Raw genomic sequence first — 57,671 nt, 5'->3', positions numbered from 1 at the left:
CACGAGCTGCGGCGGCACGCTGGTTGATCCGGCCGTGGTGGTAGGCAAAGCCAGTACCAGCCGGGATCAGACGACCCACGATTACGTTCTCTTTCAGACCACGCAGTTCGTCACGCTTGCCGCCAACGGCCGCTTCGGTCAGAACTCGGGTGGTTTCCTGGAAGGAAGCCGCGGAGATGAAGGACTCGGTGCTCAGAGATGCCTTGGTAATACCCATCAGGATGTGACGGAAGGTGGCCGGGGTCTTGCCCTCAGCAACCAGCTTACGGTTGGCAATCTTCACGCGAGCCACTTCAACCTGTTCGCCTTCGATCAGGTCGGTGTCGCCAGCGCTCAGGATCTCGCACTTGCGCAGCATCTGACGCACGATGACTTCGATGTGCTTGTCGTTGATCTTAACGCCTTGCAGACGGTAAACGTCCTGCACTTCGTTGGCGATGTAGTTGGCGACCGGGCTGATACCGCGCAGACGCAGAATGTCGTGAGCAGACTCAGGACCGTCCGCCAGCACTTCACCCTTCTCAACTTTTTCACCTTCGAACACGTTCAGGTTACGCCACTTCGGAATCATCTCCTCGTAGACATCGCCACCATCGGTCGGGGTGATGACCAGACGGCGTTTGCCCTTGGTCTCTTTCCCGAAGGAGATGGTACCGGAGATCTCGGCCAGAATTGCCGGTTCCTTCGGTTGACGTGCTTCGAACAGATCCGCAACGCGCGGCAGACCACCGGTGATGTCCTTGGTACCGCCGGACTCTTGCGGGATACGCGCTACCGCGTCACCCACGCCCACGTTGGCACCATCTTCCAGGTTCACGATCGCCTTGCCCGGCAGGAAGTACTGGGCGGCTACATCGGTACCCGGGATCATCACGTCCTTGCCATTCAGGTCGACCAGTTTCACGGTCGGACGCATCTCTTTACCGGCGCTCGGACGCTCGTTGACATCCAGCACGACGATGGAGGAGAGACCGGTCAGCTCGTCGGTCTGACGAGTAATGGTCACGCCATCGATCATGTGTTCGAAGTGCAGGCGACCCGCTACTTCGGTGATGATCGGGTGAGTGTGCGGATCCCAGTTGGCAACGGTCTCGCCAGCGTTCACGGCCTGGCCGTCCTTCACTTCCAGCACGGAACCGTAAGGCAGCTTGTGGCTTTCCTTGGTACGGCCCATCTCGTCCATGATGGTCAGTTCGGTAGAACGGGAGGTGATAACCAGTTTGTCATCGCTGTTGTGAACGAACTTGGCGTTCTGCAGCTTGATGCTACCGGTATTCTTGACCTGGATGCTGCTCTCGGCAGCGGCACGGGATGCGGCACCACCGATGTGGAAGGTACGCATCGTCAGCTGGGTACCCGGTTCACCGATGGACTGGGCGGCGATAACACCGACAGCCTCACCCTTGTTAACCAGGTGACCACGGGCCAGATCACGGCCGTAGCAGTGAGCACAGTTACCGAAGTCGGTCTCACAGGTGATGGCAGAACGTACCTTCACGCGGTCAACGGAGTTGCGCTCCAGCAGGTCACACAGCTGCTCGTCGAGCAGGGTGTTGCGTGCTACCAGCACTTCGTCTTCAGTACCCGGCTTGATCACGTCATCGGCAACCACACGGCCCAGCACGCGCTCACGCAGCGGTTCGACCACGTCGCCACCTTCGATCAGCGGAGTCATCCACAGACCTTCGGTAGTGCCGCAATCGTCCTCGGTGATCACCATGTCCTGTGCCACGTCAACCAGACGACGAGTCAGGTAACCGGAGTTAGCAGTCTTCAGTGCGGTATCCGCCAGCCCCTTACGAGCACCGTGAGTGGAGATGAAGTACTGCAGTACGTTCAGACCTTCGCGGAAGTTCGCGACGATCGGGGTCTCGATGATGGAGCCATCCGGCTTGGCCATCAGGCCACGCATACCGGCCAGCTGACGGATCTGGGCTGCGGAACCCCGCGCACCAGAGTCGGCCATCATGAAGATGCTGTTGAACGAGGCTTGCTCTTCTTCTTCACCCAGCGAGTTGACGTTACGCTCTTTGGACAAGTTCTCCATCATGGCCTTGGAGACGCGCTCGTTGGCGCTGGCCCAGATATCGATAACCTTGTTGTAGCGTTCGCCCGCGGTCACCAGACCGGACAGGAACTGGTCCTGGATCTCGGCAACTTCGGCTTCGGCAGCGGCGATGATGTCTTTCTTGGCATCCGGGATGACCATGTCATCGATACCAACGGAAGCACCGGACAGGGCCGCATAGTGGAAACCGGTATACATCAGCTGGTCAGCGAAGATGACGGTGTCCTTCAGGCCCTGCTTGCGATAGCAGGTGTTCAGCAGACGGGAGATGAGCTTTTTGCCCAGCGCCTTGTTGGATACGGATTTGATCCAGTTCTGCGGGTTGGCATCCAGGTCAGCCTGCTCTGCAGCAGTCAGCACCTTCGGCTCGTCGATCAGCGCGTATTCCATGCCTTTCGGCAGGATCAGGCTCAGGATCGCACGACCAACGGTGGTGTTCTTCATCTCGGTGTGAGCACGCAGCGAACCGTCTTCCTGACGCAGGTATTCGGTGATGCGAACTTTCACGCGAGCATGCAGATCGGCCAGACCGGCGCGGTATACCTTCTCGGCTTCTTTCGGGCCGGACAGCACCATACCTTCGCCCTTGGCGTTGATACGGGCGCGGGTCATGTAGTACAGACCCAAGACCACGTCCTGAGACGGAACGATGATCGGCTCACCGGAGGCAGGCGACAGGATGTTGTTGGTGGACATCATCAGCGCGCGCGCTTCCAGCTGGGCTTCCAGGGTCAGCGGTACGTGGACCGCCATCTGGTCACCGTCGAAGTCCGCGTTATAGGCGGCACAGACGAGCGGGTGCAGCTGGATAGCCTTGCCTTCGATCAGGGTCGGTTCAAACGCCTGGATACCCAGACGGTGCAGGGTCGGTGCACGGTTGAGCAGAACCGGGTGTTCGCGGATCACTTCGTCCAGGATGTCCCAAACGACAGCTTCTTCGCGCTCCACCATCTTCTTGGCGGCCTTGATGGTGGTCGCCAGACCGCGGGATTCCAGCTTGCCATAGATGAACGGCTTGAACAGCTCCAGCGCCATCTTCTTCGGCAGACCGCACTGATGCAGACGCAGCGTCGGACCTACGGTGATAACGGAACGACCGGAGTAGTCGACACGCTTACCGAGCAGGTTCTGACGGAAACGACCTTGCTTACCCTTGATCATGTCGGCCAAGGATTTCAGCGGGCGCTTGTTGGAGCCGGTGATGGCACGACCACGACGGCCGTTGTCCAGCAGGGCATCGACGGACTCTTGCAGCATGCGCTTTTCGTTGCGCACGATGATGTCCGGAGCAGCCAGATCCAGCAGGCGCTTCAAGCGGTTGTTACGGTTGATCACGCGACGGTACAGATCGTTCAGATCGGAGGTCGCGAAACGGCCGCCGTCCAGCGGTACCAACGGACGCAGGTCCGGCGGCAGCACGGGCAGCACTGTCATGATCATCCACTCCGGCTTGTTGCCGGACTGCAGGAAGGCTTCCATCAGCTTCAGGCGCTTGGTGGTCTTCTTGCGCTTGGTCTCGGAGTTGGTCTGATCCAGCTCTTCGCGCATGGTGCGCACTTCGCCTTCCAGATCGATGGCGCGCAGCAATGCCAGGATTGCTTCGGCACCCATCTTGGCGTCGAATTCGTCGCCCCACTCTTCCAGTGCGTCCAGGTACTGCTCTTCGGACAGCATCTGGCTGCGCTCGAGGTTGGTCATGCCGGGTTCGATCACTACATAGGATTCGAAATACAGCACGCGCTCGATGTCACGCAGGGTCATGTCCAGCAGCAGACCGATACGGGACGGCAGGGACTTCAGGAACCAGATATGGGCAGTCGGGCTGGCCAGCTCGATGTGGCCCATACGCTCACGACGGACCTTGGTCTGGGTCACTTCTACGCCGCACTTCTCACAGATCACACCACGGTGTTTCAGGCGCTTATACTTGCCGCACAGACACTCGTAGTCCTTCACCGGTCCGAAGATACGGGCGCAGAACAGACCATCACGTTCCGGCTTGAAAGTCCGGTAGTTGATGGTCTCAGGCTTTTTGACCTCACCGAATGACCAGGAGCGGATCATGTCAGGAGAGGCCAGACCGATCTTGATACTGTCAAACTCTTCGGTCTTGGTCTGAGCCTTCAAAAACTTGAGTAAGTCTTTCACGTGTTTCCCCTGTCAGGAGTCTAACCTCGGCGCCCCTACTGCCGAAACAGCGGGGCGCCCACGTCAATTCTCGAACAATAAGAGCGAGCTCTTACTCTTCGTCCAGCTCGATGTTGATACCCAGAGAGCGGATTTCCTTCAGCAATACGTTGAAGGATTCGGGCATGCCCGGCTCCATACGGTGGTCGCCATCCACGATGTTCTTGTACATCTTGGTACGGCCGTTCACATCGTCAGACTTGACGGTCAGCATCTCCTGCAGGGTATATGCCGCACCGTAAGCCTCCAGGGCCCACACTTCCATCTCACCGAAACGCTGACCACCGAACTGTGCCTTACCACCCAGCGGCTGCTGGGTAACCAGGCTGTAAGAACCGGTAGAACGCGCGTGCATCTTGTCGTCTACCAGGTGGTTCAGCTTCAGCATGTACATGTAACCCACGGTGACCTTACGCTCGAAGGCGTTACCGGTACGACCGTCGAACAGGGCGATCTGACCGGATTCCGGCAGGTCGGCCAGCTTCAGCAGGGCCTTGATTTCACGCTCTTTGGCGCCATCAAAGACCGGCGTTGCTACCGGCAGACCCTTGCGCAGGTTACCGACCAGGGTACGTACGTCGTCGTCGGACAGCTCGGCCACGTTCACTTGCTGGGTGTCTTTCTCGCCCAGGTCATAGACCTGTTGCAGGAAGTCACGCATCTCGTGCAGTTCGCGCTGTTCCTTGACCATGCGGTCGATCTTCTCGCCGATGCCCTTGGCCGCGAGGCCCAAGTGCACTTCGAGGATCTGACCGATGTTCATACGGGACGGTACGCCCAACGGGTTCAGAACGATGTCGACCGGACGGCCGTACTCGTCATGGGGCATATCCTCGACCGGACAGATCTTGGAGATAACACCCTTGTTACCGTGACGACCCGCCATCTTGTCACCCGGCTGGATGCGACGCTTGACGGCCAGATAGACCTTGACGATCTTCAGTACGCCCGGCGCCAGGTCATCGCCCTGGATGATCTTGCGACGCTTGTTCTCGAATTTCTTGTCGAACTCGGCCTTCAGCTCAACGTGCTGTTCAGCGATCTGTTCCAGCTCGATTTGCTTGGCTTCATCTTCGATGGCCAATTCAAACCATTTGGAGCGATCGAGCTTGTTCAGACGGTCTTCGCTGTAACCGGCGGCCAGCAGCAGGTTGCGGGAGCGGCCGAAAATGCCGTCTTCCAGGATCTTGAACTCTTCGGTCAAGTCCTTCTTCGCTTCCTTCAACTGCATCTCTTCGATTTCTTTGGCGCGCTTGTCTTTTTCCACGCCATCGCGGGTAAAGACCTGCACGTCAACCACGGTACCGTACACACCGTTCGGCACACGCAGGGAGGAGTCCTTCACATCGGACGCCTTCTCACCGAAGATGGCGCGCAGCAGCTTCTCTTCCGGAGTCAGCTGGGTTTCACCTTTCGGCGTTACCTTACCGACCAGAATGTCGCCGCCCTTCACTTCAGCACCCACGTAGACGATACCGGACTCGTCCAGCTTGGACAGAGCGGCTTCACCCACGTTCGGGATGTCAGCAGTGATCTCTTCCGGACCCAGCTTGGTGTCACGGGAGATACAGGCCAGTTCCTGGATGTGAATGGTGGTCAGGCGATCTTCCTGAACAACACGCTCGTTCACCAGGATCGAGTCTTCGAAGTTGTAACCGTTCCACGGCATGAACGCGACGCGCAGGTTCTGACCCAGCGCCAGTTCACCCAGGTCGGTGGACGGGCCGTCAGCCAGCACGTCGCCCGCCATCACCGGCTCACCCAACATCACACACGGACGCTGGTTGATACAGGTGTTCTGGTTGGAACGGGTGTATTTGGTCAGGCTGTAGATGTCGATGCCAGCTTCGCCAGGCAGCAGCTCATCTTCGTTGACCTTGATAACGATACGGGAGGCATCGACGTAGTCGATCATGCCGCCACGCTTGGCCACTACGGTAACACCGGAGTCAACGGCCACAGCGCGTTCCATACCGGTACCAACCAGCGGCTTGTCGGCGCGCAGAGTCGGTACAGCCTGACGTTGCATGTTTGAACCCATCAATGCGCGGTTCGCGTCATCGTGTTCCAGGAATGGGATCAGGGCCGCTGCCACAGATACGATCTGCTGCGGGCTCACGTCCATATACTGGATCTGGTCGGCGTTCATAAAGGTGGATTCACCTTTGTGACGGCACGGGATCAATTCATCTTTCAGACGGCCATCTTCGGTGGTCGCGGCGTTAGCCTGTGCGATCACGTACTTGCCTTCTTCAATAGCAGACAGATAGTCCACTTCGTCGGTGATCACACCGTCAATGACCTTGCGGTACGGGGTCTCGAGGAAACCGTACTCGTTGGTACGAGAGTACACGGACAGAGAGTTGATCAGACCGATGTTCGGACCTTCAGGCGTTTCGATGGGGCACAGACGACCGTAGTGGGTCGGGTGTACGTCTCGAACTTCAAAGCCGGCACGCTCACGAGTCAAACCGCCCGGGCCCAGCGCAGAGATACGGCGCTTGTGGGTCACTTCGGACAGCGGGTTGTTCTGGTCCATGAACTGGGACAGTTGGCTGGAACCAAAGAACTCTTTGACTGCGGCGGAGATCGGCTTGGCGTTGATCAGATCCTGCGGCATCAGGGTGTCCAGGTCGCCCAGGGAGAGACGCTCCTTGACCGCACGCTCGACACGCACCAGACCGACGCGGAACTGGTTTTCAGCCATTTCACCGACAGAACGGATACGACGGTTGCCCAGGTGGTCGATATCGTCCACCTCGTCATTGCCGTTACGGATGTCGATCAGGCGCTTCATCACATCGACGATGTCGTCTTTGGTCAGAGTACCCACGCCGGTCTCGTCTTCACGAGCCAGACGGCGGTTGAACTTCATCCGACCTACGGTAGACAGGTCGTAACGCTCGGAAGAGAAGAACAGGTTCTCGAACAGCTGTTCTGCGGCTTCACGAGTCGGCGGCTCACCCGGACGCATCATGCGATAGATTTCGACCAGCGCTTCCAGGCGGCTGGAGCTGGAGTCGATACGCAGGGTCTCGGACATGTAGGCACCGTGATCCAGTTCGTTGGTGAACAGAACCTCGAAGTGCTTGAAGCCGGCTTGGGAGAGGTTGGCTACCGCTTCCAGGCTCAGCGCCTGGTTGGCAGTCACTACCATCTCGCCAGTTTGCGGATGTGCGTAGTCCTTGGCAGCAACTTTGCCAACAACATACTCAACCGGTACCTCAATCTGGGTAACGGAATCTTTTTCCAACTGACGGATGTGACGCGCAGTCACTCGACGACCGGTCTCAACCACCACGGCGCCATTGGCCACGATGTCAAAGGTCGCAGTTTCACCACGCAGGCGCTCCGGCACCAGATCCATCATCAACTTGCCATCTTTGACTTCGAAACCGATGGTCTCGAAGAAGGTGGCCAGAATCTGTTCGGAACTGAAATCCAGGGCACGCAGAATAATGGATGCCGGCAGTTTACGACGACGGTCGATACGGACAAACAGGTTGTCTTTCGCATCGAACTCGAAGTCCAGCCAGGAGCCACGGTAGGGAATAACGCGCGCGTTATACAGCACCTTACCGGATGAATGTGTTTTGCCTTTATCGTGGTCGAAGAAGACGCCCGGGCTACGATGCAGCTGGGAGACGATTACCCGCTCGGTACCATTGATAACAAAGGTGCCGTTCTCGGTCATGAGCGGAATTTCGCCCATGTATACTTCTTGTTCCTTGATGTCTTTGACGGTGCCGGCAGCTGCTTCACGGTCGTACAGAACCATACGAAGCTTGACACGCAGCGGCGCGGAGTAGGTCACTCCACGGATCTGGCATTCTTTTACGTCAAATACCGGCTCACCCAGGCGATAGCTGACATACTGAAGCTCAGCACTACCGGAGTAACTGGTGATCGGGAAAACGCTACGGAAAGCGGCCTCTAGGCCATATTCACCTTCCGGGTCAGCCTCGATGAACTGCTTGAAGGAGTCCAGCTGAATGGACAACAGATAAGGCGTGTCCAGTACCTGGTCTCGCTTACCGAAGTCCTTACGAATGCGTTTTTTTTCGGTATAAGAGTAAACCATAGGGTTCCTCAGCTCGCTGATAAGTGACCCACTCTGTCCCACGGGACAGCTCTGTCTCAACACCGTTTTGTGTTGGCCCGGACGAATGAAAACAGTCCGGATTGCTGGTGCACCGAGAGTCGTAAACGGTGTGAAATGCTCTCAGTCTACAGCGCAAAAAGGCTGGTGAACAAAAATTCACCAGCCCTAGCCTGTTTTATCAGGCTAATCTACATAAATGCAGATTATTTGATCTCAACAGAAGCACCGGCAGCTTCCAGCTCTTTCTTCAGAGCTTCAGCTTCGTCTTTGGAGACGGCTTCTTTCAGGTTAGCCGGAGCAGCTTCTACCAGGTCTTTGGCTTCTTTCAGGCCCAGACCGGTGGCGCCACGAACGGCTTTGATGACGGCAACTTTGTTGGCACCGGCAGCAGTCAGAACTACGTCGAACTCGGTCTTCTCTTCTACTGCTTCAGCGGCCGGACCGGCAGCAACAGCAACAGCGGCAGAAACACCGAACTTCTCTTCCATAGCTTCGATCAGCTCAACAACTTCCATTACGGACATGGAAGCAACGGCTTCGATAATTTGGTCTTTAGTGATAGACATGACAAAAATTCCTGATGTTGAATAAACTCAAACAGCCTAAATAGGCGAGAATCAAGCAGCAGCTTGCTTCTGATCACGCACAGCAGCGATGGTACGAACCAGCTTGCCAGCAGAGGCTTCCTTCATGGTAGCCATCAACTTCGCAATTGCTTCGTCGTAGGTCGGCAGCGTGGCCAGACGATCAATTTGTGCTGCGGCGATAAACTCACCGTTAAAAGCGCCAGCCTTGATTTCGAACTTTTGGTTCGCTTTGGCAAACTCTTTGAACAGACGAGCGGCAGCGCCCGGGTGTTCGTTAGAGAAAGCAATCAAGGTAGGACCAGACAATACGTCGTTCAGGCAACCGAATTCGGTACCTTCAACTGCGCGACGCAGCAGGGTGTTACGCACAACGCGCATGTACACACCGGCTTCGCGAGCAGATTTACGCAGGCTGGTCATCTTCTCTACAGTCACGCCGCGAGAATCGGCTACAACTGCAGAAAGAGCGCCTTTGGCAGCTTCGTTGACTTCAGCAACAATTGCCTTTTTGTCTTCGAGTCCCAATGCCATTGGCTTAACTCCTGGATTGAATCCGGGTCTAGTTTGACCCAGTACTGACACATCCCCCCTACCTTTACAACAGAGGGGAACGATGCGGTAGCAGGATTCCAGAAGAGAAAGAAATCTTTCTCGCTGGGTTTCCGGCACCGTCTACGCAGGAAGGATTAAGGCCTTGCAGCCACCTGCGGTCTTGGACGGAGGTCGAAACCCCCAACCAATCAAGGCGCAAAATTATAGATTAAATTTTGCGCCTTGTAAAATCCATCAATTAGGCCTGAGCTTCCAGAGAAGCTTGGTCTACGGCAACACCGGCACCCATGGTGGTGGAGATGCTGACTTTCTTGATGAATACACCCTTGGCGGAAGACGGCTTGGCCTTTTTCAGGGCAACCAGCAGAGCTTCCAAGTTTTCTTTCAGCTGAACTTCGTTGAAAGAAACCTTGCCCAGAGTGGTGTGAATGATACCGTTCTTGTCATTACGGTAACGAACCTGACCAGCCTTGGCGTTCTTGACAGCTTCGGCAACGTTAGGAGTTACAGTACCAACTTTCGGGTTCGGCATCAGACCGCGCGGGCCCAGAATTTGACCCAGCTGACCAACAACGCGCATGGCATCCGGGGATGCGATAACTACGTCGAAGTTCATCTCGCCTTTCTTGACCAGATCGGCCAGCTCGTCCATACCAACCAGTTCAGCACCGGCAGCTTTGGCAGCTTCGGCGTTGGCACCTTGGGTGAATACGGCTACGCGCACTTCACGACCGGTACCGTGCGGCAGTACAGTTGCACCACGTACGTTTTGGTCGGATTTACGAGCATCGATACCCAGGTTAACGGCAACGTCAACACTTTCAACGAACTTGGCAGTAGCCAGTTCTTTCAGCAGGGCAATGGCTTCGTTGATGGAGTACTCTTTGGTACCGTCAACTTTTTCGCGAATAACGCGCATACGCTTGGAAAGTTTTGCCATTGTCTTAATCCTCCACTACCAGGCCCATGGAACGAGCGGAGCCGGCGATGCAACGTACTTTTGCATCCAGATCGGCACCGGTCATATCCGGCTCTTTGGTCTTGGCGATTTCTTGCAGCTGAGCCACAGTCACCTTACCAACCTTGTCTTTGTTCGGCTTGGCAGAACCAGACTGGATACCAGCAGCTTTCTTCAGCAGGAAGGAAGCGGGCGGAGTCTTGGTTTCGAAGGTGAAGGAACGGTCGCTGTAAACGGTGATCACGACCGGAGTCGGTGAGCCTTTTTCCAGCTTTTCTGTACGGGCGTTGAATGCCTTACAGAATTCCATGATGTTCACACCGTGCTGACCCAGAGCAGGACCAACGGGAGGGCTGGGGTTAGCACTGCCAGCCTTAACTTGCAGCTTGATATAAGCTGTGACTTTCTTAGCCATTACAAAAATACCTCAGAAATGGGTTCTAACGCCTCGGAGACATGCTCCTGCAAACGGCTCCCCAACTAATAAAGGGGCAGCGAATTATAATGACATTCGCTGCCCCTGACAACCGTTAACGAACAGAGTTTAATCAGCCCTTTTCGACCTGACCAAAATCCAGCTCTACCGGTGTAGAACGACCGAAGATCAAAACGGAGACCTTCACGCGGCTCTTTTCGTAGTCAACCTCTTCAACGGTACCGTTGAAGTCGGCGAACGGGCCATCGGCAACCCGCACCATTTCACCCGGTTCAAACAGGGTTTTCGGACGCGGCTTGTCGTGGGCATCTTGCAGACGATTGAGGATGGCATCCGCTTCTTTATCAGAGATAGGAGCAGGACGATCAGAGGTGCCACCAATGAAGCCCATGACGCGCGGTACGTTGCGTACCAGGTGCCATGTGGTCTCATCCATGATCATCTGAACCAGGACGTAGCCCGGGAAAAACTTGCGCTCACTCTTGCGCTTCTGGCCAGCGCGCATCTCGACCACTTCTTCGGTCGGGACCAGCACTTCACCGAACATGTCTTCCATGCCATGCATCTTGATATGTTCACGCAGGGATTTGGCAACACGGCCTTCATAGCCAGAAAACGCCTGCACCACATACCATCTCATACGTTGTTCACGTTGTTCAGTCATGGCTTATCCTTACACACCGGTAATCAGGTTGACCAACCAGACCAAGGCACCGTCCAGAATGAACAGCAACAGCCCCATCACGGCAGTCACCGCCAGCACAATCAGGGTTGTCTGAATGGCTTCCTGGCGGGTCGGCCATACGACCTTGCGGACTTCCAGGCGAGACTCACGGGCAAATGCCAGTGTCGCCTTTCCCTTGGTGGTTTGCAGGGCTACTGCACCGGCAGCAGCAATGACAACGACCACACCCAGGGCGCGGACGGCAGCGACGACATCGTTGAGCAGGTAATTACCCACTACAGCGGCCGCCAGGATAATGAAAACCAGGCCCCAAAGCAGGGTATCCTTGCTTCCGCCCTGGCTCTCAGAACTAACACTCATACAACCCACCTGTATCTGACGTAACCAAAGACACAAAAGCCCCGTACGAGACGAGGTATATGGCAGGGGCGGCAGGACTCGAACCCGCAACCATCGGTTTTGGAGACCGCTGTTCTACCAATTCGAACTACGCCCCTGCATAAGAAAGCCCCTATTATAGGGGCTTTGCTTTATTTATGTAAGCCAAAGATTAAGCGATAACTTTAGCTACAACACCAGCACCTACGGTACGGCCACCTTCACGGATGGCGAAACGCAGGCCGTCGTCCATCGCGATCGGCGCAATCAGGGTAACAACCATCTTGATGTTGTCGCCCGGCATTACCATCTCTACGCCTTCCGGCAGCTCGATGGTACCGGTCACGTCGGTAGTACGGAAGTAGAACTGCGGACGGTAACCTTTGAAGAACGGGGTATGACGACCACCTTCTTCTTTGGACAGCACGTACACTTCAGATTCGAACTTGGTGTGCGGCTTGATGGTGCCCGGCTTGGCCAGTACCTGACCACGCTCTACGTCTTCACGCTTCACGCCACGCAGCAGTGCACCGATGTTCTCGCCTGCACGACCTTCGTCCAGCAGTTTGCGGAACATTTCAACGCCGGTACAGGTGGTCTTGGTGGTATCTTTGATACCAACGATTTCCACTTCTTCACCAACTTTGACGATACCGCGCTCTACACGACCGGTTACTACGGTACCACGGCCAGCGATGGAGAATACGTCTTCGATAGGCATCAGGAACGGCAGGTCGATGGCACGCTCCGGCTCCGGAATGTAGGTGTCCAGGTGGCCAGCCAGTTCCAGGATCTTCTCTTCCCACTGAGCTTCGCCTTCCAGCGCTTTCAGTGCGGAACCACGGACTACCGGCAGGTCATCACCCGGGAAGTCGTACTCGGACAGCAGTTCGCGAACTTCCATCTCGACCAGTTCCAGCAGCTCTTCGTCATCTACCATGTCACACTTGTTCATGAACACGATGATGTACGGAACGCCTACCTGACGACCCAGCAGGATGTGCTCACGAGTCTGCGGCATCGGGCCGTCAGTCGCTGCTACTACCAGGATCGCGCCGTCCATCTGGGCAGCACCGGTGATCATGTTTTTAACGTAGTCGGCGTGACCCGGGCAGTCTACGTGCGCGTAGTGACGGGTAGCGGTGTCGTATTCTACGTGGGAGGTGTTGATGGTGATACCACGCTCACGCTCTTCCGGTGCCTTGTCGATCTGGTCGAAGGCGAAAGCCTTACCACCGAAGTGCTTGGCCAGCACGTTGGTGATAGCGGCAGTCAGGGTGGTTTTACCGTGGTCAACGTGGCCGATGGTACCCACGTTAACGTGCGGTTTATTACGCTCAAATTTTTCTTTAGACATGATCGTCCCTCTAAACTAACGCTGAGTACGCGGTGGCAAGCTAACCACAGAACAGTTTATATGATGGATTTGAATCTGGTGGGGAAGAGAGGCTGGTGCTGACAGGCAGGTTCGATTGCCGAACTCACCCTAAGGTGTGGCTCTGCTATCGCCTGAGCCGTATCAGCATCTTGGAGCGGGCAGCGGGAATCGAACCCGCATCATCAGCTTGGAAGGCTGAGGTAATAGCCATTATACGATGCCCGCATTTCTCTAACCCAAAGAACTCAAACCGCAGAGAAATATGGTGGAGGGAGAAGGATTCGAACCTTCGAAGGCAGAGCCGTCAGATTTACAGTCTGATCCCTTTGGCCGCTCGGGAACCCCTCCGCTACATAAATGCCACAACGGTAATTCTGCTTGCACCCGTTGTTTTATCGCTTTTGCCGAGCAAATAGACGACAGACATCTAAGCGTCGCGCATTTTATGGTAAGCATTTTGGGGATGCAACCATTGCGCCTTGCAAAATGTGCATTATTGCCGGGAACCAGGCAAAAAAGGACTCACTCTCCGCTCGAAACCGTCGCTTCTCTTGTCGCTCCCCACCCCTTGGTGTATGGTCGCCCTGCCCAAGAAACAGTGATGACACCATGACGACAGAGCATAACCCCTATCTGCAATTCACCCGCGAACAATGGGCGTTATTGCGCGACTCGGTCCCTTTGACCCTGACCGAGCACGATCTGCAGACCCTGCGCGGGATCAATGAAAAGGTGTCATTGCAGGAGGTGGAAGAGATCTACCTGCCCCTCTCCCGCCTGCTCAACCTCTACGTCAAGGCCAAGCAGCGCCGCAGCCGGGTACTGGAACAGTTTCTCGGTCAGTCCCGCGGCAAGGGTACCTACATCATCAGCATCGCCGGCAGCGTGGCGGGGGGCAAGAGCACCACGGCGCGCATCATGCAGGCATTGCTGGAGCGCTGGCCGGAGCACCCGCGGGTGGAACTGGTCACCACCGACGGCTTTCTCTATCCCAACAAGGTGCTGGAAGAGCGCGGCCTGATGCGCCGCAAGGGTTTCCCGGAATCCTATGACATCCGTCATCTGGTGGAATTTGTCGCCAACATCCGCGCCGGCCACGAAAAGGTCGAAGCGCCCGTCTACTCCCACCTTATCTACGACATCATCCCTGACGAGAAGAAGGTGGTGGAGCAGCCGGACATCCTGATCCTCGAAGGGCTCAATGTACTGCAGAGCGGCATGGATTATCCGCAGGAGCCTCACCGGGTCTTCGTCTCCGATTTCGTCGACTTCTCCATCTATGTGGACGCCGAGGCCGAGCTGCTGCGCACCTGGTATATCGAGCGCTTCCTCAAATTCCGCAGCGGCGCCTTCTCGGATCCCGACTCCTACTTCCACCACTACGCCAAGCTGGCGGAGAGTGAAGCGACCAAGATTGCCAACAACATCTGGCAAGATATCAACTATCTGAATTTGAAAGAGAACATCCTGCCGACCAGGGAACGGGCCAACCTGATCCTGACCAAGGGCAACGAGCATGCCATCGAGCAGATCAAGCTGCGCAAGTAGCGGCTACCAACACGAATCACAATGAAGAGGGGGCCCGCAGGCCCCCTCTTCTATTCATGACGATCGCCACCGCCTTCAGTCGCCCCGGCGCAGGGAGATCTCGCCACCCAGGTAGAACTTGATCCCCTCTGCGGTCTCCAGCCGCAGGGCGCCGCGATCATCGATGCCGCGCGCCACGCCGCGGATCTCCTGCTCGCCCATCAGCAGCCGCACCGGCCGGCCGGCGAAGTGGTCGAGCCGGTTCCAGTCCGCCACGAAGCTGGCGAGGCCACTCTGTTCGAAGGTGAGCATGGCCTGCTGCAGGTGGTCGAGCACCCGGCCGGCCAGCAGATTGCGATCCACCAATTCCGGCTGGATGTGGCGCAGTTCGGACCAGGCCTGATCGATCCGCTCCCCCTCCCGGCTCGGCATCGCCAGATTGAGGCCGACCCCGATCACCAGATGACAGCTGGCACCGGCACTGCCGCTCATCTCCACCAGAATGCCCGCCAGTTTGCGACCCTGATAATAGAGGTCATTGGGCCATTTCAGCTCCACCCCCGGATAACCGAGGGATTCCAGCGCCTGCACCACGGCCACGCCGACCGCCAGACTCAGCCCCATGGCGGCCGCCATGCCCTGCTCGAGCCGCCAGTACATGCTGAGGATCAGCTGGCACCCGAAGGGGGAGACCCAGGGCTTGCCGCGCCGGCCACGACCGGCGGTCTGGCACTCGGCCAGGCAGCTCTCGCCGGAGCTCAGCTGGTTGACCCGCTCCAGCAGGTACTGGTTGGTGGAATCGATGACCGGAAAGCAGTGTACCGGCGCCATGGGCGCCAACGCCTGCAGCTGCGCCTCGTCATAGAGCGCCATCGGCACCGCCAGCCGATAACCCTTGCCGGTCAGGCTGAACAAGTCCAGCCCCAGCTCCTTGAGCGCGGCCATGTGCTTGCTGACCGCCGCCCGGCTGATGCCAAGCCGCTCACCCAGCTGTTCGCCGGAGTGAAACTGGCCGTCGCTGAGCAGGGTGATCAGGGTCTGTCTGATGGGGGTCAGGGTCATGAGAGCACCTCGTCGAGCCAGGTTTCACCGCTGCGCCCCATGAAACGCACCTCGTGTTCCAGCAGCACGCCGAACTTCTGCTCCACGCTGTCGCGTACGTGAGCCGCCAGGGCGATCAGCTCCATGGCGCTAGCCCCACCCAGGTTGACCAGCACCAGGGCCTGCTCCTGATGCACGGCAGCGCGGCCGATGGCAAACCCCTTGAGGCCGCACTGATCGATGAGCCAGCCCGCGGCCAGCTTGGCCTGCCCGTCAGCGGTCGGGTAACAGGGCATGTGCGGATATTGCTGCTTGAGCCGGTCGGCCTGCGCCGTCGTCACCACGGGGTTCTTGAAGAAGCTGCCGGCATTGCCGAGCACGGCCGGATCCGGCAGCTTGGCCATGCGGGTGGCGCAGACGGTATCGAAGATGGCCTGCGCCGTGGGCTGCTCACCGAGCGCGGCCAGCGGGCCATAACCTGCCACCGGCCGCCAGGCCTTGGCGAGGCGCAGCCCGACGGCGGTGATGAAGTGGCTGTCCTGACAGGCATGCTTGAAGATGCTGTCGCGATAGCCGAACCCGCAGGCGGCCGCCTCGATGCGCTCCAGCTGGCCACTCTGCCAGTTGAACGCCTCCACATAGGCGCAAACGCTGGCCAGCTCGACCCCGTAGGCGCCGATATTCTGCACCGGAGCGGCCCCGACCGTGCCCGGGATCAGCGCCAGGTTCTCGAGCCCGAACCAGCCCTGCTGCAGGGTATGGCACACCAGATCATGCCAGTTCTCGCCGGCCGCCACGTGCAGCAACCAGTGATCCCCCTCGTCGTGCAGCGTTATCCCCTTGAGCCGGTTGAGCACTACGACACCGGCGAAGTCATCGCAAAACAGCACGTTGCTGCCACCGCCCAGCACCAGCCGCGGCAAGCCGGCCAGCTCGGGGTTGGCTACCAGTTGCGGCAGATCGTCGATCCGTTCCACTTCGGCCAGCCAGCGGCAATGGGCATCGAGGGCGAGGGTGTTGAGCGTCAACAAGGAGGCGTAAGGGGTGAGTTTCATCTGCGTGTCCCGACAATGGCAAGCGGGCAGTCTACCTTATATTGCCGCCGGACGAAAAATCCGCCCCCCTTTTCGGACTCATGCCGCAGGAGTAGAGTATCCGGCTCCGACGCTTGAGGAAGTACTCATGAACAACCAATTTGCCGTCATCGGCCTGGGACTGTTTGGCAGCGCCCTGTGTGAAGAGCTGCAACGGCAGGATGCCGAGGTGCTGGCGATAGACATCGACGAGAGCAAGACCCGTCAGATTGCCACCCTCTGCAACCACGTCATCGTCGCCGATGCCACCGACGAGGCCACGGTGGCCGAGCTGGGGCTGGCCGACTTCGACATCGTCTTCGTCGCCATCGGTGACAACCTCGAGACCAGCATCCTCACCACCCTCGTCCTCAAGGAAGCCGGCGTGAAGAAGGTGTGGGTCAAGGCGCGCGACAAGTTCCACGCCAAGATCCTGCAGAAGGTGGGGGCCGACAAGGTGATCAACCCGGAGTGGGACATGGGCCGCCGGGTCGCCCAGAGCATGCTGGACAACCGGCTGTTCGACTATCTGGAGCTGGGCCACGACATGGTGCTGACCGAATTCGTCATCGGTTTGCCGCAAAATGGCCGCACCCTCGCCGACCTGCATCTGCTGCAACAGACCGAACTGCAACTGCTGGCCATCAAGCGCGGCCAGGTGCTGCACAACGTGCTGACCGGCAAGATGGAGCTGCAACTGGGTGACATCCTGATCCTGGCGGGCAACAAACACGCCATCGACCACTGGCTGGAAACCCTATGACCCGCTGGCGTAGCAACTACGCCTTCGCCCTGTACCGGGACGACGAGTCGCGCTGGAGCGAAGCCAAGCTGATCCTCGGCAGCTTCCTGATCATCCTGCTGGTCGGCACCCTGTTTCTGGTGCAGCCCTCCAGCCACAACGGCGAAGTGAGCTTCATCAACGCCCTGTTCACCGCCACCTCGGCCATCAGCGTGACCGGGCTCGGGGTGGTGGATACCGGCACCGCCTTCACCCTGCAGGGGCAGATTTTTTTGCTGATGCTGATGGAGATTGGCGGCCTCGGCCAGATGACCATGACCCTACTGCTGATCGCCATGTTCAGCAAGCGGGTCGGCCTGCGCCAGCAGGTGCTGGCCAAGGAGGCACTGGGCCAGGAGGGGTCGGTCAACATCATCCAGCTGGTGAAGCGGATCGTGCTGTTCGCCTTCATCGCCCAGCTCATCGGCACCGGCCTGATGGCCATCCGCTGGGTGCCCGAGCTCGGCTGGGAGCGCGGCCTCTATGTCAGCTTCTTCCACGCGGTCTCGGCCTTCAACAACGCCGGCTTCTCGCTGTTCGCCAACAACTTGATGGACTACCGGGATGACCCCATCATCAGCCTGACCATAGCCGCGCTGATCATCCTGGGGGGGATTGGCTTCACCGTCATCGTCGACCTGGTGCGCAACCGCCGCTGGCGCAAGCTGAAGCTGCACAGCAAGCTGATGCTGATCATGACACCGGCCCTGCTGCTGCTGGGTACCCTGATGTTCTGGCTGCTGGAGCACAACAACCCGGGCACCCTCGGCAAGGCCTCCTTCGGCGGTCAGTGGCTGGCGGCCTTTTTCCAGTCCACCAGCGCCCGTACCGCCGGCTTCAACTCCATCGATATCGGCCAGATGGTGCCCGCCTCCCTGCTGTTCATGATGATGCTGATGTTTGTCGGGGCCGGCGCCACCTCCACCGGGGGCGGTATCAAGGTGACCACCTTCGCGGTGGTGCTGCTGGCGACCAAGGCGTTTCTGACCAAGCGCCCCCACGTCACCGCCTTCGGCCGCACCCTGTCACCCCAGATAGTGACCCGATCGCTGGCCATCATCATCGTCAGCACCATGGTGCTGATGCTGGCCATGTTCCTGCTGATGCTCACCGAGCAGCAATCCTTCGACAAGATCATGTTCGAGACCATCTCGGCGTTTGCCACCGTGGGGCTCTCCACCGGCATCACCGCCGGTCTGAGCGAACCGGGCAAGCTGATCCTGGTGCTGGTGATGATCTGCGGCCGTCTCGGTCCGCTGACCCTGGCCTTCATGCTGGCCCGCCCGAGCGAGACCCGCATCAAGTATCCGGAAGAAGCCGTCTACACCGGCTGATGACACCGGGGCCCGCCGTGGCCCCGGTCATTCGCGCTGCCGCGTCTTGAGCCAGCGTCCCGGGCTCATGCCGAACTCCCGTTCAAACGCCCGCCCAAAGGCGGTTCCGCCGCTATACCCCGCCCCCAGCGCCACCTGAGTGATGGACTCCCCTGCCAGCAGCTGCTGACTGGCCAGCATCATGCGCCAGCGCGTCAGATAGCCCAGTGGCGTCTGCCCGGTCAACGCCTGGAAATGGGCGGCGAAGCGGGCGCGCGACATGCCCGCCTCCCGTGCCAGCGTCTCGACCGTCCAGGGCTCGTCCCCGCGCTGATGCATGACCGCGATGGCCCGCGCCAGACGCGGGTCGGAGAGCGCAGCCAGCATCCCCTGCCGGCAGTGCCCCTGCTCCACCAGATGGCGCAGCAGCAGGATCAGCAATACCTCCAGCAGACGGGAGAGGATCGGTGGCTGACCGTAGCGGTCGGCGAAGGCCTCCTCGAACAGCAGGGTCAGCACCGGCGCCATGGCCGGGATCGTCTGCAGCGGCAGTACCAGGGTATCCGACAGCGCCAGCTGCAATGGTGAGTCACCGGTCGGTCCGAACGACACGCTGGCGCACACCAGATCGCAACCTGCCAGCTGACGCGGCTCGAGCCAGTGTCCCCGCCCACGAGGAAACAGGATCAGGGTCGGTTCGGTCAGCAACAGGGGTTCACCCCCCTCTTCGCGCAGCAGCAGTTCGCCACGGCGCAACAGGTGCAGATGACCGCCGGCTGGATAGTCGCTGCTGTGAGAGTGCTGACACAGGTTGCCGGCAAAGAAGAGATTGGCCCGGGGCGCGGCATGGGCCAGCAGTATCGAGAGTGGATCCATGTTTGAGACGATAAGTCGCCAATAGTGGACTATGGGTGATAAACCGTACCATTAAAACCGGCATAGTGTCTCCCGTACCCAACCCAAACAGGAGCACACCATGAGTCGCATTCACCCCGTGAGCCAGCCCAAACCAGCTGCCGCCCCCACCTTCGCAGCCCTCAAAAGCAGCCTTGGCAAGGTTCCCAACCTCTACGCCACCCTGGCCCATTCACCCGCGGTGCTCAACGGCCTGCTCGGTTTTGCCGATGCGCTGGGCAAAGGGCGGCTCAGTGCCCGCCAGCGGGAGCTGCTGGCACTGGCCATCGGCCAGGCCAACGCCTGCCAATACTGCCTGTCGGCCCACACCCTGCTGGCTGGCCGGGCCGGTTTCGATGACGACGCCATCCGGGCTGCACGTCTGGCCCAGGCGGCGGATCCACTCGACCACGCCCTGCTGCAGCTGGCGGTCGCCCTGGTTACCCAGCGCGGTGTCATCAGCGATCAACAGCTGGCCGCAGCCCGTGCCGCGGGCGTGGATGATGAGCTGGCAATGGAGGTACTGGGGCAGGTGGTCATCAATACCCTGACCAACTACGGCAATCATCTGGCGGCAACCGACATCGACTTCCCGCCGGTCACTCTCACCCCCTGACAAAGGAGCATGAATGGAACGCCATGACCGAGGTTTTCTGATCGCCCTCGCCGGGGTGGTACTGACCCTGCTCTGGATCGGTGTGTTCAAGTTCACGCCGACCGAGGCGGCGGCCATCCGGCCGCTGGTGGCAAGCCACCCGCTGATGAGCTGGCTCTATGCCGTGCTCTCGGAGCAAGCCGTCTCCAATCTGATCGGACTGGTCGAGATCCTGATCGCCGGCGGTCTGATTGCCGGCCTGTGGCGACCACGTCTGGGCTACTGGAGCAGCCTGGGGGCCATCCTGACCTTCCTCGTGACCCTCAGCTTTCTGCTGACCCTGCCGGGCGTCTGGAAGCTGGTCGACGGAGTGCCGGTCACCGAGTTCTTCATCTTCAAGGATCTGGTACTGCTCGGCGTTGCCTGGCACTACCTGAATTTGAGTCGCGCCAGACTGGCCGACGCCTGAGGACAATGCCTTTTTGCGCCCCGCCAGGGGCGCTTTTTTTGTCAGGCAGCCTTGGCCGGCCGCTTGCTCCCCCGCTTGGCAGTCCCGCTCGTGCCAACAGCTGCCGTGCTGCGCTTGCGCTTGGCAAAGCGGCGCTTGTCGGCCCCGGGCGCTGCCTTGGGCAGGGCGCTGAAGCTGGCTCCCGAATCCTGTCTGGCGCCGTCGATCAGGCCGTTCAACTGCTCGGTCAACGGCCCCATGAATTGCTGATAGCTCGTCTGCCGCTCGGCTATCCGGCCGAGGTGCTGTTCCCACAACGCCGTCATGTCAGGGGTAGTCGCCGTGGCAGGCAGCGCCTGAATGAGAGCCCGCCCGGTCGGGGTCGCCTTGATGCTCTTGCCCTGGCGCACCAGAAAACGGCGCTTGAACAGCAGATCGATGATGCCCGCCCGGGTCGCCTCGGTGCCGAGGCCGTCAGTTTCGCGCAGGGTCTTGCGGATCTCGGGATCCTGCACGTAGCGGGCGATGCCGGTCATGGCCGCCAGCAGGGTGGCATCGGTGAACGACTTGGGCGGCTGGGTCATCTTCTCCTGCAGCTCCCCCCGCTCGCACAACAGTTGCTCGCCCTTGCGCAGGGCCGGCAGGGTCCCCGCCTCCTCTTCATCATCTTCCTCCACCCCGAGCAGCGCCTTCCAGCCCGCCTTGAGGATCCGCCGCGCCTTAGCCTGGAACAGCCCGCCGGCGATGCGCAGCAGTACCTTGCTGTCGTTGTACTCGAACGGCGGGTAGAACTGCAGCAGGTACTGACGGGCAATCAGGCCGTAAAGCTTCGCCTCGTCAGCCCCCAGCGTGGCCGGGTTGCCCTGTTTCTCGGTGGGGATGATGGCGTGGTGAGCATCCACCTTGCTGTCGTTCCACGCCTTGCTGCGGATCTTGCCGTCCGCCTCGCTCACCGCCTTGGCCAGCGCCGGCGCCGTGCTGGCGATGGCCTCCCGTACCTGGCCGGCCCGGTTGAAGTGATCGCTCGGCAGGTGACGGCTGTCGGATCGCGGGTAGGTAATCAGCTTGTGGCGCTCGTAGAGCCCCTGACAGACGTCCAGCACCCGCTTGGCGTCCATGCCGAACCGCTTGGCGGCATCGATCTGCAGGCTGGAGAGGTTGTAGGGCAGCGGCGCCGCCTGCTTGCGGGCCTGCTCCTCCACCTCTTCCACCAGTGCGGGTTGGCCCTGGATCCGCTCCACCACCTTGGCGGCCAGCGCCCGGTTTAGCACTCGTCCCTCCTCGTCCTGCCAGGGCAGACAGGCCTCGGAGGGCAACCACTTGGCGCTGAAACGCTCGTTACCTTCGGTCTGTAGATGGGCCAGCACCTCGAAGAAGGGTTTGGGCACGAAGGCTTCTATCTCGAGATCCCGCCGTACCACCAGCCCCAGCAGCGGCGTCTGTACCCGGCCGACCGACAGCAGCTCGCTGCAACCCCCCTTGCGGCCAAGCAGGGTATAGGCGCGGGTCATGTTGATGCCGTAGAGCCAGTCGGCCCGGCTGCGGGCCAGCGCCGACACCGCCAGCGGCACGAACTCCTTGTTGTCTCTGAGCTTGTCGAGGGCACGGCGCACCGCCGGCGGGTTGAGATCGCTGATGAGACAGCGCAGCACCGGCCTGGTTTTACCGTAGCCGAGGAAATCGATCACCTCGTCCACCAGCAGCTGCCCCTCCCGGTCCGGGTCACCGGCGTTGACCACGCAGTCGGCCTGTTTGATCAGCCGCTTGATGACGGTGAGCTGGGTCTTGGTCTTCGGCTTGGCCACCAGCTGCCACTGGGCCGGGACGATAGGCAGTGACTCCATGCGCCACTGCTTGTAAGCGGCGTCATAGGCATCGGGCTCGGCCTGCTCCAGCAAATGGCCGATGCACCAGGTCACCACATCCCCCTGCGCGGTTTCGATAAAACCGTCCCCCTTCTTGTGGGGCTTGGGCAGCACGTCGGCAATGGCACGTCCCAGACTGGGCTTCTCGGCGATGAAGAGTCGCATGGCAAACACCTGAATACTGTATATGCGAACAGTATATAACGGGGCCCGGGCAAAGCCCAAGCCCTCCGCGGGTGCGAGGCGACAGGCCCTTGCCGAGGCAGGAGCGATTGAGGGGGGTGGCGGGCGGGTGCACAGCATCGCCAGGGCGTGGATGGCAGGCCCAGGTTGGTTATGCCTCAAACGAGGACAAAAAGACGGTAAAATCGCAGGAAGTTAAATTAAATTCAATTAAATGATAAATTACAAAATAATAAATGCATTTAAAATAACAATGCAAAATATAAATCATGATAGAGGTCAATCAACTACCTCTCCATGGATACTACTATATTGGTAATATTTGATCGTAGGAAAACGCCGTCATGCTTGGAAAATTGTTGAGAAAAACCTGGTTCTGGCTACTGCTGCTCGGAGCCCTCTTGGGCGTTGCAGCGCTGGGGGTCACGGTGACCGTCATGCACAAGACCAGCTCCACCGAGTTCTGCGTCTCCTGTCACTCCATGCAGACCCCGCTGGCCGAGTATCAGGGCAGCGTCCACTTCCAGAACGTGAAGGGCATCCGCGCCGAGTGCGCAGACTGCCACATTCCGGGTGATCCTACCTCCTATCTGTGGACCAAGATCCGCGCCGTGAAGGACATCTATCACGAGGCGCTCGGCACCCTCGACACCCCTGAGAAATACGAGGCTCACAAGCTGCGCATGGCGCAGTCGGTGTGGGACGAGCTGAAAGCCAACGACTCCGCCACCTGCCGCAGCTGCCACAGCTACGCGGCGATGGACATCCTGGCCCAGCGCCCCAACGCCCGTGCCGAGCACCCGGTCGCCATCAAGGAGGGCCAGACCTGCATCGACTGCCACCGCGGCGTCGCCCACATCATGCCCGACATGAGCGGCCTGGCCGCCGCCGGTGCCAGCGAGCTGGCGCAAGCCGCCGCCCAGACCCCGGCCAGCGTCACCACCCGTTACGCCATCGCCACCACCCCGCTCTATCTGGATGCCAGCGCCAAGACCGACGAAGGCACCCTGATGCCCTCCACCCAGGTGGAAGTACTGGCCAACGACAACGGTCGCGCCCAGGTGCGCATCGACGGTTGGCAGCAGGATGGGGTGAGCGAGGTGTTCTACGCCGCTCCCGGCAAGCGCATCCTGAGCACCCTGCTCGGCGACAAGGCCAAGGCGCAGCTCACCACCGGCAAGAGCGAAACCGACAGCGCCACCAACCTCACCTGGCATCAAGTCAGCCTGACCGCCTGGGTGGATCAGAGCCAGCTCATCGGCGATCAGGGCAAGCTGTGGCAGTACGCCTCCACCCTGATGTCCAACAACTGTACCGGCTGCCACGGCCTCACCGCACTGGATCACTTCAACGCCAACCAGTGGATCGGCGTCATCAAGGGGATGGAATCACGCACCTCCCTGACCCCGGAACAGGCACGCATGTTGACCCAATACGTCCAGAAACATGCCAGTGACATGAACGCGGCGCACTAAGGCTGGCACAGAGGAAATCGTCATGACTTTTTTTACCGATAAGCAAACCAATCTCTCCCGCCGCAACCTGCTCAAGGGGCTGGGCGCCTGCGCCGCCCTGCCGCTGCTGGCCGGCGTCTTCCCGAAGAGCGCGCTGGCCCAGGCCATCAGCACGGCGCTTGAACAGTTTCCGACCCTGGTGCCGGCCCAGAAAGGCATCCTGACCGGCGCCCACTGGGGAGCTTTCGAAGCCATCGTCGAAGAGGGCCGCATGGTACGGGTCCAGCCGGTGGCCGATGATCCGGCCCCCAACGATCTCATCGACATGGCGCCGTTCCAGGTCCACGCCAAAAACCGCATCAAGTACCCCATGGTGCGCAAGAGCTGGCTGGAACAGGGTCCGGGCGCCAAGCCCGAGCTGCGTGGCGCCGACGAGTGGGTGCGGGTGAGCTGGGAGAAAGCCATTGAACTGGTGGCCGGCGAGATAGGCCGGGTGCAGAGCGACTTCGGCCCGCAGGCGATCCACGCCGGTTCCTACGGCTGGAAGAGCGTCGGCATGTTCCACAACAGCCGCACCCTGTTGCACCGCCTGATGAACCTGGCGGGCGGCTTCACCGGCTATGCCGGCGACTACTCCGCCGGCGCCGCCCAGGTGATCATGTCCCACGTGATGGGCTCCATCGAGGTGTATGAGCAGCAGACCGCCTGGCCGAACGTCATCGAGCACGCCGAACTGGTGGTGCTGTGGGGGGTCAACGCCCAGGTCACCCTGAAAAACAGCTGGAACATGCCGGATCACGAGGGTCAGGCCGGTTTCAAGGCGCTCAAGGAGAAGGGTACCCGCATCATCAGCATCGACCCGGTCTACAACGAAACCGCCAAACTGGCCGGGGCCGAGTGGATTGCACCGAATGCCTACACCGACGTGGCCATGATGCTGGGGGTGGCCCACACCCTCTACAGCGAGCAGAAGCACGATCAGGCCTTCCTCGATCGCTACACCACCGGCTTCGACAAGTTCCTCGCCTATCTGCTCGGCAAGGAAGACGGCCAGCCGAAGAGCGCCGAGTGGGCGAGCACCATCTGCGGCGTCGATGCCAAGGTGATCCGCCAGCTGGCCCTCGACATGGCGTCCAAGCGCACTATGATCATGGCGGGCTGGGGCATGCAGCGGCAGCAGCACGGTGAGCAGCCCAACTGGATGCTGGTCACCCTGGCCGCCATGCTGGGCCAGATCGGCCTGCCGGGTGGCGGTTACGGCTTCAGCTACCACTACTCTTCCGGTGGCAGCCCCACCGCCAAGGGCGGCATCCTGGCGGGCATCTCCGCCGGCAATGCGCCGAAGAACGGACCGGCGCCGATCCCGGTGGCCCGCATCGCCGACTGTCTGGCCAACCCCGGCAAGACCATCGACTTCAACGGCCGCAAGGTGACCTACCCGGACATCAAGCTGGTCTACGTGGCGGGCGGCAACCCCTTCCACCACCATCAGGACACCAACAACCTGGTCAAGGCCTGGCGCAAGCCGCAGACCGTGATCGTGCACGAGCCCTACTGGACCGCCACCGCCAAGCACGCCGACATCGTGCTGCCGGCCACCACCAGCTACGAGCGCAACGATCTGGAGATGGGCGGCGACTACTCCCAGCGCTACGTCTTCCCGATGCACCAGTGCGTGCCGCCCCAGTTCGAGGCGCGCAACGACTTCGACATCTTCCGCGACGTGGCCGCCAAGCTGGGTCTGCAGGAGCAGTACACCGAAGGCAAGGACGAGATGCTGTGGCTCAAGCAGATGTATGACGGCATGGCCGCCCAGGCCCGCGGCGCCCGGGTGGCACTGCCGCCATTCAACATGTTCTGGGAGTCCAACAACTACATCCGCTTCCCGGTGCCCGAGGCGAACCGCCAGTGGATCCGTCACGCCGATTTTCGTGAGAACCCGCTGCTCAACCCGCTCGGGACACCGTCCGGCAAGATCGAGATCTTCTCCAGCACAGTGGCCGGCATGGGTTATGCCGACTGCGCCGGCCATCCCAAGTGGTATGAGCCCAAGGAGTGGATCAAGAGCAAAGAGGCGACCCGCTATCCGCTGTCGCTCAACACCTCCCACCCGACCCAGCGGCTGCACTCCCAGCTCGACAACACCCCGCTGCGGGACAAGTTCGCCGTCGCCGATCGCGAGGCGATCCTGATCCACCCGGACGACGCCAAGGCGCGCGGCATCCAGGATGGCGATCTGGTGCGGGCCTTCAACGACCGCGGCCAGATCCTGGTGGGGGCCCTGCTCTCGACCGACATCCGCCCCGGGGTGGTACGGGTGTGCGAAGGGGCCTGGTTCGATCCGGCCAAACCGGGCGAGGCGGGGAGCCTGTGCAAGAACGGCAACGTCAACTGCCTCACCTTCGACGAGGGCACCTCCAGCCTGGCGCAGGGCAACTGCGGTCACATGGCCCAGCTGCAGATCGAGAAGTACCAGGGCCCGGCCCCGGTCAACACCGCCCACGCGGTGCCGGCCAACGCCTGAGCAGAGGTCTGAGCAACAAAAACGGCGCCATCAAGGCGCCGTTTTCTTATCTCGGTTTGTGGTGTGACTCAGAAGTCACCCTCAACCATCTACCCTTCCGGACACTCCACCCGCTTTGCAACCAGAGCTGCGGACAAGGGCTCAGAATCAGAAGTCACCCTCAACCATATACTCTTCCGCACACTCCACCAGCTGGGGCCAGAGTTCTTCCGGCACCCAGGCATCCGGGTCATCTTCATCCCCGTCGTACTGGCTCCAGAAGTAGCGGCGCAGGCCGGAGGCGAAGTCATCGCTCAGCTCGGCCAGCTCGGAGAGCGGCCCCAGCCAGGCGATGCGGCGCAGGCCGGAGGCGAGATCGTTGATGGCGTCCATCAGGCCGCGATCGTCGAAGCTCTGCTCCACCAGCAGGGTGAAGCGCTCGCGCGCCCGCTCGGTCTGATCCTCATCCAGCTCGCCCACGTCGGCCAGCAGGTCGACGAAATCTTCCAGCAGGAAGGCAATCAGGCTGTCGCGATCCTCAAACCACTGGATCTGGGCCCCCTTGGTGCCCAGCACGGAGGCATCGAACGAATCGTCGAGGTGACACAGTGCCCATGGATCATCGGTCATGGTTCTCTTCCTCAGGCTAAAACAGGTGCCATATCTTATGCCTAGCTCTCTACTCTTGCCACCTTGGGCAACGAGAGAGAAGCCGCCAACCCGCCCAGTTCGGCGCGCCCCATGATGAGGCTGCCGCGGTAGGCTTCCGCCAGATCGGAGACGATGTTGAGACCCAGCCCCGAACCCGGCACCTTCTCGTCGAGGCGCACCCCGCGCAGCACCGCCTTGGCGATCTGATCCTCGCTCATGCCGGGGCCGTCATCCTCGATGCGCAGGGTGATCCAGCCCCCCAGCTCGGCGCTGGAGATGCGCAGCCGGCCGGCCGACCACTTGAAGGCGTTCTCCAGCAGGTTGCCCACCATCTCGTCGAAGTCCTGCTCCTCCACACCGACCGCCAGGGTGGCCGGCACCTGCAGGTCCACTTCCCGGCCCGGATAGAGGCGGGAGAAGGCGCGGCAGATGTACTCCACCCGCGCCCGCACCGGGGTCGACACCCCGAGGATCTTGGCGGCGCCGGTGACCCGAGCCTTGCCGAGGTGGTAATCGATGTGGCGCTGGATCTGATCGAGCTGCTCGCCGAGGGCGGCCTGATCTTCCGGCGGCAGCTGGGCCACCTGGTTGCGCATGATGCTGAGCGGCGTCTTGAGGGCGTGGGCTAGGTTGCCGGTGTGGGATCGCGCCCGCTGCAGCAGCTCACCGTAGTGGTGCAGCAGCCGGTTGATGTCCTCCACCAGCGGCTGGATCTCCAGCGGATAGCGCAGCCGGAACCCCTCCTGATGGCCCTGATGGACCCGGCTCAATTCGCGGCGCAACAGGTGCAGCGGCCGCAGGCCGTAGACGATCTGGAACATGAAGCCGAGCACCAGCCCGGTCGCGGCAAAGCCGAGGCCGAGGAACAGGCTGATGCGGGTCTTCTTCAGGGTCTGGGTCAGAGCGCTGCTGTCCTTGGCCATCACCAGGGTGAACACCCGATCCGAACCGGGCAGCAGCACGGTACGGGTCATGATCAGCAGCGGCTCCTTGTTGGGCCCCTTGCCGACGAAGAGATCCGGATCGCCGAAGGCCGACTTCAGGCCGTGCACGTCAAGGTGCACATCCCACAGGGAGCGGGAGCGGCTGACCACGCTCTCCCCCAGCTCCAGCTGCCAGTAGTAACCGGAGTAGGGCTGGCGAAAGCGGGGGTCGGCCATGGGTTCGGTGACCACCGGCAAACCATCCGGCTGGATCTCGAGGCGGGAGAGCAGATCGTAGAGCTGCAGGCGGAGGCCGTCGGCCTCCGCCTCCTGCCAGTAGTTGCGCATCATGGTCTGCAGGCTGAAGCCGGTGGCGAACAGGAACAGGCCGCACCAGACCATGGCGATGACCACCAGCCGCCCGCGCAGGGTACGCACCAGCCTCATTCAGCCGCTCCGGCACAAGAGGGCATCAAGAGCCGGCTCATTCGTTGATCCGATAGCCAAGGCCGCGCACCGTCTCGATAAGATCGGAGTGGGTCTTCTTGCGGATCCGGCCGATGAACACCTCCACCGTGTTGGAGTCGCGGTCGAAATCCTGGGCGTAGATGTGGTCGATCAGCTCGCTGCGCGACACCACCTTGCCCCTGTGCTGCATCAGATAGCCGAGCACCCGGAACTCGTGGGCGGTCAGCTTGATGGGGGTGCCTTCGTACCACACCTGGGACGCCGCCATGTCGAGCCGCACCCCGCCGATCTCCAGAATGGAGCTGGCGTTGCCCGCCGCCCGCCGCACCAGGGCATGAACCCGGGCCACCAGCTCGGCCACCTGGAACGGCTTGGTGAGGTAGTCGTCGGCCCCGGCGTTGAGCCCCTCGATCTTCTCGTGCAACTGGCCACGGGCGGTCAACACCAGCACCGGGGTGTCGATCCCCTTGCTGCGCCACTCCTTCAGCACGCTCAGGCCATCGCGGCCCGGCAGACCGAGATCCAGAATGATGGCGTCGTAGGGCTCGGTCTCGCCGAGAAAGCCGGCCTCGTTACCGTCGTGGCAGAGGTCGGTCACGAAACCGGACAGGCGCAGCTGTTCCGCCAGCTGGCCCGCCAGGGTCTTCTCATCTTCAACTATCAGAATTCGCATAAATGGGTATCCAAAGCAGGGTTGTGCCGGTACCGGCGGCGGTTGGGGAACGAACCGGATGGCGGCGCGTTCGCGGACTCACTCCATCACTCCTCTTCCGGGGGCGGACGCGGTTCGAACAGCCGCTCCAGATGATGGCCCTTGAGCCACACCATCTCCAGGTTGTCGGCCCGATAGCCCACCTTGATGACGCTGTTCTCGCTGTCGATCAGCTTGAGTTCGTACAGCCAGATGCCGTCCTCCTCCCCCAGATCGACCCGCAGCACCCGTACCGGCAGGCGGGAAGCCACCTCCATCACCTCATGAAAGGGGCGCACCCGTCCCTCGCTGACCGCCTGCTGCAGCAAGGCCTCGTTCGGCGTGGCCGCCTGTGCCAGTACCGGCAGCAGCAACCCAAGCAGAGACAGGGCTCTATTCATGGATGATTCATCTCCCAAAACCTAACATAATGCCGTTTATAGTCTGCCAGCCATGAATCCGGAATGAATATGATCCGACGCAGTTTCCTGCTGATCCTTTGCCTCTTCTCCACCCTCGGCTGGGCGGCCGAGAGCCGTCTCGACATGGCCGGGCTGGTCAAACTGCTGGTGGCCCAAGGGTATCACGACATTCGGGAAGTGGAGCTGGAAGGGGACAAATTCGAGGTGGAAACCCTGGATGCCCAGGGGCAGCGGGTACGACTCCTGGTGGACGCCCATACGGGTGACATCAAAAAAGAGGCCGACTAGGCCTCTTTTTTATTGCGGGTTGTCGGAGCGGCGCACTGCCGGCCTCATGCCTCTCTCAGTTTCTGCAGACGATGCCGGCGCCAGGGGCGCAGCAGCTTGTCGCGGCGCGGCACCAGCAGGGCGCAGGCCAGCAGCAGGTAGATGAGCGGCTCTTGCCAGCCGCTCTTGAGCGACCACCAGTAGTGCACCGGCACCAGCAGGGCCACCGCGTAGAGCCAGTTGTGCAGCTTCTGCCAGGCCGGCCCCATGCGCCGCAGCAGGGCCGGGACCGAGGTGAGGCTGAGCGCCAGCAGCAACAGCAGCGCCACCATTCCCACTACTATGTAGCTGCGCTTGACCAGCTCGCCGCCAATCAGCCCCCAGTCAAACTGCAGATCCAGCCCCAGCCAGACCATAAAGTGCAGACCGGCCCACGCGGCGCACCAGAGCCCGAGCGGGCGGCGCAGCTTGATGAGCTGCCCCTGCCGCCAGCGTTTGGCCAGCGGCGACACCAGCAGGGTGAGCAGCAGCAGGTTGAGCGCCCCCTTGCCCAGATAGTGGGTCAGCCCCTGCACCGGATCCCCTCCAAGCAGGCCGCCGGGCACGGCCACCAGCAGCCAGAGCAGAAACCCCAGCGAGGCGAGGTGTACCAGCGCCCGCAACAGGGTGATGTGACGCGCCGTCAGTCGCAGAGTCATGGTGTCAGCTCCTCTCGTCTCAATACCACTTGCGCAGATCCATGCCCTGATAGAGGGACGCCACCTCGTCGGCATAGCCATTGAATGGCAGGGTCGGCTGGCGCTTGGCCCCGAAGATGCCCCCCTCGCCGATGAAGCGCTCGCTGGCCTGACTCCAGCGCGGGTGATCCACTGCCGGATTGACGTTGGCGTAGAAGCCGTATTCGTTGGGGGCCAGCAGGTTCCAGGTGGTGGGCGGCATCTCCTCCACCAGCCGGATGGAGACGATGCTCTTGATGCTCTTGAAGCCGTACTTCCAGGGCACCACCAGCCGGATCGGCGCACCGTTCTGGGCCGGCAGAGCCTTGCCGTAGAGCCCCATCGCCAGGAAGGAGAGCGGGTGCATCGCCTCGTCGAGGCGCAGCCCCTCGACATAGGGGTAGTCGATGCCGCCACCGAGGGAACGCGACGCCTGTCCCGGCAGCTGCTCCGGATCATAGAGAGTCTCGAAGGCCACGAACTTGGCGCGGCTGGTGGGCTCCGCCCGGCGGATCAGATCCGCCAGCGCGATGCCGCTCCAGGGCAGCACCATGGACCAGGCCTCCACGCAGCGCAGCCGGTAGATGCGCTCCTCCAGCGTGCTCTTGTTGATGAGATCCCACACGTCCAGGGTAAACGGCTTGGCCACCTCCCCTTCCACCTTCAGGGTCCAGGGTTCGGGCTTGAGGTAGTGGCCGTTGCGGGCCGGATCCCCCTTGTCGGTGCCGAGCTCGTAGAAGTTGTTGTGGGTGGTGGCCTTCTCCTCCGGCGTGAGGATCAGCCCCTCCGGCCGGGCGGCGGCGTGGATGTTGAGCGCCCGGGTGGCGACCGGCGCCGGCTTGTCGCCAGAGAAGAGATCGAGCACCCCGGCCTGGGTCGGAAACGCCAGGGTGGCGGCGCCGAGCCCCAGCCCTTTCAGGATCAGGCGGCGATCCTGATAGACGGCTTCCGGCGTGACGTCCTGTTCGGTGAGGTGGTGGGCAGAGCGGCGCTTGAGCAACATGGAAAAACTCCCGGGGCGATGAGGGTAACAATCATAAGACCCGCCCCGGCCGAGTTTTATTTCACGGAAAATTACATGAATTGATAGAGGGGCAGTGCCTTGGCCATGGTTCCGACCAGAAACAGCACTACGAACACCAGCAGGGGAACGATCACATTTGGCACCATCAGACTCACTCCATGAGCAGGACAGGGCCTCTAACTATGGAGCAGGGGCCAGCGCCTCACCATGAAATATTTTCGCGAGCGCAAGCGTATTCCTGAGTTGAAATGAGTGATGCAGATCACACACAATCCCGCCCCTGCTTGCCGCCCCTCTTGCGCGGGGTAGGCTCCCTTTTTTCCGAATTTCACTACTGAAGAGTCACGCCATGAGCCCATTGATCGCCATCGCCATCACGACCGGGATCCTCTCCGCCGTCTGGGGCTGGGTCGCCGTTACCCTCGGCCTCATCTCCTGGGTCGGCTTCCTCGGCTGCACCAGCTATTTTGCCTCCAGCGGTGGCTACAAGGCGCTGCTGCAGACCCTGCTGTGCAATGCCAGCGGCATGCTGTGGGCCCTGCTGCTGATCCATGGTGACGCCTGGTGGGGCGCCGGCGTGGCGGGCTACCTGATGACCGGGGTGGTGGCCACCCTGATGTGCGTGCAGGCCAAGCAGCAGTGGCTCGGCTACATTCCCGGCACCTTCGCCGGCTGCTGCGCCACCTTCGGTGCGGCGGGGGAGTGGCGGCTGATCCTGCCGTCGCTGGTGATTGGTGCGCTGTTCGGCTACCTGATGAAGGCGAGCGGCCTCTGGCTCTCCCACAAAACCCAGAAAACCCAGGCCACCGCTGGCGTCACCGACCCGGCCTGATCCTGGCGATGTGACCGATCCGGTCTGAAGCAAGAGGGGCAGTCCGTCATCGACGGGCCGCCCCTCTGTCATTTATCCCTTCGACTTGAAGTTCGCGGCTTCGATGCCGTGCCGATTCAACAGCTTGTAGAAGTCGGTGCGGTTTCTGCCCGCCATGTTGGCCGCCAGGGTCACATTGCCCTCGGTGGTGCGCAGCAGCCGGATCAGATACTCCTTCTCGAACTCGGCCCGCGCCTCGTTGAAGGAGGGGATGCCGCCACTGCCGCCGCTCAGCGCCGACTCCACCATAGCGGCACCGATCACCGGACTGCAGCAGAGGCTGGCCAGTTGCTCCACCACGCTGCAGAGCTGGCGCACGTTGCCGGGCCAACCCGCCGCCGCCAGCAGGGCCAGCGCCTCCGGCGAGAAGCCGAGGGCGGCGCAGTCGCCGTGGCGGCTGCGGTAGTCATCCAGCGCCTGCCTGGCCAGCAGCGGAATGTCTTCGCTGCGGGCGCTCAAGGGGGGCAAGGTGATATTGGCCACGTTGAGCCGATAGAAGAGATCCTCCCGAAAGCGCCCCTCCTCCATCGCCGCCACCAGATCCTGATGGCTGGAGCTGATGACCCGCACCTCGGGCGTGCCCTGGCCGTACTCCTGCAGCACCTGCAGCAGCTTGGCCTGCAGCGATTCCGACAGGTCCCCTATCTCGTCGAGAAACAGGGTCGCTCCCTTGGCCTGTTCAAACAGGCCGGATTGGCCATCCTCGCCGAACAGCTGCAGATCCAGCGCCGCCCACGGCAGCGCGGCACAGTTGATGACATGCAGCGGCTTGTCACGCCGGCTGCTGGCCTGGTGCAGCGCCTGAGTCATGACGCCCTTGCCGGAACCGGAAGGGCCCATGATCAGCACGGGCACCTCCATGGCGGCGATGCTGCCAGCCTGGATCAGCAACTGCTCCATCTGCGGGTTGCGGGTCAGGATCAGCGACTGCCAATCCTGCCGCTGCTTTGGGCGCGTCAGGCTCAACGCGTGTTCTATGGTGGCGAACAGCTCATCCTTGTCGATGGGCTTGGTGAGAAAGCTGAACACCCCGGAGCGGGTGGCCTGAATGGCATCGGGAATGGTGCCATGGGCGGTCATGATGATGACCGGCAGCCCCAGCCACTGGGACTGGATCCGCTCGAACAGCGCCAGTCCGTCCATGCCGGCCATGCGCAGATCGCTCAGCACCAGATCGGCCCGTTGCTGGCGCAGCCGGTCCAGCGCCCCTTCGGCGCTGTCGGCGGTATCCACCTCATAGCCCTGGCTGCGCAGGCGCATACTCATCAGCTTGAGCAGGCTGGCATCGTCATCGACCAGCAGGATGCGACTCATTTCAGCGCCTCGCCATTGCCGTTCAGCTTGCGCTGATTGAGTTGATCATCGATGGCGGAGAGTTGCTCGATCTGGCGGCGCAGACGCTGCACCTCCTGACTCTGATCGTCGCGCCGGCTGTCGCGGGCCAGCAGCTCCTCGCCGAGGGCTATCCAGCTGCGCAGGAAAGCCTGGGCATCCAGCCCGAGCTCCGGCAGCAGGCTCTTGAGCTTGTCCAGACCAGCCCGCCGGCTGGCCACCGACTCGGACGGGTGGGTGTTGACCATGGCCAGGCTGACCCGGCTCTCGATATCGGTCGCCCCCTTCAGGCGCTGACGCTCCTGGGCCCGCTGCTGGGCATGGCTGGCAAGCAGCCAGTCCGAGTATTGCAGGCGCACCTGCATCTCCTTGTTGGCAAACTCCATCCGTTTGGCGAGGGCGAGATCCGGCGACGCCGCCGGGTCACGCGCTGGCAGCAGGGAACAGCCTGTGAGCAGGCTCATCATCAATACCGGAACAACACATTGTTTCATCTTGGGCTTCACTTCAACGTCAACCGGAAACAGACATCCGCCTGTTCATCTTCAACCAATACCAACTCGCCGCCAAGGCTCATCGCCGATTCCCGGGCGATGGAGAGCCCCATTCCGGAGCCTTTCAGCAGCCCCTGGCGCACAATACTGCCCTGCTCGAAGGGCTCGAAGATCCGCTCCCGCTCCGCCAGCGGAATCGCGGGCCCTTCGTTGGCCACCTCCAGCCAGCTGCCGTTGCCATCCTGCCCGGCGCGGATCCAGATCTGCCCGCCGCTGGCACCGTAGCTGACCGCATTGGAGAACAGATTATCGAGGATCAGCCGCAAGCGATATGGCTCGGCCTGCAGGGTGATCGGATCGGTCGGCAAGTGTACACTGATTTGTTTGGATTCCAGCGCCAGCCGGTACTCTGCAGACAATTCTGACAGCAGGGGCGCCAGCGCCACCGGGGTCAGGGTGAACACCTCCTGCTGGCTGAGCCGGTTGAAGTCGAGCAGCCGTTCGATCAGGGTCTGCAGCCGGCGGCTGTTCTCCTCCAGCATCTGGCAGATCTCCTGCTGATCAGGGGTGAGCGGCCCTACAAGCTGCTCGGAGAGCAGATCCGCCCCCTCCCGCAGCACCGCCAGCGGGGTCTTCAGCTCGTGGGAAACGTGGCGCAGGAACTGGTATTTCTGCTGCTCCAGCTCCTTCAATTTATCGTGCAACCAGACGATCCGCTCCCCCAGCAATACCAGTTCGGCCGGCCCGTCCACCGGGCGTTTGTCCGGTTCCACACCGGCACCCAGACTCAAGATCCGCGACTCAATCTGACGCACCGGGTGGATGATCAGATAGGTAAACAGCAGCACCAGCAGCAGGCTGAGCACCGCCACGAAACCGCTGACCCACCAGATCTCCGTCATCAGGGCAGCGATGGTCGCCCGCACCCGGCTGACATGCTCGTCTACCTGGCTGCGAGTAATAATCTCAAGCTGCTGATTAACCTGATTAAATTCATCAAATTTGGGGCTGTTTGACTCGGCCTTGGCGCGGGCGAGATCCTGCAGGCTGTCGAGCCAGGCGAGCGCCTGCTCGAGACCCGTGTAAGCCTCGGCATCCGGGATGGAACTCTGGTGAGCGGCCAGCAGGCTGCGATAACTCGCCAGCTGCTGCTGATAACTGGCCAGGATGCGCTCATCCCCCAGCACCGCATAACGACGAAGAGTACGTTCAAGATCAATAGCTTGGGTGGTCAGTAGCGTCGCTCGACGGGTGTCGCGCACCGCCCGTTCCAGCTCGTCGCTGGTCAACTGGCTGAGGTGTTCGAGGGACTGGCTGTCGTGCCAGATCATGCCGCCCAGAGGCATCAACACCAGAACGAACCCCATCAATACCACTTGCAGCAGGGAGCGTGGGCGTACCTTGGTCATCTTGGACTATCTCAATTCAGCAGGGGTGGGTCAGCATATCTGCACTCCCCCAAAAAGCAAAACCGGCCAGGGGGCCGGTTCATGTTGCAGCTTGGGCATCACGCCAGACCGACGGATGCCACACAGATAATCAGGATCATGGCCAACGCGCCAGATGCGGTCAGCAGTGCCCATTTCAGTTCCACGCTCATGCAAACCTCCTTTCTTGCCAAGATGATAGAGCCTGATCACAACAGACAAACCGATGTTAATGCATAGTTAAGCCGATAACCGTGAGCTGTGTATGAATTTCAGATGAGCCCCATCCAAGGACCGGTGACATGTTCTATCTGTGTAGCATTGGATCGAATCTTGACCCCCATCAGCACGTCAGTCAGGCGGTCGGCGAGCTGCTCGTTCACTTTGGCCGCCTGCAGCTGAGCTCGGTGATCCAGACCAAGCCGGTCGGGATGCACTCCAGACATGATTTCCTCAACTGCCTGTTCGTCGCCGAGAGCGAGCTGGCACCGCACCAGCTCAAGGCACACTTCGTCGCCATGGAGCTGGCCCACGGCCGGGATCGCAGCGATCCACGCTGCAAGGTGCTGGACCGGCCGCTGGACATCGACATCCTGGCCAGCAGCCAGAGCGATGACTTCTCCACCGCCCGGGTCGATGCCTATCTCGACGAGCTGCTGGCGGAGCTCTATGGCCGTGGCCAGGTGCATGATCGCAAGGTGACCCTGCCGCTGCACACCCGCTTGATGGCGGGCAAGGTGATCGAGGAGCGCCAGGTCGGCCTCGCCCCCATCGCCCTGCAGCAGGAGATTGCGACCCCGGCCGCGCTCCTGCGCTGACCCCTAGATGACGGCCAGACCGCGGCCACCATCCACCCGGATGCTGGCCCCGGTCATGTAGTCGTTCTGCATCAACAGCTGAACCGCCTGCCAGATGGGCACCAGCCCCCCTTCCCGCGCCAGCGGCGTCTTAGCCAGCACCTGCTGGCGCCACGCATCGCCATGCTCGTCGAGAAACAGGATGGGGCCCGGCTCTATGGTGTTGACCCGGACGGCGGGTGCCAGCTCGCGGGCAAAGCTCATGGCCAGCGAATGGGCCCCCGCCTTGGTGGCCACATAGCTGGCGAACTGGGGCGCCGGCGCATGGATGTAGATGTCGGTGATATGGATGATGCCGGCATTGGCGTTGCGCGCCAGCTGGGGAGCCAGCGCCCGGTTTAGCTGGAAGGGGGCCGCCATGTGCACCCGGTAGAACTGATCAAACTGGGCCAGTTGCGCCGCCGGATCCGCCGCCAGCGGCTCAAACGCCGAGGCGTTGTGGATCACCAGCGCCAGATCCTGATGGACCGCCAGCGCCTCGATCAGCTTGCCGACCTCCTCCTCGCGAGAAAAATCCGCCTGCACCAGCTCGACCCCCAGCGCCCGCAGCCGCGCCAGCTCAGGCCGCTCGCTGCGATAGCTGCCCGTCACCTGCCAACCCGCCGCCACCAGCTGTTCGCACAGATAGAAACCAAGCCGGCGGCCACATCCCGTCACCAATGCACGCATACCCTCTCCTTGATTGTCCGGCCGGGGGATACCTATCGATCCCCACGGCACAAGCCATTGGCCGTTGCCGCCACTCGGCGGGCATAGTGGCGCCATTGCCACCTTAACGGAGCCACTTCCATGTTACAGATCCGCGATCACATGAGCCGTTCGACCCACTCCCTCACCCCGCAGCTCGGCCTGGCCGAGGCGCTGGACCGGCTGCATGACTCAGGTCTGAGCGGCCTGCCGGTGCTGGACCCGCAGCAGCGGCTGATCGGTTTTCTCTCCGAGCAGGATTGCATCCCGAGCCTGCTCACCGGCAGCTATCACTGCGATACCCGCACCCGGGTCGAGGATCTGATGAGCCGGACACCGCTCTCGGTCAGCCCGGATGACAGCATACTGGATCTGGCCCGCCAGATGACCGAGGCCAGACCCAAGGTCTATCCAGTGCTGGAGGGGAACCGGGTAGTCGGCATCATCAGCCGCCGACAGGTCATGCAGGCTCTCAACGCCCAGATGAAGGGCTGCCTGCCCACCTAAATCTGGTAGCGCCCCTTGTCGCCGATATCGAAGTGCAGCGGCATGCGCCACTTGGCCAGGGAGAGCAGACAGAGCAGCAACCCGCACACCAGCGCCACCAGGGCGGCGGCCCAGCCGATGCCGGCCAGCTCCAGCAGCCACAACAGGGGCAGCAACAGAGGGACCGCCCTGATCCCCGGAATGGCGAAGCAGAACTGCTCCTTGAAGGCCAGCCCCGCCAGTGTGGCCAACGCCGCCCCCAGCACCAGCACATCCGGCGCCCCGCTCGCACTGAGCAGCAGGGCGCCCCAGCCCAGCCCCTGCAGCACAAAGCGAATGCGCTTGTCATAGACATGCAGGCATAACCCGCATACCCCGCTGGCCACGGCCAGCGCCACCAGCCAGCTCGCCGGCGCCAAAAAATCCTGCCCGAGCAGCAGGCTTGCCCCTCGACACAGCAGCAGCAAGGCTGCCAGACTCAAGCCAAGGCGATAGAGGCAGACCGACACTCTGTCGATGCCGTCCAGCTCGCTTTCTATTTCAGGGTTTGCCATCGGCGGTCGCCTCTGTTGCAGGTAGGGGCCAATATACTTGAATTATGCCCGCGAGCGATTCCCTATTCCGTGCAGGAGATGTGGTTTGCGAAGATTCATTCTGCTCTGCCTGTTGTTCCCCCTCTGGCTGCAGGCCAAAGAGTTGATCATCGGTGGCACCCTGGAGCCGCCGCTGAAGTTTCTGGATGCACAGGGCGTTCCCCATGGTCTGGACGTGGACGTGGTCAGCACCATCTTCGGCAAGCTGCGCATTCCCATCCGCATCGAGCTGACCGACTCCGGCGCCCGGCTGACCCGCAACGCCGAAACCGGGGTGTACGATCTGGTGATGACCCACTCCTACAAGCCGGAGCGGGAGCGCTATCTGCTCTACCCACAGCAGGCCCACCTGCGCCACAGCTGGCACTTCTTCGTGCGCAAGGCCGACCTGCTGAAGATCCGCTACGACACGCTGAGCGATCTGAAACCCTGGCGCATCGGCATCACCAAGGATTTCTCCTATACCCCGGAGCTGACCGCCGCCCTCGCCGACCCGGCCTATCACTTCCAGGAGATCCCCATCAACCAGCTGCAACTGCGCAAGCTGATCGCCGGGCGTATCGACGTGGTGCCCATGCCGCTGGTCACCGCCTTTGCCCAGATCAAGGAGGAGGGGCTGGAGGGCAAGCTCGATTACCTGCCCAAGCCGCTCAAGGCCAGCCCTTACTACACCGTCTGGACCAAGGCCAAAGCCGATGCCACCACCCCGGCCCTGATGGCGGCTTACGATGCCGAACTGCTGCGCATGAAGCGCGACGGCCGGCTCAAGGCCATCTACGACCACTACGGCATCCCCTATATCGAGCCCTGATCCCGACCGTCAGGGCTGCACGTCCCACAAGATTGGGTTCTGTAATGAAATCCGGGGTTCGCATGTGAAATGGAGCTCCCGCGTCCCTCAGTCCTTAAGGCTTCACATCCCGCAAGATCGGGTTTTGCAGCGAGATTAACGTCTCGGTGGACTGGATCTCATCGATGGTCTGGATCTTGTGGATCAGTACCGTCTGCAACTCGTCGATGGAGCGTGTCATCACCTTCATGAAGATGCTGTAGTGGCCGGTGGTGTAGTAGGCCTCCACCACTTCGTCCAGCGCCTGCAGCTTGGCCAGCGCCGAGGGGTAATCCTTGGCGCTCTTCAGATTGATGCCGATGAAGCAGCAGACGTCGTAGCCCAGCTTCTTGGGGTTCACCTGCACCCGCGTACCCTCGATGATGCCCGCCTGCTTCATCTTCTCCACCCGCACATGGATGGTGCCCGGGCTGACCAGCAGTTGTTTGGCAAGCTCGGCATAGGGAATGCGCGCATTCTCCATCAGGGCGGTGAGGATGGCCTGATCGAGATTATCGATCCGATAATTTTCCGGCACTTTTTTGCACTCCCTTTGATGATTCATCATTAATTACCGGTGTATTTTGAAGAAAAAAATACACAAAGCCTATTTCTATTATCGAATATTGAATTTAGTTGGCAAGCTGTTGAAGAATCCTCACATCCAACGGGTTCAAGACAGGTATTCAGCATGAAACAGCACTACATTCGCAGCCAGCAACAGATCAGCTTCGTCAAAGAGATGTTCTCCCGCCAACTCGCCCAGCAACTGGGCCTGATGGAGGTGCAAGCCCCCATCCTGAGCCGGGTCGGTGATGGCACTCAAGACAACCTCTCTGGCCACGAGAATGCGGTGCAGGTCAAGGTGAAGACCCTGCCTGAGCACAGCTACGAAGTGGTGCACTCACTGGCCAAATGGAAGCGCCAGACCCTGGGTCGCTTCGGTTTCGGCCCGGGCGAAGGCATCTACACCCACATGAAGGCGCTGCGTCCGGACGAGGATCGCCTCACCCCCATCCACTCCGTCTACGTGGATCAGTGGGACTGGGAGAAGGTGATGCCGAGCGGGCGCCGTGACCTGGCCTACCTGCAGGAGACCGTGCGCGGCATCTGGGCCGCCATCAAGGCCACCGAGCGCGCGGTCTGTGCCGAGCATGAACTGGCCCCCTTCCTGCCGGCCGAGATCCAGTTTCTGCACAGCGAAGAGCTGCTGACCCGCTACCCGGACCTCGATGCCAAGGGGCGCGAGCGGGCCATCGCCAAGGAGCTGGGGGCCGTGTTCCTGATTGGTATCGGCGGTGCCCTCTCCCACGGCGAGCGCCACGACGTGCGTGCCCCGGACTACGACGACTGGAGCAGCCACAGCGAGCTGGGGCTGGCCGGTCTGAACGGTGACATCCTGGTGTGGAACCCGGTGCTGCAGGACAGTTTCGAGATCTCCTCCATGGGGATCCGGGTCGACGCCGAGGCGCTGCGCCGCCAGCTGGCCATCACCGGCGACGAAGATCGCCTGCAGTACGACTGGCACCAGGATCTGCTGGCCGCACGGATGCCGCAAACCATCGGCGGCGGCATCGGCCAATCCCGTCTGGCCATGCTGCTGCTGCAAAAAGAGCACATCGGCCAAGTCCAGGTCGGCGTCTGGCCGGCCGAGATGAAAGCCGCCGTGCAAGGCATGCTGTAACGAATGAAAGCCATGCCGGCGTCATCGCCGCCGGCATGGCAACAGGCAGGTGGCCGTCGGGGTTGAGCGAGCGCATCCCCGGCAGGCTGTAAGAAGCGAGGCCAGCAGTGGCCGCGCTTCGTAATCGGGGGCTTGCCCCTGCGACCCGCTCAACCCACGTCAGGTCGCTTCACTACATTCCTCCCGGCAATCTTCGGATTGCCGTTTTTTTTATGCCGAAAAACTGTGCTCAAAACCCGCCCCGATCTGGCGCTGGCGCGGCAACCCCGCCTTTCTGCTGCCGGTGCAGTGGCAGGCAAACAACTGCTCCACCGCCTCTTCCTGCAGATAGGCACCGAGCGCCACCGCCCGCTCTGGGCCGGAGAACTTCAGGTGCAGGCCGCCGATGACGGCGTGGATCCGCTCGTCACCACACACCTCCTTGGCCCACTCGATGATGTTCTCGACCCCGGCGTGACCGCAGCCGATAAAGACGATGAGCCCCTGTTCGCTCTTGTAGGCCAGCGCCGAATCGTCGCTGATAAGGTCTTTCTCCACCCGTCCGCCCCGCACTATGTAGCCGAGCAGCGAAGGCGCAGCCCGGTCGCGCCGCACAATGCTGCCGAGGAACACCAGACGATCCGAGAGCCACACCGGCTCGGCCGAGCAATGGGGGAGCAAGCCTCTGGCCGGCAGCGACTCCCGAGCCAGCTCCCCCGACAGGCGATAGAGGTTGCGCCGCCAGAAGGGGAGCGACAGGAAGTAGCCCCGCTCACAAAACACGTCCGGACAGGCGATGAGCGGGATGGGTCTTGGATAGACGGGCAGCGAGCCGACCCCGCCCACATGGTCGTAATGACCGTGGGAGAGCACCACATGGGTGAGCGAGGCGAGATCGATCCCCATCACGGCGGCGTTGTGGCGCAGCGCCCGGCCACGGCCGCTGTCAAACAGCACCCTGAGGCCGTCACACTCCAGCAGCAACGCCAACCCTCGCTCGGGCAGACAGCCAGGCAGATGAGCGTCGTCGTCCACCAGCACGGAAAACTTCAGCATCTCGCTTCCCCTGAAAACAAAACGCAGGCACGAGGCCTGCGTTTTTCATCGACAATCCCGTTACTGGGTCATGGTGAGGCCATTGCTGTCGGCCCCCAGCACCAGCTTTTTGCCCGGCACGATACGGCCGGAGAGCAGCGCTTGCGCCAGCGGGTTCTCCACCTTGTGCTGGATCGCCCGCTTGAGGGGACGCGCCCCGTAGACGGGATCGAACCCGGCGTGCACCAGCTTCTCGAGCAGCGCTTCGCTCACCTCCACCTCGTAACCCTGGGCCTCCAGTCGACCCATCAGGCTCTTGAGCTGGATGCGGGCGATGGACTTGATGTGCTCCTCGCCGAGCGGGTGGAACACCACGGTCTCGTCGATCCGGTTGATGAACTCCGGCCGGAAGCTGCGAGACAGCACCTCCATCAGCATGCCCTTCATCTCGTCGTAATCCTTCTCGGAGTGGTGCTCCTGAATGAGATCCGACCCGAGGTTGGAGGTCATGATCACCACCGAGTTGCGAAAATCGACGGTACGACCCTGACCATCGGTCAGGCGGCCATCGTCCAGCACCTGCAGCAGGATGTTGAACACATCAGGGTGTGCCTTCTCCACTTCATCCAGCAGGATCACCGAGTAGGGGCGACGGCGTACTGCCTCGGTCAGATAACCGCCCTCCTCGTAACCCACGTATCCCGGAGGCGCCCCCACCAGACGGGCCACGCTGTGTTTCTCCATGAACTCCGACATGTCGATCCGCACCATGGCGTCCTGGGTATCGAACAGGAACTCGGCCAGCGCCTTGCACAGCTCGGTCTTGCCCACCCCGGTGGGCCCCAGGAACAGGAAGGAGCCGATGGGGCGGTTCGGATCGGACAGCCCGGCACGGGAGCGGCGAATGGCGTTGGAAACCGCCTCGACCGCCTCCTCCTGGCCGATCACCCGGCTGTGCAGCTGATCTTCCATCCGCAGCAGCTTGTCGCGCTCCCCTTCCAGCATGCGGGCTACCGGAATACCGGTCCAGCGGGCCAAGACGTCGGCGATCTCCACGTCGGTGACCCGGTTGCGCAGCAGGCTGGTCTCCTGCATCTCCGCCTGGGTGGCGAGATCCAGCTGTTTCTCCAGCTCAGGAATGCGGCCGTACTGCAGCTCGGACATCCGGCCCAGGTCGCCTGCACGGCGCGCCACGTCGAGATCCTGGCGGGCCTGCTCGAGGGCCGCCTTGATGTGCTGGGTGCCGGCGAGGGCGGCCTTCTCGGCCTTCCACACCTCATCCAGCTCGTTGTATTCCCGATCTTTTTCGCTGATTTCCTGATTGATCAGCTCGAGCCGCTTGCGACTGGCGTCATCGTCCTCCTTCATCAGCGCCTGCTGCTCCAGCTTGAGCTGGATGATGCGCCGCTCGAGCCGGTCAAGGGACTCGGGCTTGGAGTCGATCTGCAGCCGGATGCTGGCCGCCGCCTCGTCGATGAGGTCGATGGCCTTGTCCGGCAGCTGGCGATCCGCGATGTAGCGGTGCGACAGCTGGGCCGCCGCCACGATGGCGGGGTCGGTGATCTGCACGTGGTGGTGCAGTTCGTAACGCTCCTTCAGGCCGCGCAGGATGGCGATGGTGTCCTCCACGCTCGGCTCCTCCACCAGCACCTTCTGGAAACGGCGCTCCAGCGCGGCATCCTTCTCGATGTACTGGCGGTACTCGTCCAGGGTGGTGGCGCCGACGCAGTGCAGGTCGCCACGGGCCAGCGCCGGTTTGAGCATGTTGCCCGCATCCATGGCGCCTTCACCCTTGCCGGCGCCGACCATGGTGTGCAGCTCATCGATGAAGAGGATGACGTTGCCCTCCTCCTTGGCCAGATCGTTGAGCACGGCCTTGAGCCGCTCTTCGAACTCGCCGCGATACTTGGCACCGGCCACCAGCGCCCCCATGTCGAGCGACAGCACCCGCTTGTTCTTGAGCCCCTCCGGCACCTCGCCATTGATGATGCGCTGGGCCAGCCCTTCGACGATGGCGGTCTTGCCGACGCCGGGGGCACCGATCAGCACCGGGTTGTTCTTGGTACGGCGTTGCAGTACCTGGATGGTGCGGCGGATCTCGTCATCCCGGCCGATCACCGGGTCGAGCTTGCCGATCTCGGCCCGCTCGGTCAGATCGATGGTGTATTTCTCCAGCGCCTGGCGATTCTCCTCGGCGTTGGCATCTTCCACCTTCTTGCCGCCGCGCACCTTGTCGATGGCCGCTTCGAGTTTCTCCTTGGTCAGCCCCTGGGCACGCAGCAGCTCGCCCAGCGTCCCCTTCTCGTCGAGGGCCGCCAGCACGAACAGTTCGGATGAGATGAACTGATCCTTGCGCTGCTGAGCCAGCTTGTCGCAGACGTTGAGCAGCCGGCCGAGGCCGTTGGAGAGCTGCACGTCCCCTTCCACGCCGCTGACGCGCGGCAGGCGATCCAGCTCTTCGCCGAGGCGCGAGCGCAGGGAATTGATGTCCATCCCGGTCAGGGTGAGCAGCGGACGGATGGAGCCGCCATCCTGATTGACCAGGGCGGTCATCAGGTGAACGGGTTCGATGAATTGGTGGTCACGACCCAGTGCCAAAGACTGGGCATCGGAAATAGCAATCTGGAATTTGCTGGTCAGGCGATCGAGGCGCATTGCACTCCCCCTTTCAAGACAGACGCCGCTTGCGCGGCAAACAACATAACTTTCTGAGATGAAAGATGAGGCCCGTACGGACTATTTCAAGGGGCGGGGCTGGTTATTTTTTCTGCAAAGCGGGAAGCAGGCAGGATCCCCGCCCGGCAAGATGCAGGGCGGAGAGCGTCGTCAGGGCGCCAGCCAGATAATCGAGGCCATACGACCGGTCTGGCCGTTGCGACGACATGGGCAGTAGCACTGCTCACTGTCTGGGGAAACGCCCCCAGACACTTACTCAGCCAGCCAGATAATCGAGGCCATGCGACCGGTCTGGCCGTTGCGGCGATAAGAGTAGAACTGCTCGCTGTCGCTGAAGGTGCAATGTTCGCCGCCATAGACGGCGGTGACACCTGCGCGGGCGAGGCGCAGCCGGGCCAGCTGGTAGATATCCGCCAGCCATTTCCCTTCGTTGGGCGAAGGGACGAAGGCAGCCGCCGCCTCGGCCTGCTCGGCCATAAAGGCCTCGCGTACCTCGCCACCCACTTCAAAGGCCGTGGGGCCGATGGCCGGGCCCAGCCAGGCCAGGATCTCGCCCGACTCGCAGCCCATGGCGGCAATACTCGCCTCCAGCACGCCACCCTGCAGCCCGCGCCAACCGGCATGGGCGGCAGCCACCACAGTGCCCGCCCGATCGCAAAACAACACGGGAAGGCAGTCGGCGGTCATCACTATGCAGGCCTGCCCCGCCTCATGGGCGCAAGCTGCATCGGCATCCGGCACGGCATCATACTGGTTGCTGACCGGATGCACTGCGGTGCCATGCACCTGATTGAGCCAGTTGAGGGGGCCGGGAATATCCGCAGCCTGTTGCAGGCGGGCACGATTGGCCTCGACCCGCGCCGCCGCGTCTCCCACATGGGCCCCCAGGTTGAGGCCGGCAAAGACCCCCTCGCTGATACCGCCGTCACGGGTGGTCGACAGGGCGCTGACCTTGGCCGGTGCCGGCCAGTCGGGTTCGATCCATTTCATCTGTGGCTCCTTTCCTTCATATAAAAGGGGCCCCTTGGCTGCAACCAGTCAAGGGGCCCCATATCAGGTCATGCAGGGCGGGTTACGGCAGGAATCGTCGCAGAACCGCCCTCTTCATCAGTTCCAGACCAGATCGTCCGGATTGGCCAGGGTGATCCTGATGTGCAGCACTTCCATCAGCTCATCAATTCCAGACCAGATAATCCGGATTGGCCGGGGTGATCTTGGTGTGCAGCACTGCCATCAGCTCATCAGTTCCAGACTAAATCGTCCGGATTGGCCAGGGTATCCGCCCGCAGCACTTCCATCAGGTCCAGCATGTCCTGCGGCGTAGGGGAGTGCCATTCCATCACTTCACCCGTGATGGGGTGCGCCAGCTTCAGCATGGTGGCGTGCAGTGCCTGACGATGGAAGCCACGCAGGGCCTCGGTCAGCTCGGGGGTGGCGTTGCGCAGCAGACGCAGACGGCCACCGTAAGCGGGATCCCCCACCAGCGGATGCTTGATGTGGGCCATGTGGACACGGATCTGGTGGGTACGACCGGTTTCCAGTCGCAGCCGCAGACGGGTATGGCCACGGAACTTCTCGTGCACCCGGTAGTGGGTGACGGACTCGCGCCCATTGGGCACCACGGCCATGTGGGTACGCTGGGTCGGGTGACGGCCGATGGGGGCATCGACGGTGCCACCGGCGGTCATGTGACCGATGGCGATGGCTTCGTACTCACGGGTGATCTGGCGCGCCTGCAGCGCTTCCACCAGGTGGGTCTGGGCCGGGATGGTCTTGGCGACCACCATCAGACCCGTGGTATCTTTATCCAGACGGTGCACGATACCGGCGCGAGGCACCTCGGCGATGGCGGGGTAACGGTGCAGCAGGGCGTTGAGAATGGTGCCATCCGGCGTGCCGGCACCCGGGTGGACCACCAGACCGGCCGGCTTGTCGATCACCAGAATGTGTTCATCTTCATAGACGATGTTGAGCTCAATATTCTGGGCATCCCAACGGGTGTCGTCTGCCAGCTCGACATCCACATGTACCTTCTGCCCGGCCAGCACTTTCTCGCGCGGGGTATTGGCAACCTGACCATCCAGGGTCACTCTGTCCTGTAAAATCCACTCCTTGATGCGGGTGCGGGAGTAGTCTGGAAACAATTCGGCCAGGGCCTGGTCGAGTCGCTGCCCGAATTGGTGATCCTGGAATTCGCCTGTCAGTTCAATATGCTGGCTCATGTATGGTCTCTTGAGCGGGGGGTATCAATTCGAAATAATCCGGGTATTCTAGCTTTTCTTTTAGCCAAGCATAACGGATACTTTGCCAATTTCGTGGAAATGGACCGGATGTTGTTGATGGGAAAGAAGTCTCACCTGCTGATGTCGCTCGCCTTGGTCGCTACCTTGATCACAGGCTGTTCCAGCACCAAACCCAAGGTACCGGACGAACCGCCGGAGACCCTGTACCAGAAAGCACGCCTCAAGCTGGATGCCGGTAACTACCTGAATGCTATCGAGTTACTGGAAGCTTTGGACTCGCGCTATCCTTTCGGCGCCTACTCCAACCAGGTTCAGCTCGACCTCATTTACGCCTATTACAAGCAGGATGATACCGCCCAGGCGATCGCCAATATTGACCGTTTTATCCGCCTCAATCCGGCGCATAAAAATATCGACTACGTATTCTACATGCGCGGTCTGACCAACATGGCCGGCGATTACAACTTCTTCCAGGACTTCCTGGGCATCAATCGGGACGACAAAGACCCCTCCTATGCCCGTCAGGCCTTCCAGGATTTCAAGACCCTGTTGCAGAACTATCCCAACAGCGTCTATGCCGCCGATGCCCGTGCCCGCATGATCGGTCTGAAGAACCGGCTTGCCCGTTACGACCTGAGCGTGGCCGAGTACTACGTGAAGCGTGATGCGCTGATCGCCGCCGCCAACCGCGCCAAGCTGATCGTCGAGACCTATCCCGACACGGCCGAAACCGAGAAGGCGCTGGAGATCATGATCAACTCCTACGACAGCCTGAAGATGCCGACCCTGGCCCAGCATGCCCGCGAAGTGCTGGCCAAGAACTACCCGGACAATCGTCTCGGCAGCGGCTGACTCGCAGCAACGCAATGAAAAACCGGAGCCACTGGCTCCGGTTTTTTTATGGGCGCCGTTCATGAACGACATGCCCCTTTATCCCCCCGTGCCGGTGGCATAGGGAGAGACGGCGCACATCAGCCACGCCGTCATGCCGTGCGTTACTTGGCGACGTTGCCCGCCACGTTGAGCACATCCCAGGTGCGGGAGAAGGGCGGCGCATAGGCAAAGTCCAGCATGCCGAGCTGCTCGGTGGTCACCCCCATGGTGATGGCGACCGCCAGCGCGTCGATGCGGTGTACCGCCCCCTTGCGACCGAGGATCTGGCCCCCCAGCAGCCGCTTGCTGCCTGCCTCATAGACCAGCTTGACGTGAATGTCGGACTGGCCCGGGCAGTAGTTGGTGTGGCACTTGTCCTTGATCACCACGGTGCGGTAATCGATGCCCATCGCCTTGGCCTCCTGCTCGGAGAGACCGGTACGGCCCGCCTCCAGCCCCAGCACCTTGAGCGCGGCAGAACCCAGAGTGCCCGGGAACTCCTGCTCGGCACCGGCCAGGTTTTCCCCCACCATGCGGCCCAACTTGTTGGCGATGGTGGCGAGCGGCACATAGACCTGCTGCTGCTTGACGCCGTGCCAGACGCTGGCACAGTCGCCGGCCGACCAGACGTTGGCCAGCGAGCTGCGCCCCTGCCGGTCCACCTTGATGGCGCCGTTGCCGAGCAGCTCAATGCCGGTATCGGCCAGGAACTCGGTATTGGGTTTGACCCCGGTGCAGACCACCACGATGTCGGCCTCGTACTCGCCATGGCTGGTACGCACGCCGGTCACCCGGCCCTCTCCCAGCAGCGCTTCAACTCGCTCGCCAAGATGAAGGGAGACTCCCTGCTCACGCAGCTCGGTCTCGATATGCTGGGTGATCTCCTCGTCAAACGCCTCTGGAATGACCCGGTCCGCCAGCTCGATGAGACGCACCTCTTTACCCTGATGCACCAGCGCCTCCACCACTTCCAGCCCGATAAAGCCGGAACCGATCACCAGGGCACGGCTGTTGGCCTTGTCCTGCACGGCGGCCTTGAGGGCCAGCCCGTCGGCCATCCGGCGCAGGCCGAATACCCCTTCCTGCTGCAGGCCGGGGATGGGGGGCATCACTTCGCGGGCGCCGGTGGCGATCATCAGCCGATCGTAGCGATCGGTGAAGGTATCGCCCTTGTGCTCCACTGTCAGCGTCTGCGCGGCGGCATCCAGGCCCAGCACCCGGTGGCCGGTCTTGACCTCGATCCCCTTGGCGGCGAACTGCTCCGGGGTGAACTCGGCCATGTAGCCGGGTTCCTGAAACTCGTCGCCAACGAAGTAGGGCAGACCGCAGGCACCGAAGGAGATCACCTCGGATGCCTCATACACCACTATCTCGGCCTCTTTGGCCAGCCGGCGCGCCTTGGCGGCCGCACTCATGCCGGCGGCTTCGCCACCGATGATCAGGATTCTCATACTCGCTCCTTTCCATGCAACGGGGAGGGCATGCCCTCCCCGCTCTCTTCATTGGTTGCTCGCCGGGGCAGGGGTCGACTCCCCCGGACTGGCGGATCAGATGGTGGACTCTTCACCGTCCAGACACACCTCGTGCTCGCTGTTGAACACCGCCATGTCGGTCTCCCCCAGCAGACGGCTGGTGACCGTGCCCGCGGTGATGGAGCCGGAGACGTTGAGGGCGGTACGGCCCATGTCGATCAGCGGCTCGATGGAGATGAGCAGACCGGCCAGCGCCACCGGGAAGTCCAGCGCGGAGAGCACGATCAAGGCGGCGAAGGTGGCGCCGCCGCCAATGCCGGCCACCCCGAACGAGCTGACGGTGATGATGGCGATCAGGGTCATGATGAAGCCCGGATCCATGGGGTTGACCCCCACGGTCGGCGCAATCATCACCGCCAACATGGCCGGATAGATGCCGGCGCAGCCGTTCTGGCCGATGGTCGAACCGAACGAGGCGGCGAAGTTGGCGATCCCCTCCGGAATGCCGAGCGCCTTGGTCTGGGTCTGCACGTTCATCGGGATGGAGCCCGCACTGGTCCGGGAGGTGAAGGCAAAGGCCAGCACCGGCATGATCTTCTTCAGATAGCGAGCCGGGTTGATGCCCACCAGGCTCACCAGCAGCAGGTGCACCGCAAACATGATGGCGATGGCGCCGTAGGAGGCCATGACGAAGCTAAGCAGATTGAGGATATCGGCATAGTTGGAGCCGGACACCACCTTGGTCATCAGCGCCAGCACGCCGTAGGGGGTGAGGCGCAGCACCAGGGTCACCATCCGCATCACGATGACGTGGGCAACCTGCATGAAGTGACCGAAACTCGCGAAGATCTCCGGCTTCTTGCGGGCGATGCCGGTGGCCGACAAACCGATGAAGATGGAGAAAATCACCACGGCGATAGTGGAAGTCTTGCGCGCGCCCGTCATGTCGAGGAAGGGGTTGGCCGGGATGAACTCCAGCACCATCTTGGCAAAGGACATGCTCTCGACGCTGCCGAGGGTGGTCTGCAGGGCCGCGCCACGAGCGGTCTCGGCGGCGCCTGCGGTGAGCCCCTCGGCGGTCAGGCCGAACAGGTTGGACATCAGGATGCCCGCCCCGGCGGCGATCATGGTGGTGAAGATCAGCACGCCTATGGTCATGGCGCTGATTTTGCCGAGTGCGGTGCCGCCGTTGAGCTTGAGGATGGCCCCGATGATGGAGACCATGATGAGCGGCGTGATGATCATCTGCAGCAGCTTCACGTAGCCGCTGCCGACGATGTCCAGGTAGTCGCCGGTCTGTACCAGCACGTCGGAGCCGGCGCCGTAGAGCAGCTGCAGGGCGGCGCCAAACAGGATGCCCAGCCCCAGCCCCGAGAAGACCCGGCGGGTGAAGCTGACGTGGGTTTGCTGCAACCGATAGAGAAACAGCAGCAACATGACCAGGATGGCCAGATTACCTATAACGCTAAGAGTCATGACGATATTCCCCAAATGATCGGGCCGGGCCCGAGGTGTACGGGCGAGTGCCCAGTGCGCACTCTCCCCTGAAACGCGCCGCATCGTGGCGGCCCGCCCCCCGGTGTGGCCGGGGTGGCGTCAACAGGCAGAAAAACGGAGGGTGGCCTGCGCCACCCTCTTGCATCACTCGGCCTTGCCTTGTTGCTTGGCCCGCATGATGTTGATGATCTCGATATCGGTATCCAGCATCCCCTGTTTGGAGAGGCGACCCAGGTTAGCGATGGTCTGATCCACATCGTCGGAGACGATGCCTTCACTCTGGGGCACGTGCAGGTTGTTGATGGCCATCAGCGACGATTTGACCGCCGCCGAGGTGGAGGTAGAGACCTTCATGGAACAGGCGCTGCCCGCGCCGTCGCAGATGATACCGGAAACGTCGCCGATCATGTTGTTGATACAGTGACTAATTTGCTCGAACTGGCCGCCCAGCAGCCAGGTGATGGCGGCCCCCGCCCCCATGGCGGCGGTGCTGGCGGCACAGAGGGCCGACAGCTTGTTCTGGTAAGTCTTGATGTAGATGGCCACTAGGTGGCTCATCACCAGCGCCCGGGTCAGCTGCTCGTCACTCGCCTGGAGGAAGCGCGCGGCCGCCACCACCGGCATGGTAGCGGCAATGCCCTGGTTGCCGGAGCCCGAGTTGGACATGGCGGGCAGCATGGCTGCCATCCATCCGCGCATCGGAGGCGGCGGACGACAAGCGCATGGCCAGGGTCATCAGGTCATCGGAGAGCAGCTTGCGCTCCACCTGCTCGGTGAGGATCTTGCCGATGCGCAGGCCATATCCCTGCAGCCCTTCATCCGCCAGCGCCTGGTTCATGGTGGCCGCCTCGCGGATGAAGTCGATCTCGGCCAGCGGCACCTGCAGGGCAAAATCGACAATCTCGCGCAGGGTCATGGTGGGCTTGCTGGAAGGGGCGGCCTGGATCTGCACGCCGGGGGCGCTGTCCTGCGCCATCAGCACCTCGCCGTCACGCTCCATCAGGATGATGCGGGTATGATCGGTACAGATCACCACCCGGGCGCTGTGCCCCTCCACCTCAGCCAGCACCTCGGCGTAGAGCACGTCCGGCACGTCCTTCACATCCACCTTGATGGCGGGCAGTAGCGCCTTGGCGGCTTCCACCTGATCCGGCGTGAGAGTCTTGAGCACCTCCAGCCCGGCATCCGGGTTGCCGCCGGTGATGCCGACGGCGGCCGCCACCGGCAGACCTATCATGCCGGTACCCGGCACGCCGACCCCCATGCCGTTCTTGAACAGATTGCCGCTGACCCAGACGCTGACGCGGGTCGGCACCTGCCCCAGCAGCTTGCGGCAGTTGGCCGCCGCCAGCGCCACCGACATGGGCTCGGTGCAGCCAAGGGCCGGCACCACTTCACGCTTGAGCAGGGTAATAAAGTCGGTCCATTGTGCTTTCATTGCGATGTGTCTCATGTTCACGGCGCCCGATGCGGGCTTGTCATTGTGCTGTCCGCTCCACAATGGCGGAGCGACATATAACCAGTATGGCGGGAGATGCCGGGTCGGCTGCAGCCGGTCGAGGGCCGAGCCGATGATCGGGACCGCCTGAGTCGTTGGGCCATCCGATCAACTTTTGGTAACTCTAAAGCAATAGGACTCAAATAAATTTGAACCGCTTCGCTTTTTGCGCAGGCATTATGCCCAACTGGCGGTGAAGTGCCACAAAATGTGAACAAGCGCACGGCAGGTCGCTGCCGACCAGGTTCAGCCGACAGTGGGGAAAGTCAGAGCCCGTAACGGGTCAGCAGGGATTGATATTCGGGGGTCTGTTTGAAGGCCTTGAGGGCGAGGGAGAACTGATAGGCCAGCCGTTCATTGCCAGGCCTATGGGTAAAGGCGAGGAAATTGCGGTTACTCTCGCTCACCCGTTTTTCGCTGTGGCCGACCTGATCCTGCAGCCCCTGCCCCTTGAGCAGGTAACGGCCCACCATCTGATTCATCACGACCCCATCGAGCCGCCCCGCCATCATCAGGTGCAACTGCTTGATCATGTTGCTCTCCCCGGTCATGGCCACCCGGGTAAACAGGGCCGAGGTGAGGAACTCCTCGCCGTAGGCGTAGTCGGTCTGGGTACCAATACGCAGCCCCTTGAGGCTGACCAGCCCCTGGAAGTCGACGGGTCTGGCGAGCGGGAAGAAGAGCACCTCCCCGCTCTGGGAGAGGGGTTCATCCGGATAGTGCAACCACTCCAGCCGACGCTCTTCGAAGAAGGCATCGACGATGGCATCACCGCGCTGGAGCCTGGCCTCCTGCAGCACCCGCTTCCAGGGCAGTACCTTGACCGTGGTCTGGTAACCCATCCGCTTGAGCACGGTGCGGGCCAGCTCCAGATCGGCACCGCCCAGGCTGCCGTCATCGAGCCGCATCACATAGGGCGGCCACAGCTCGGTCAGCAGGGTCAGGGTCGGTGGCTCGCTCGCCTGTGCCGCCCACCCCCACCAGAGGCAAAGCAGGATCCATCCTTTACGCCACACCATGCAGTGATCTCCTCTGTGTATTGGCTGAGGATATACCAAAAAGTGAGTAATAAAAAAGGAGGCCGGAGCCTCCTTTTTGCTTTCCTCTCCGGCGCTTACAGCGCTTTCAGGATAGCCTCGACGCTGGCCTTGGCATCGCCAAACAGCATCTGGGTGTTCTCCTTGAAGAACAGCGGGTTCTGCACACCGGCATAGCCAGTGTTCATGGAGCGCTTGAAGCCGATGACGTTCTGCGCCTTCCACACTTCCAGCACCGGCATACCGGCGATGGGGCTGCCCGGATCTTCCATCGCAGCCGGGTTGACGGTGTCGTTGGCACCGATCACCAGCACGGTATCGGTATCGCTGAAGTCTTCGTTGATCTCGTCCATTTCCAGAACTATGTCATACGGGACTTTCGCTTCCGCCAGCAGCACGTTCATGTGGCCAGGCAGACGACCGGCAACCGGGTGGATACCGAAGCGCACCTTGACGCCGCGGTCACGCAGCTTCTGGGTGATCTCGGCAACCGGATACTGAGCCTGCGCCACCGCCATACCGTAGCCCGGGGTGATGATGACGGAGCTGGAATTCTTCAGCAGGTCAGCCACTTCCTCGGCGCTGGTTTCGCGGTATTCGCCCATCTCCTGGTCAGCCGTGGAGGCCACGCCATCGGAGCCGAAGCCACCGGCAATCACCGAGATGAAGGAGCGGTTCATCGCCTTGCACATGATGTAGGAGAGGATCGCACCGGAGGAACCCACCAGCGCACCCACCACGATCAGCAGGTCATTGGAGAGCATGAAGCCCGCCGCCGCTGCCGCCCAACCGGAGTAGGAGTTCAGCATGGAAACCACTACCGGCATGTCGGCGCCACCGATGGAGGCCACCAGGTGCCAGCCGAAGGCGAAGGCGATCAGGGTCATCACCAGCAGGGCAAAGGTAGAGCCACCCGCGTTGACGAAGTAGACCATCAGCGCCAGCGAGGCGACCACGGCCAGCAGGTTCAGCTTGTGGCGGTGCGGCAGCATCAGCGGCTTGGAGGAGATGAGGCCACGCAGCTTGCCAAACGCCACCACGGAACCGGTGAAGGTCACCGCACCGATGAAGACGCCGAGGAAGATCTCGACCAGGTGGATGTTCAGCATGGCGCCGGAGAGGTGCTCGACCTGGGCTATGCTTGCCGCCTGCTCGAACGCCGCACGGGCGGCTGCCAGGGTGGCATCCAGGTTGGAACCGACGGACACGACCACTTCAGCAGGCGCGGAGGGGTGCAGATCGATGAAGCTGTTGAAGCCCACCAGCACGGCCGCCATACCCACGAAGCTGTGCAGCACGGCCACCAGCTCTGGCATCTCGGTCATCTCGACCTTCAGCGCCAGACGCACGCCGATGGCACCGCCGATCACCATGGCCAGAATGATCCAGTGAACGCCACTGGTTTCCGGGTTGAACACGGTCGCGAGCAGGGCGATGGCCATCCCCGCGATACCGAACAGGTTGCCATGCTTGGCCGTCTCTTGCTTCGACAGTCCCGCGAGACTGAGGATGAAGAGCACGGCGGCAACGATATAGGATGCTGTTACCAGTCCTTGAGACACGTTAAACCCCCTTAATCCTTACGGAACATCTTCAGCATGCGCTGAGTGACGGTGAAGCCGCCGAAGATGTTGATACTGGCAATCAGCACGGCGACGAAGGCCAATGCGGTGACCAGGGTCGACCCTTGCCCAATCTGCAGCAGGGCACCGACCACGATAATGCCGGAGATGGCATTGGTGACCGACATCAGCGGCGTGTGCAGGGCGTGAGAGACGTTCCACACCACGTAGTAACCGACCACACAGGCCAGGATGAATACGGTGAAGTGGGAGAGGAACGCCGCAGGCGCCACGGCAGCAACCCAACCGAAGGCGGCGATGCCGAGGGCACCGAACACGAACTTCTTGTTGGAGGGCTTGGCCGCTTCCTTCTTGGCGGCCGGTTTGGCGGCAGCCGGTTTTTGCGGGGCGGCAGAGACCGAGATGGCGGGCGGCGGGAAGGTCACTTCACCGGCCTGGATCACCGTCATGTTGCGCTGCACCACGTCTTCGAAGTTGATGGCGACGTTGCCGTCCTTCTCCTTGCACATCAGCTTCATCAGGTTGACCAGGTTGGTACCGTAAAGCTGGGAGGATTGGGCAGGCAGGCGGCCCGGCAGATCGGTGTAACCGATCACCTTGACGCCGTTGCCGGTGACATGCAGTTCACCCGGCACTGTGTATTCGCAGTTGCCGCCAGCCTGGGCAGCCATGTCCACGATCACCGAGCCCGGCTTCATGCTGTCCACCATCTCTTTGGTGATCAGCTTGGGTGCCGGCTTGCCCGGGATCAGGGCGGTAGTGATGATGATGTCCACTTCCTTGGCTTGCTGGGCAAACAGCGCCATCTCGGCCGCGATGAACTCTTCGCTCATCACCTTGGCGTAACCGTCGGAGGAGGAGCCATCCTCGCCACCGAAGTCCAGCTTGAGGAACTCGCCACCCATGGACTCGATCTGCTCGGCCACTTCCAGACGGGTATCGAACGCACGCACGATGGCACCGAGGGAACCGGCAGTACCGATGGCGGCCAGACCGGCTACGCCGGCACCGATCACCAGTACCTTGGCGGGCGGCACCTTGCCGGCTGCGGTGATTTGGCCGGTGAAGAAGCGACCAAACTGGTGCGCGGCTTCCACCACGGCACGATAGCCACCGATGTTGGCCATGGAGGAGAGGGCATCGAGGGACTGGGCACGGGAGATCCGCGGCACCATGTCCATCGCCATCACATTGATGTTGCGCGCGGACAGCTTCTTGACCAGCTCAGGGTTCTGGGCAGGCCAGATGAAGCTCACCAGGGTGGCACCATCTTTAATTTGTGCGATCTCGGCATCGGTCGGCGCATTGACCTTGAAGATGAGGTCGGCTTGCCAGACGCTCGGCACCACGCTGGCACCGGCAGCCTCGAAGGCGGCATCATCGAAGCTGGCCAGCAGGCCGGCACCGGCCTCGATGGCGACCTCGAAGCCGAGCTTTTTCAGCTGCTCAACGGTGGCCGGGGTCGCTGCGACCCGGGTCTCACCGGCGAGACTCTCTCTCGGTATTCCAATCTGCATGACTATTCCCTGATGGTTAATAAACAATCGCTGCCCAGTGTCGCATTTCTGGCGAAACAAGACATGACCAAAGTGCAGGTCACGGGCCCTTTGTTATGAAAATCAGTAGGCTTTACCTCAACCTCCTGTCATGGCCAGGCCCCCGCTTTTCAGGCGCGAAGGTGATTAGTATCAAATTTTGGAGTTTTATTACAACCGCAGTCCCGGCGGGGCGCGTACAGAATTCAGCCCGTCCCGGACCATGATTTAAAAAAACAAACCAAATTAGCGACTTATACCAGTAAAAAGCGCTGGAAAAAGTGATCCAACCAGTCAAAAAAAATGTTTTACCGGCCCTCTATCTTAGCGCTTTTTGTTCTTACGAAATCCGCACGGATCACAGATATCGGGCCGAAAACGAAAAAAGTAACTGTTTTGTAACAGACAAGGGGCCGGCTACCCGCCAAATGAGCGGATCCGGCCCCTGCTATTTAATCGTTTCGATGGTGACGGGCCAGTGCGCCCCGCTTACCAGGCCGCCTCATAAATATGCTGGCTCTGCACCAGGTCGATATCGCCGTGCTCGCCGATGGCGGTCATGCCGTGTTCCGCCAGCTTGCCGAGCAGGGTATCAATTCCTGCGTCCGCCACGCCGTAATCCCGCAGCCGGGTCTTGACCCCCATCCGCTCGAAGAAGTCGCGGGTGGCGGCGATGGCGCCATCGATGCGCTCCGCTTCACTGCCGCTGCGCAGGTCCCACACCCGCTCGGCGTATTGCAGCAGCTTGGCGTGTTTCTGCTGGCGCTTGGCCTGCAGCAGGGCCGGCAGCACCACCGCCAGGGTCTGGGCGTG

At 61.5% G+C, this 57,671-nt stretch carries 50 protein-coding genes, 3 tRNA genes and 1 pseudogene (2 of these 54 running past the window's edge); 14 read left to right on the top strand and 40 right to left on the bottom strand.

Annotated features, from left to right (window positions below):
• From rpoC to PG881_RS10595, 12 genes are all read right to left on the bottom strand, one after another.
• Window positions 1-4,216, bottom strand: partial view of a DNA-directed RNA polymerase subunit beta' gene (rpoC, locus tag PG881_RS10650; protein ID WP_011707700.1) — the 5' portion only. 89 nt of this gene lie to the left of the window's left edge; only the first 4,216 of its 4,305 coding nucleotides appear in the window; it begins with the start codon at window positions 4,214-4,216; its stop codon lies beyond the left edge, outside the window.
• 91 nt (window positions 4,217-4,307) lie between these two features.
• Window positions 4,308-8,336, bottom strand: coding sequence for a DNA-directed RNA polymerase subunit beta (gene rpoB / locus PG881_RS10645; RefSeq protein WP_010635847.1), 4,029 nt, complete (start codon window positions 8,334-8,336; stop codon window positions 4,308-4,310).
• Window positions 8,337-8,560: 224 nt separating this feature from the next.
• Complete coding sequence (rplL, locus tag PG881_RS10640; RefSeq protein WP_005341840.1) at window positions 8,561-8,923, bottom strand: 50S ribosomal protein L7/L12; 363 nt, start codon at window positions 8,921-8,923, stop codon at window positions 8,561-8,563.
• 51 nt (window positions 8,924-8,974) lie between these two features.
• Window positions 8,975-9,475 carry a 50S ribosomal protein L10 gene (gene rplJ, locus PG881_RS10635; protein ID WP_016352265.1) on the bottom strand — a complete coding sequence of 167 codons (501 nt, stop codon included), beginning with the start codon at window positions 9,473-9,475 and terminating at the stop codon, window positions 8,975-8,977.
• Window positions 9,476-9,734: 259 nt separating this feature from the next.
• A complete protein-coding gene (rplA, locus tag PG881_RS10630; protein WP_016352266.1) occupies window positions 9,735-10,436 on the bottom strand; it encodes a 50S ribosomal protein L1 in 702 nt (233 codons plus the stop codon).
• A 4-nt stretch (window positions 10,437-10,440) separates the two neighbouring features.
• Window positions 10,441-10,869, bottom strand: a complete 429-nt coding sequence (gene rplK, locus PG881_RS10625; protein ID WP_016352267.1) for a 50S ribosomal protein L11 — start codon at window positions 10,867-10,869, stop codon at window positions 10,441-10,443.
• Window positions 10,870-11,002: 133 nt separating this feature from the next.
• Window positions 11,003-11,554 (bottom strand): transcription termination/antitermination protein NusG, encoded by a 552-nt coding sequence (gene nusG / locus PG881_RS10620; RefSeq protein WP_005306318.1) that lies wholly within the window; start codon window positions 11,552-11,554, stop codon window positions 11,003-11,005.
• Window positions 11,555-11,563: 9 nt separating this feature from the next.
• On the bottom strand, window positions 11,564-11,935 hold the full coding sequence (secE, locus tag PG881_RS10615; protein ID WP_011707705.1) for a preprotein translocase subunit SecE: 372 nt from the start codon (window positions 11,933-11,935) through the stop codon (window positions 11,564-11,566).
• A gap of 60 nt (window positions 11,936-11,995) precedes the next feature.
• Window positions 11,996-12,072 (bottom strand) — tRNA-Trp (locus PG881_RS10610).
• Window positions 12,073-12,125: 53 nt separating this feature from the next.
• Window positions 12,126-13,310: an elongation factor Tu gene (gene tuf / locus PG881_RS10605; protein ID WP_011707694.1), complete on the bottom strand. Its 1,185-nt coding sequence runs from the start codon at window positions 13,308-13,310 to the stop codon at window positions 12,126-12,128.
• A 171-nt stretch (window positions 13,311-13,481) separates the two neighbouring features.
• Window positions 13,482-13,556 (bottom strand) — tRNA-Gly (locus PG881_RS10600).
• Between the two features lie 38 nt (window positions 13,557-13,594).
• A tRNA-Tyr gene (locus PG881_RS10595) sits at window positions 13,595-13,679 on the bottom strand.
• Between the two features lie 261 nt (window positions 13,680-13,940).
• Between PG881_RS10595 and coaA the strand changes: the two genes are divergently transcribed.
• Entirely contained in the window at window positions 13,941-14,879 is a 939-nt protein-coding gene (coaA, locus tag PG881_RS10590) for a type I pantothenate kinase (protein ID WP_011707706.1), read from the top strand.
• A 75-nt stretch (window positions 14,880-14,954) separates the two neighbouring features.
• Here coaA and birA read toward each other — a convergent pair whose 3' ends face one another.
• Together birA and murB are read right to left on the bottom strand one after the other, a co-directional pair.
• The gene (gene birA / locus PG881_RS10585) at window positions 14,955-15,920 is read right to left on the bottom strand and encodes a bifunctional biotin--[acetyl-CoA-carboxylase] ligase/biotin operon repressor BirA (RefSeq protein WP_270799844.1); all 966 of its coding nucleotides are present in this window, start codon (window positions 15,918-15,920) and stop codon (window positions 14,955-14,957) included.
• Window positions 15,917-16,954: a UDP-N-acetylmuramate dehydrogenase gene (gene murB / locus PG881_RS10580; RefSeq protein WP_270799843.1), complete on the bottom strand. Its 1,038-nt coding sequence runs from the start codon at window positions 16,952-16,954 to the stop codon at window positions 15,917-15,919. Before murB ends, birA begins: the two co-directional genes overlap by 4 nt.
• A 127-nt stretch (window positions 16,955-17,081) precedes the next feature.
• Between murB and PG881_RS10575 the strand changes: the two genes are divergently transcribed.
• Both PG881_RS10575 and PG881_RS10570 read left to right on the top strand, forming a co-directional pair.
• Window positions 17,082-17,735, top strand: coding sequence for a potassium channel family protein (locus PG881_RS10575; RefSeq protein WP_011707709.1), 654 nt, complete (start codon window positions 17,082-17,084; stop codon window positions 17,733-17,735).
• Window positions 17,732-19,087 carry a TrkH family potassium uptake protein gene (locus PG881_RS10570; RefSeq protein ID WP_270799842.1) on the top strand — a complete coding sequence of 452 codons (1,356 nt, stop codon included), beginning with the start codon at window positions 17,732-17,734 and terminating at the stop codon, window positions 19,085-19,087. The genes PG881_RS10575 and PG881_RS10570 overlap by 4 nt, the downstream gene beginning before the upstream one ends.
• 27 nt (window positions 19,088-19,114) lie before the next feature.
• Here the strand turns inward: PG881_RS10570 and PG881_RS10565 are convergent, their stop codons facing one another.
• Entirely contained in the window at window positions 19,115-19,942 is an 828-nt protein-coding gene (locus PG881_RS10565) for an AraC family transcriptional regulator (protein ID WP_270799841.1), read from the bottom strand.
• Window positions 19,943-20,042: 100 nt separating this feature from the next.
• On the opposite strand from PG881_RS10565, the gene PG881_RS10560 reads away from it, so the two are divergent.
• Together PG881_RS10560 and PG881_RS10555 are read left to right on the top strand one after the other, a co-directional pair.
• Window positions 20,043-20,576, top strand: coding sequence for a carboxymuconolactone decarboxylase family protein (locus PG881_RS10560; protein ID WP_049045960.1), 534 nt, complete (start codon window positions 20,043-20,045; stop codon window positions 20,574-20,576).
• Window positions 20,577-20,589: 13 nt separating this feature from the next.
• Window positions 20,590-21,024: a DUF417 family protein gene (locus PG881_RS10555; protein ID WP_017409799.1), complete on the top strand. Its 435-nt coding sequence runs from the start codon at window positions 20,590-20,592 to the stop codon at window positions 21,022-21,024.
• A gap of 41 nt (window positions 21,025-21,065) precedes the next feature.
• On the opposite strand, the gene PG881_RS10550 is transcribed toward PG881_RS10555, so the two are convergent.
• Window positions 21,066-23,033 carry a DNA topoisomerase III gene (locus PG881_RS10550; RefSeq protein WP_270799840.1) on the bottom strand — a complete coding sequence of 656 codons (1,968 nt, stop codon included), beginning with the start codon at window positions 23,031-23,033 and terminating at the stop codon, window positions 21,066-21,068.
• Window positions 23,034-23,395: 362 nt separating this feature from the next.
• On the opposite strand from PG881_RS10550, the gene PG881_RS10545 reads away from it, so the two are divergent.
• Both PG881_RS10545 and torA read left to right on the top strand, forming a co-directional pair.
• A complete protein-coding gene (locus PG881_RS10545) occupies window positions 23,396-24,526 on the top strand; it encodes a NapC/NirT family cytochrome c (protein WP_270799839.1) in 1,131 nt (376 codons plus the stop codon).
• A 22-nt stretch (window positions 24,527-24,548) separates the two neighbouring features.
• Entirely contained in the window at window positions 24,549-27,029 is a 2,481-nt protein-coding gene (torA, locus tag PG881_RS10540) for a trimethylamine-N-oxide reductase TorA (RefSeq protein WP_270799838.1), read from the top strand.
• Window positions 27,030-27,176: 147 nt separating this feature from the next.
• Here torA and PG881_RS10535 read toward each other — a convergent pair whose 3' ends face one another.
• From PG881_RS10535 to PG881_RS10520, 4 genes are all read right to left on the bottom strand, one after another.
• Complete coding sequence (locus PG881_RS10535; protein WP_010635837.1) at window positions 27,177-27,638, bottom strand: hypothetical protein; 462 nt, start codon at window positions 27,636-27,638, stop codon at window positions 27,177-27,179.
• 41 nt (window positions 27,639-27,679) lie between these two features.
• Entirely contained in the window at window positions 27,680-29,029 is a 1,350-nt protein-coding gene (locus PG881_RS10530) for a sensor histidine kinase (RefSeq protein ID WP_005306363.1), read from the bottom strand.
• Window positions 29,030-29,066: 37 nt separating this feature from the next.
• A complete protein-coding gene (locus PG881_RS10525; RefSeq protein ID WP_011707717.1) occupies window positions 29,067-29,723 on the bottom strand; it encodes a response regulator transcription factor in 657 nt (218 codons plus the stop codon).
• 86 nt (window positions 29,724-29,809) lie between these two features.
• Entirely contained in the window at window positions 29,810-30,142 is a 333-nt protein-coding gene (locus tag PG881_RS10520; RefSeq protein ID WP_005306369.1) for a PepSY domain-containing protein, read from the bottom strand.
• 63 nt (window positions 30,143-30,205) lie between these two features.
• On the opposite strand from PG881_RS10520, the gene PG881_RS10515 reads away from it, so the two are divergent.
• Window positions 30,206-30,451 carry a PepSY domain-containing protein gene (locus PG881_RS10515; RefSeq protein ID WP_010635834.1) on the top strand — a complete coding sequence of 82 codons (246 nt, stop codon included), beginning with the start codon at window positions 30,206-30,208 and terminating at the stop codon, window positions 30,449-30,451.
• A gap of 44 nt (window positions 30,452-30,495) precedes the next feature.
• Here the strand turns inward: PG881_RS10515 and PG881_RS10510 are convergent, their stop codons facing one another.
• Window positions 30,496-31,128: a protein-methionine-sulfoxide reductase heme-binding subunit MsrQ gene (locus PG881_RS10510; protein WP_270799835.1), complete on the bottom strand. Its 633-nt coding sequence runs from the start codon at window positions 31,126-31,128 to the stop codon at window positions 30,496-30,498.
• Window positions 31,129-31,147: 19 nt separating this feature from the next.
• On the bottom strand, window positions 31,148-32,149 hold the full coding sequence (msrP, locus tag PG881_RS10505; protein ID WP_106551550.1) for a protein-methionine-sulfoxide reductase catalytic subunit MsrP: 1,002 nt from the start codon (window positions 32,147-32,149) through the stop codon (window positions 31,148-31,150).
• A gap of 370 nt (window positions 32,150-32,519) precedes the next feature.
• Between msrP and PG881_RS10500 the strand changes: the two genes are divergently transcribed.
• The gene (locus tag PG881_RS10500; protein ID WP_011707721.1) at window positions 32,520-33,002 is read left to right on the top strand and encodes a DUF1097 domain-containing protein; all 483 of its coding nucleotides are present in this window, start codon (window positions 32,520-32,522) and stop codon (window positions 33,000-33,002) included.
• A 72-nt stretch (window positions 33,003-33,074) separates the two neighbouring features.
• On the opposite strand, the gene PG881_RS10495 is transcribed toward PG881_RS10500, so the two are convergent.
• The 4 genes from PG881_RS10495 to cydH all read right to left on the bottom strand — a co-directional run bounded on the left by PG881_RS10495 (window position 33,075) and on the right by cydH (window position 36,467).
• Entirely contained in the window at window positions 33,075-34,355 is a 1,281-nt protein-coding gene (locus PG881_RS10495) for a sigma 54-interacting transcriptional regulator (RefSeq protein WP_011707722.1), read from the bottom strand.
• Window positions 34,352-34,867, bottom strand: a complete 516-nt coding sequence (locus tag PG881_RS10490) for a hypothetical protein (RefSeq protein ID WP_011707723.1) — start codon at window positions 34,865-34,867, stop codon at window positions 34,352-34,354. The genes PG881_RS10495 and PG881_RS10490 overlap by 4 nt, the downstream gene beginning before the upstream one ends.
• 8 nt (window positions 34,868-34,875) lie before the next feature.
• The gene (locus tag PG881_RS10485) at window positions 34,876-36,276 is read right to left on the bottom strand and encodes a sensor histidine kinase (protein ID WP_011707724.1); all 1,401 of its coding nucleotides are present in this window, start codon (window positions 36,274-36,276) and stop codon (window positions 34,876-34,878) included.
• 98 nt (window positions 36,277-36,374) lie between these two features.
• A complete protein-coding gene (gene cydH / locus PG881_RS10480) occupies window positions 36,375-36,467 on the bottom strand; it encodes a cytochrome bd-I oxidase subunit CydH (protein WP_017409791.1) in 93 nt (30 codons plus the stop codon).
• 129 nt (window positions 36,468-36,596) lie between these two features.
• Between cydH and PG881_RS10475 the strand changes: the two genes are divergently transcribed.
• Window positions 36,597-37,112, top strand: coding sequence for a 2-amino-4-hydroxy-6-hydroxymethyldihydropteridine diphosphokinase (locus PG881_RS10475; RefSeq protein WP_270799829.1), 516 nt, complete (start codon window positions 36,597-36,599; stop codon window positions 37,110-37,112).
• 3 nt (window positions 37,113-37,115) lie between these two features.
• On the opposite strand, the gene PG881_RS10470 is transcribed toward PG881_RS10475, so the two are convergent.
• Entirely contained in the window at window positions 37,116-37,820 is a 705-nt protein-coding gene (locus tag PG881_RS10470; RefSeq protein ID WP_270799827.1) for an SDR family oxidoreductase, read from the bottom strand.
• Between the two features lie 120 nt (window positions 37,821-37,940).
• Here PG881_RS10470 and PG881_RS10465 point away from each other — a divergent pair, with 120 nt between their 5' ends.
• Window positions 37,941-38,345, top strand: coding sequence for a CBS domain-containing protein (locus PG881_RS10465; protein WP_016352284.1), 405 nt, complete (start codon window positions 37,941-37,943; stop codon window positions 38,343-38,345).
• Here PG881_RS10465 and PG881_RS10460 read toward each other — a convergent pair.
• Window positions 38,342-38,878 (bottom strand): DUF2301 domain-containing membrane protein, encoded by a 537-nt coding sequence (locus tag PG881_RS10460; protein WP_041216795.1) that lies wholly within the window; start codon window positions 38,876-38,878, stop codon window positions 38,342-38,344. The two genes, PG881_RS10465 and PG881_RS10460, sit on opposite strands and share 4 nt — an antisense overlap.
• Before the next feature lie 85 nt (window positions 38,879-38,963).
• On the opposite strand from PG881_RS10460, the gene PG881_RS10455 reads away from it, so the two are divergent.
• Complete coding sequence (locus PG881_RS10455) at window positions 38,964-39,728, top strand: substrate-binding periplasmic protein (protein ID WP_024945190.1); 765 nt, start codon at window positions 38,964-38,966, stop codon at window positions 39,726-39,728.
• Between the two features lie 94 nt (window positions 39,729-39,822).
• On the opposite strand, the gene asnC is transcribed toward PG881_RS10455, so the two are convergent.
• Complete coding sequence (asnC, locus tag PG881_RS10450) at window positions 39,823-40,284, bottom strand: transcriptional regulator AsnC (RefSeq protein WP_011707730.1); 462 nt, start codon at window positions 40,282-40,284, stop codon at window positions 39,823-39,825.
• A gap of 153 nt (window positions 40,285-40,437) precedes the next feature.
• On the opposite strand from asnC, the gene asnA reads away from it, so the two are divergent.
• A complete protein-coding gene (gene asnA, locus PG881_RS10445) occupies window positions 40,438-41,430 on the top strand; it encodes an aspartate--ammonia ligase (RefSeq protein WP_270799823.1) in 993 nt (330 codons plus the stop codon).
• 210 nt (window positions 41,431-41,640) lie between these two features.
• Here the strand turns inward: asnA and PG881_RS10440 are convergent, their stop codons facing one another.
• From PG881_RS10440 to rluD, 4 genes are all read right to left on the bottom strand, one after another.
• The gene (locus PG881_RS10440; protein ID WP_270799821.1) at window positions 41,641-42,465 is read right to left on the bottom strand and encodes an MBL fold metallo-hydrolase; all 825 of its coding nucleotides are present in this window, start codon (window positions 42,463-42,465) and stop codon (window positions 41,641-41,643) included.
• Window positions 42,466-42,525: 60 nt separating this feature from the next.
• Window positions 42,526-45,099 (bottom strand): ATP-dependent chaperone ClpB, encoded by a 2,574-nt coding sequence (clpB, locus tag PG881_RS10435; RefSeq protein WP_270799819.1) that lies wholly within the window; start codon window positions 45,097-45,099, stop codon window positions 42,526-42,528.
• A 273-nt stretch (window positions 45,100-45,372) separates the two neighbouring features.
• Window positions 45,373-46,110: a peptidoglycan editing factor PgeF gene (pgeF, locus tag PG881_RS10430; protein ID WP_270799817.1), complete on the bottom strand. Its 738-nt coding sequence runs from the start codon at window positions 46,108-46,110 to the stop codon at window positions 45,373-45,375.
• Between the two features lie 251 nt (window positions 46,111-46,361).
• The gene (gene rluD, locus PG881_RS10425) at window positions 46,362-47,342 is read right to left on the bottom strand and encodes a 23S rRNA pseudouridine(1911/1915/1917) synthase RluD (RefSeq protein WP_011707736.1); all 981 of its coding nucleotides are present in this window, start codon (window positions 47,340-47,342) and stop codon (window positions 46,362-46,364) included.
• 117 nt (window positions 47,343-47,459) lie between these two features.
• Between rluD and PG881_RS10420 the strand changes: the two genes are divergently transcribed.
• A complete protein-coding gene (locus PG881_RS10420) occupies window positions 47,460-48,215 on the top strand; it encodes an outer membrane protein assembly factor BamD (RefSeq protein ID WP_270799814.1) in 756 nt (251 codons plus the stop codon).
• Window positions 48,216-48,358: 143 nt separating this feature from the next.
• Here the strand turns inward: PG881_RS10420 and PG881_RS10415 are convergent, their stop codons facing one another.
• The 7 genes and pseudogenes from PG881_RS10415 to yqhD form a co-directional block, all read right to left on the bottom strand.
• A complete protein-coding gene (locus PG881_RS10415) occupies window positions 48,359-49,687 on the bottom strand; it encodes a CoA-disulfide reductase (RefSeq protein WP_269384572.1) in 1,329 nt (442 codons plus the stop codon).
• Between the two features lie 96 nt (window positions 49,688-49,783).
• Window positions 49,784-51,184 (bottom strand): L-cystine transporter, encoded by a 1,401-nt coding sequence (locus PG881_RS10410; RefSeq protein ID WP_011707739.1) that lies wholly within the window; start codon window positions 51,182-51,184, stop codon window positions 49,784-49,786.
• Between the two features lie 165 nt (window positions 51,185-51,349).
• A pseudogene (locus tag PG881_RS10405) lies at window positions 51,350-52,658 on the bottom strand (L-cysteine desulfidase family protein).
• 311 nt (window positions 52,659-52,969) lie between these two features.
• On the bottom strand, window positions 52,970-53,722 hold the full coding sequence (locus tag PG881_RS10400; RefSeq protein WP_139704952.1) for a substrate-binding periplasmic protein: 753 nt from the start codon (window positions 53,720-53,722) through the stop codon (window positions 52,970-52,972).
• 95 nt (window positions 53,723-53,817) lie between these two features.
• On the bottom strand, window positions 53,818-55,302 hold the full coding sequence (pntB, locus tag PG881_RS10395) for a Re/Si-specific NAD(P)(+) transhydrogenase subunit beta (RefSeq protein WP_270799808.1): 1,485 nt from the start codon (window positions 55,300-55,302) through the stop codon (window positions 53,818-53,820).
• 11 nt (window positions 55,303-55,313) lie between these two features.
• On the bottom strand, window positions 55,314-56,840 hold the full coding sequence (pntA, locus tag PG881_RS10390; protein WP_011707743.1) for a Re/Si-specific NAD(P)(+) transhydrogenase subunit alpha: 1,527 nt from the start codon (window positions 56,838-56,840) through the stop codon (window positions 55,314-55,316).
• A gap of 507 nt (window positions 56,841-57,347) precedes the next feature.
• Window positions 57,348-57,671 carry the 3' portion of an alcohol dehydrogenase gene (gene yqhD, locus PG881_RS10385; protein ID WP_026080327.1) on the bottom strand. Its footprint extends 840 nt past the window's final position, so the window shows 324 of its 1,164 coding nt (coding positions 841-1,164); its start codon lies beyond the right edge, outside the window; it ends in the stop codon at window positions 57,348-57,350.

This window comes from Aeromonas sp. QDB54 (genome assembly GCF_027707385.1).
GTDB lineage: Bacteria > Pseudomonadota > Gammaproteobacteria > Enterobacterales > Aeromonadaceae > Aeromonas > Aeromonas hydrophila.
The sequence above is the reverse complement of the archived record's forward strand: the minus strand, read 5'-3'. Positions and strand labels throughout refer to the sequence as shown.

Coding starts and splice junctions, on each gene's coding strand:
- rpoB (WP_010635847.1), bottom strand. CDS start 8,336: ATGGTTTACTCTTATACCGAAAAAAAACGCATTCGTAAGGACTTCGGT.
- rplL (WP_005341840.1), bottom strand. CDS start 8,923: ATGTCTATCACTAAAGACCAAATTATCGAAGCCGTTGCTTCCATGTCC.
- rplJ (WP_016352265.1), bottom strand. CDS start 9,475: ATGGCATTGGGACTCGAAGACAAAAAGGCAATTGTTGCTGAAGTCAAC.
- rplA (WP_016352266.1), bottom strand. CDS start 10,436: ATGGCAAAACTTTCCAAGCGTATGCGCGTTATTCGCGAAAAAGTTGAC.
- rplK (WP_016352267.1), bottom strand. CDS start 10,869: ATGGCTAAGAAAGTCACAGCTTATATCAAGCTGCAAGTTAAGGCTGGC.
- nusG (WP_005306318.1), bottom strand. CDS start 11,554: ATGACTGAACAACGTGAACAACGTATGAGATGGTATGTGGTGCAGGCG.
- secE (WP_011707705.1), bottom strand. CDS start 11,935: ATGAGTGTTAGTTCTGAGAGCCAGGGCGGAAGCAAGGATACCCTGCTT.
- tuf (WP_011707694.1), bottom strand. CDS start 13,310: ATGTCTAAAGAAAAATTTGAGCGTAATAAACCGCACGTTAACGTGGGT.
- coaA (WP_011707706.1), top strand. CDS start 13,941: ATGACGACAGAGCATAACCCCTATCTGCAATTCACCCGCGAACAATGG.
- birA (WP_270799844.1), bottom strand. CDS start 15,920: ATGACCCTGACCCCCATCAGACAGACCCTGATCACCCTGCTCAGCGAC.
- murB (WP_270799843.1), bottom strand. CDS start 16,954: ATGAAACTCACCCCTTACGCCTCCTTGTTGACGCTCAACACCCTCGCC.
- PG881_RS10575 (WP_011707709.1), top strand. CDS start 17,082: ATGAACAACCAATTTGCCGTCATCGGCCTGGGACTGTTTGGCAGCGCC.
- PG881_RS10570 (WP_270799842.1), top strand. CDS start 17,732: ATGACCCGCTGGCGTAGCAACTACGCCTTCGCCCTGTACCGGGACGAC.
- PG881_RS10565 (WP_270799841.1), bottom strand. CDS start 19,942: ATGGATCCACTCTCGATACTGCTGGCCCATGCCGCGCCCCGGGCCAAT.
- PG881_RS10560 (WP_049045960.1), top strand. CDS start 20,043: ATGAGTCGCATTCACCCCGTGAGCCAGCCCAAACCAGCTGCCGCCCCC.
- PG881_RS10555 (WP_017409799.1), top strand. CDS start 20,590: ATGGAACGCCATGACCGAGGTTTTCTGATCGCCCTCGCCGGGGTGGTA.
- PG881_RS10550 (WP_270799840.1), bottom strand. CDS start 23,033: ATGCGACTCTTCATCGCCGAGAAGCCCAGTCTGGGACGTGCCATTGCC.
- PG881_RS10545 (WP_270799839.1), top strand. CDS start 23,396: ATGCTTGGAAAATTGTTGAGAAAAACCTGGTTCTGGCTACTGCTGCTC.
- torA (WP_270799838.1), top strand. CDS start 24,549: ATGACTTTTTTTACCGATAAGCAAACCAATCTCTCCCGCCGCAACCTG.
- PG881_RS10535 (WP_010635837.1), bottom strand. CDS start 27,638: ATGACCGATGATCCATGGGCACTGTGTCACCTCGACGATTCGTTCGAT.
- PG881_RS10530 (WP_005306363.1), bottom strand. CDS start 29,029: ATGAGGCTGGTGCGTACCCTGCGCGGGCGGCTGGTGGTCATCGCCATG.
- PG881_RS10525 (WP_011707717.1), bottom strand. CDS start 29,723: ATGCGAATTCTGATAGTTGAAGATGAGAAGACCCTGGCGGGCCAGCTG.
- PG881_RS10520 (WP_005306369.1), bottom strand. CDS start 30,142: ATGAATAGAGCCCTGTCTCTGCTTGGGTTGCTGCTGCCGGTACTGGCA.
- PG881_RS10515 (WP_010635834.1), top strand. CDS start 30,206: ATGAATATGATCCGACGCAGTTTCCTGCTGATCCTTTGCCTCTTCTCC.
- PG881_RS10510 (WP_270799835.1), bottom strand. CDS start 31,128: ATGACTCTGCGACTGACGGCGCGTCACATCACCCTGTTGCGGGCGCTG.
- msrP (WP_106551550.1), bottom strand. CDS start 32,149: ATGTTGCTCAAGCGCCGCTCTGCCCACCACCTCACCGAACAGGACGTC.
- PG881_RS10500 (WP_011707721.1), top strand. CDS start 32,520: ATGAGCCCATTGATCGCCATCGCCATCACGACCGGGATCCTCTCCGCC.
- PG881_RS10495 (WP_011707722.1), bottom strand. CDS start 34,355: ATGAGTCGCATCCTGCTGGTCGATGACGATGCCAGCCTGCTCAAGCTG.
- PG881_RS10490 (WP_011707723.1), bottom strand. CDS start 34,867: ATGAAACAATGTGTTGTTCCGGTATTGATGATGAGCCTGCTCACAGGC.
- PG881_RS10485 (WP_011707724.1), bottom strand. CDS start 36,276: ATGACCAAGGTACGCCCACGCTCCCTGCTGCAAGTGGTATTGATGGGG.
- cydH (WP_017409791.1), bottom strand. CDS start 36,467: ATGAGCGTGGAACTGAAATGGGCACTGCTGACCGCATCTGGCGCGTTG.
- PG881_RS10475 (WP_270799829.1), top strand. CDS start 36,597: ATGTTCTATCTGTGTAGCATTGGATCGAATCTTGACCCCCATCAGCAC.
- PG881_RS10470 (WP_270799827.1), bottom strand. CDS start 37,820: ATGCGTGCATTGGTGACGGGATGTGGCCGCCGGCTTGGTTTCTATCTG.
- PG881_RS10465 (WP_016352284.1), top strand. CDS start 37,941: ATGTTACAGATCCGCGATCACATGAGCCGTTCGACCCACTCCCTCACC.
- PG881_RS10460 (WP_041216795.1), bottom strand. CDS start 38,878: ATGGCAAACCCTGAAATAGAAAGCGAGCTGGACGGCATCGACAGAGTG.
- asnA (WP_270799823.1), top strand. CDS start 40,438: ATGAAACAGCACTACATTCGCAGCCAGCAACAGATCAGCTTCGTCAAA.
- PG881_RS10440 (WP_270799821.1), bottom strand. CDS start 42,465: ATGCTGAAGTTTTCCGTGCTGGTGGACGACGACGCTCATCTGCCTGGC.
- clpB (WP_270799819.1), bottom strand. CDS start 45,099: ATGCGCCTCGATCGCCTGACCAGCAAATTCCAGATTGCTATTTCCGAT.
- pgeF (WP_270799817.1), bottom strand. CDS start 46,110: ATGAAATGGATCGAACCCGACTGGCCGGCACCGGCCAAGGTCAGCGCC.
- rluD (WP_011707736.1), bottom strand. CDS start 47,342: ATGAGCCAGCATATTGAACTGACAGGCGAATTCCAGGATCACCAATTC.
- PG881_RS10420 (WP_270799814.1), top strand. CDS start 47,460: ATGGGAAAGAAGTCTCACCTGCTGATGTCGCTCGCCTTGGTCGCTACC.
- PG881_RS10415 (WP_269384572.1), bottom strand. CDS start 49,687: ATGAGAATCCTGATCATCGGTGGCGAAGCCGCCGGCATGAGTGCGGCC.
- PG881_RS10410 (WP_011707739.1), bottom strand. CDS start 51,184: ATGACTCTTAGCGTTATAGGTAATCTGGCCATCCTGGTCATGTTGCTG.
- PG881_RS10400 (WP_139704952.1), bottom strand. CDS start 53,722: ATGGTGTGGCGTAAAGGATGGATCCTGCTTTGCCTCTGGTGGGGGTGG.
- pntA (WP_011707743.1), bottom strand. CDS start 56,840: ATGCAGATTGGAATACCGAGAGAGAGTCTCGCCGGTGAGACCCGGGTC.